The organism is Nocardia sp. NBC_01499, from assembly GCF_045040275.1.
Taxonomy (GTDB): domain Bacteria; phylum Actinomycetota; class Actinomycetes; order Mycobacteriales; family Mycobacteriaceae; genus Nocardia.
This window is the reverse complement of record NZ_CP109426.1, coordinates 6,952,958-7,008,788: the sequence shown is the minus strand read 5'-3', so window position 1 is coordinate 7,008,788 and position 55,831 is coordinate 6,952,958. Positions and strand designations below refer to the sequence as shown.

Here is a 55,831-nt window from a genome sequence, read left to right as displayed (position 1 = left end):
GCCGCAATCGTAGGCGGCACGACCGACACTTAACCGTACCTGCGCGACGGGCTGGACAGATACCACATATATCGCCACCGCCGACACAGTCGAACAGTCCGTGCTGCTGGAGTTCCTACGACCACGGCACCGCACCGTGCTGGTCACCACTCGCGCCGACGGCACCTCCCAGCCCTCTAGTAGGTGACCTAGGATCTCGAACACTCGAAGGTGGGCGAGTGTCTTTGTTCAGCATCGGGTTCGGGCCCGGCAGACCCAACACTTTTACTCGGGTGTGACCACCCACTCACGCCACACGTATTCGTCTTGCACATCGATAGTAGTGTTTTCTGCAAAGAGTTTCACGCCATGACCGGGAACATACGATGCCGCCAATATATCCAGATTATGCGTAAGTATCATTGGAACGTCTGGACGGGATGCCATGAGCTCATCAAATATTCGACTCGACTCAGCCCTTAAGATATTTCGATCGCATCTGATCTGAAAAACAATACGATAGGCGTCGGGGGCTGACAGCTCCCAGCCATTATCATGCATTTCATTGTAAATATTCCAATAAACAGGCCCTCCGACAAATCCGCTCCCAAATTTCGAAGGCCTACTAACGTATAACCCACCGTCGTCTTCGTGCGTACCAACATTGCCGTCGAGGACACGCGCAATCTCTCGAGCCTCAGCCTCCGGCGAGCTCTTTGTCGCAAAATATATCAACTCGGATTCGGACACTGAACATAACCCTTTCCGTAAGTGACCATGGAACCGTCTCCCGAGATGGTTTGCTGCCGGCGGGTGCGTCGGTCACGGCTCGGCGACCTCGGCGATGGCCTCGTCGAGACCGATGGTGATGCCCCGTGATTCGAACTGCGCCCAGGCGTAGATGTCGTCGAAGGGAGTGTCTTCACCGGATTGGCAGTCGTAGCACCGACTGGACTGTTCACGAGTCGAGGTGGGGAAAGCGGCCACAACAAAGCGGGACGTGGAGTTGTCGTGTGCGATCAGGACGAACCTGTGACCGTCGGGAGCTTTCGTTGCATCGCGTCCTTCGCTGGCGAAATATTCAGCGATCGCGTCGTTGTTGATGCCCCACAGGTCGCTGACAGCGAGATCGTTGGTGCCGTACAGATGGCTGCTGCCGAATACCGGCCAGCCGTTGCAGGTGCGCAGCAGATCCCGGTAGGCGTCGTCGAACAAGACGCCCAACCGTTGCTCAGACGCAGAGATATCGGCATCAGTGGCGGGCGGGTTCGGTGGTGCGGATCGCCACGGTTCCGCACGCAATGTCGCTGCGCGTTCTTGCAATTGAGCAAGGGTCGCAACGAGCTGACTCCAGTTCCGCACCGCACCTCCTCAGTTTCCCGCCGTCCGTCCCGACTATTCACGGTTCTTGGCTCCGAACAGGCGGTCGTAGGTTGCGACGGCGCGTTGGCGTAGTTGTTCGTCGCCGAGTCCACCAGCCTCGGCCCGCAGCTGCGGATCGGAAACGTAGTCTTCGACATCAGCGAACAGCGAGTCCAGGAGGTCGAAATCGCTGGGGTGTCATTTGACCACCACCCAACTTTCCTCGCTGCAATATGTTGGCCGCGTCGGTTGCGGACAGCAGCAACACCTTGCGTTTCGGCGGACGCGCGACGGGACCAGCTGATCCGACTCGAGTTCGGTTGCGCCCGAACGGTGTTGCGACGAACTCGATCGGGCACGACGTTGTCTAGCCGGTCGCCGCGAGGCCGGCGCCGACGTGGTCCAGCATTGCGCGCACCGCGGCGATCCGGGCTGCCGCGGGTTTGTCTACCTGCCAGTAGTGGACGGCGGTTCCGAGGGTGGTGACCGCGACGTTGATCACGAGCATGATCTCCGGCTCGGACAGGTGGGGATGACGTTCGAGCCCCCAGGTGCGCAGGTCGATCACCAGCCGGTCGGTCATCGGCCGGGCGGCTCGGGACAGCGTGGGTGAGCCGGACTTCAGGCGCAGATGAACGACGATCTCCGCTTCGAACTCGTCGAGGTAGCCGAGGATGATACCCACCATCGAATCCCACAGCGGCTCATGCGGCGGCCGTTGCTCCATCAGTCGGCGCTGGACCTCGGCCTCGTGCGGGCCGTAGGTGACGACGACCGCATCCTTGCTTTCGAAGTAGTTGAAGAAGGTCCCACGTGCGACGTTGGCCGCGGCGGCGATCTCATCGACGGTCACCGCGTCGAACCCGCGCTCTTCGAACAGGGTCAGGGCCGCGGCGCGGATGGTCCGCCAGGTCTGCGCCCTCTTACGGGCTCGCAGCCCCACTTCGGGCGGGTTGCCGACTTCGGTGTCCATATCACGAGCATAGTCACAATGTTCACCAAAATTGTACTTAGTTCATGTTTACACTCAGTACAACAATCGAGTACCTTGCCCTGCATGCGAACGATCGAAGCAGTCGTGGACATTCCGGCGGATCCACAGCGGGTATGGGACGTGCTGACCGACTTCCCGCGCTATCCGACATGGACGACCTACATCCAAGACCTCCAAGGACGCGCCGAGGTCGGCCAGCGGTTGCGAGTCACCCTGGGACCGCCCGACCGAAAGCCCTACGTCGTGCACTCGCCCATCCTCGAGGCGACACCGGGTGTGCGACTGGCGTGGGCGGCGGTGATTCCCGGTGCCGCCTGGCTGCCCCATGCGATCTACACCGGCGTTCACGAGTTCGTGCTTACCGAATTACCCGACGGCGGCACGAGATTGACGCACCGCGAGCACTTCAGCGGGCTGCTGGCCCGGCTGACCAAGGAAGGACCGGCTGGCGGAGATGAGGGGTTCGAAGCCTTCAATCAGGCATTGAAACGCCGCGTGGAAGCCCTGACCGCCCAAGCAGATGAAGTGCCGCGATGACCGCCTGAACCTGCACCGGGTCGTCCAGATCTGTTGGTGGAGCTGCGTGATCTTGTGGAACGCGCTGTGACATTGGTCGACCGTTGGTGCGGTGTCAGGATGGACAGATGCCACGTATCGCCACCGCCGACACAGTCGAACAGTCCGCGCTGCTGGAGTTCCTACGACCACGGCACCGCGCCGTACTGGTCACCACTCGCGCCGACGGCACACCGCAACTCTCCCCGGTGACCTGTGGGCTCGACTCGCAGGGCTGCATCGCCATCTCCACCTACCCGACCCGAGCCAAAACCCATAACGCCCGCCGCAACCCGCAGGTGTCGCTCTGCGTCCTCTCCGACGATTGGAACGGCCCCTACGTTCAGGTCGACGGGCGAGCCGAAGTCCTGGATATGCCTGAGGCCCTCGACGGCCTCATCGACTACTTTCGCTGCATCTCGGGCGAGCATCCCGACTGGAACGAATATCGCGAGGCAATGGTCCGCCAGAACAAGTCACTGATCCGCGTCCACATCGATCGCTGGGGACCGATCGCCACCGGCGGATTCCCGCCCGCTACCGACGCCTGAGTGAGTCAGATCCGAGGCTGATGCTGCGGCACAGCCTCGGGTAGGTAGTCCGCCGCGGCCGCCGTGTTGGAACAGGTGCCGCTGAAGACATTCAAGCTCACCGGCACCTCGCAAATACATCGGGAATGCGAATACATCGCCGCCGAGTTCGGCATCGGCCAATTGTCGGAAGCGGGCGGAGATTACGCACTGAATCGACAGGGCGCGATCATCTTCTTCAGCCTGAGCCAGCCGGGCAGGTGCGCGAAAGCACCTGTCGCGGCTGACTTCTCGAGCATCCCCGGCGTGCTGGAGGTCGCGATCAACGCCGCTTCCGGCAAGGAGTACCCGGCAACAAGCTCACTGCTCGACGCACTGGACCTGGGCCTGGCGTTCATCGACGCGGCGAACGCTGCCGAACTGGATGAACGGTGCCTCGAGACGAGAACCACGTTCGACTCGGCATTCACCAGCACCGTAAGGGTGTGAAACCGGGGGTCTGCGCCGTCAGGGGACGGCGCAGACCCCGATCGATGCAGGCCCGCTCCTCGAAAATCGTCCTGACCAGCGCCGAAAGCGCCATGACAGCGAAATGTAAGGCGCTGCCAACAACCTTGGTCAGGTACTGATTGCGAGGAGTTCATCGTGCTAGCAACCACTGAGAAAGAAACGGCAAGCGTGTTGCCGCAGCTCAGTTACCGCCGGACCGTCGACCGCGCACTGCTGCATCGCCGCGCGGCGTCCGAGGTGTTCATCACCGACGGCCGGGCGGCGGCCGGTGACGGTTACGCGGTGGCGGCCAAGCTGCCGACGGCCCATCCGTACTACGGCGACCATCTGGCCGGCTCGGCGCTCGTCGATCCGGTGCTGCTCCTGGAGTGCTGCAGGCAGGCCGAGACCTACAGCGGCCACGTCTTCGAGGGGGTCGACGCGGATCAGAAGTTCATTCTGCGGTCGTGGTCGATGTGGCTGCCCGGACTGGTCGCGCCGACGGTTCGGCAGACGTCGACGCACCTGTCCATGCTCGTGACGACACGCAGGCGACGCACCGACGGGCGCGCGCCGCGGACGCTCGGCTACGACATCACGATGACGCTCGGCGAACAGGTGATCGGCGGGGTCACCATCGAGGTCGGGTATCTGTCCAGCAGTGCCTACGCCCATCTGCGCGGCAGCGGGCGCACCGGCGCTCCGGTGCTGTCGACCGAGGCCGTCGCCACCCCGGCCACCGTCGCACCCGAACTGGTCGGCCGCACGAACCCGGCGAATGTCCTGCTTCGGGATCCGGTGCTGCGCGACGGCGGGGCGCGGGCCACGGTCCGGCTCGCGGTCGATAACCGGAGCATGTTCGACCACCCGCAGGACCACCTGCCCGGCATGGTGCTGACCGACGCGGCACAGCAGCTGTGCCTGCTGGCGGGCCGGGCACTGTTCGGCGACGCACCAGCCCGCACGGCGATGGTCGGTTTCGACCTCGCATTCTCCAAATACGCCGAACTGGACGCGCCGACCGAGGTCGTCGTCCATCCACACGATCACGGCCGCCCCGGCCTGACCCCCGGCACCCGCACCTATCTGGTGGTCTTCCACCAGCGCGGCAACGTGATCGCGAGCGGGCGGCTGTCGACCGCGCGGCTGCCCGAATCCGCCGACGCCCGGATCGCCGGTGCGGCATGACCCGCGCCGCCGTCCTCGCCGGCCTCGGCGCGGCGCTGCCGCCGCACCTGGTCACCAATGCGGACCTGGCCGACGTGCTTGCCACCTCGGACGACTGGATTCGCACCCGAACCGGAATCGCCACCCGCTACGTCATCGAACCAGGTTCTGCCACCTCGGATCTGGCGGTCGAGGCCGGACAGCGCGCACTCGCGTCGGCGGACACCCACCGGGTGGATCTGGTCGTCCTCGCGACGAGCACGCCCGACCATCCCTGTCCGGCAACGGCTCCCGCCGTTGCCTGGCGGCTCGGCCTCGGCGGGGTGCCCGCCTTCGACATCGCCGCCGTCTGCAGCGGATTCGTCTACGCCCTCGCGGTGGCCGCCGGACAGATCGCGCTGGGAATCACCCAGCGGGCCTTGGTGATCGGTGCCGACACCTTCTCCACCATCATCGACCCGGCCGACCGGACCACCCGCGCGATCTTCGGCGATGCCGCGGGCGCGGTGGTGCTGCGGGCGGGCGAGCGGGACGAACCGGGTGCACTGCTCGGTTTCGACCTCGGCAGCGACGGCGAGCACGCCGACCTGATCACGGTGCCCGCAGGCGGCTCGCGGGAGCGGTCGACGCCGCACTCGGTCGCCGCGGCGAAGCGCTACTTCACGATGCAGGGCAGGGACGTCTTCTACCGCGCCGTCGTGAGCATGACCGAGTCCGCCACATCTGTTCTGAAACAAACGAACTGGAGCATCGACCAGGTCGACCGCCTGGTCGCGCATCAAGCGAATCTACGGATCCTGCACTCGGTCGCCGACCAATTGGGCATGGATCACGACTCGGTCGTGGTGAACCTCGACCGAGTCGGCAATACAGTCGCCGCCTCGATTCCACTTGCCCTGGCCGATGCCGTCCTGGGTGCAACGTTGCGCGAGGGCCACCGTGTGGTCCTCAGTGGCTTCGGCGGCGGTCTGACCTGGGGTTCGACGGCACTGCGCTGGCCAGATGTGGCCGTCGCACCGTTTTACCCGGAATACCAAGAGAAACAATACGGAGGGAAAACGAAATGACCACCACAGAACGCGCAATGACCACCGCCGCACGCATCTGCCGCCTGCTCGACGAGAAGTTCGGCGTGCCGGTGCTGCAGTTCAGCGAGCAGATCACCTTTGAGCAATTGGAGGTCGACTCGCTGACCCTCGTCGAGTTCGCCCTTGCCCTCAAGAAGGAATTCGGCATCACCCTCAACGAGGCGGAGCGCGATCCCTCGTACTCGATCATCGAGATGGCAACGCTCGTGGATGCGAAGACCGCCGAATTACGATGAGCCGCTTCGATATAGCGATCACCGGCATGGGCCTGGCCACCGCGGCGGGGATCGGGGTCGCGGCCAACTGGGCGCGCATCTGCGCCGGGGCGCCGGCCGCGCGCACCGATCCGACGCTGGCCGGGCAGCCGGTCGACTTCTCCTGCCGGGTACCGGAATTCGACGCGAACGAACTGTTCGGCCGTCAGCTGGCATGGCGGCTCGACCGGTTCGTGCAACTGGCGATGATCGCCGCGCGGGAGGCCGTCACCGGCTCGGGCCACGACACCGCGGCCTGGGACGGCACCAGAGTCGGTGTCGTGATCGGCAATTCGCTCGGCGGCACCGCAACCTTCGAGGCCCAGCACCGGGTCTTTCAGGACAGCGGAGCCGAAGACGTTTCGCCGCTGATGATCCCGATGGGGATGGTCAATATGGTGACCGGATACGTGGCGATGGACTGCGGTGCGCTCGGCCCGAGCCTGACCACCGCGACGGCCTGCGCTTCGGGTGCGACCGCGATCGGGGTGGCTCGCGGACTGCTCGACTCACAGGTGTGTGATGTGGTCATCGCCGGTGGCACCGAGTCCGCGCTGAGCCCGGCGACGATGGCCGCACTGCATCAGATGGGCGCGCTGTCGAAGCGCCGCGACGATCCCGCGACCGCGTCGCGCCCGTTCGATGTGAGCCGGGATGGGTTCGTCGCGGCGGAAGGCGCCGGCATGGTGGTGCTGGAACGCGCTGCCGACGCCCGTGCTCGCGGCGCCCGAATCCACGCTCTGATAACAGGTTTCGGCTCGGCCAGCGACATCCATCACGCCACCGCCCCTGATCCACAGGGCGCGGGCCTCGAGCGGGCGGTGCGGGCAGCGTTGCTCGACGCACAGCTCGACGCGGCGGATATCGCCTACGTCAACGCACACGGCACCTCGACCCCGATCAACGACGCCGTCGAGGCGCGCGCCCTGACCAGGCTCTTCGGCACCGACGCCGCGGTGACCTCGACCAAGGGCATCACCGGCCACCCACTGGCCGGCGCGGGCGCGATCGAGGCGATCTACACCGCACTGACCATCCAGCACGCCACGGTGCCGCCGACGGTGAACCTGCGTGATATCGACCCCGAAATCAACCTGGACCTGGTCACCGGCGCGCAACGCGGCATGCGGGTGAAGGCCGCGGTCAGCACCTCACTCGGGTTCGGCGGTAACAACGCGGCACTGGTACTCACCGCGGCTTGACGACACACGGACACGACGACCAAAAGGGAAAGACCTTTGTTGACAAGGACATTGGGAACGACGGGACCACAGGTCGGGGCGCTCGGCCTCGGCTGCATGGGGATGAGCCGGGCCGCCCGGGCGTCAGCGCGGGACGACGACCGGTCGGCCGAGACTATCCGGACCGCTCTCGACTTGGGCATGACCCTTGTGGACACCGCGGACTGTTACGGCGACGGGCACAATGAGGAGCTCGTCGGCCGCGCGATCGCCGGTCGCCGATCCGAGGTCGTGATCGCCACCAAGGTGGGATTGGTGGTGGACGATCCGCAGACCAAGCAGGTGCACCGGGACGGTTCACCCGAGCATGTCGAGGCGGCGGTCGATGCCAGCCTGCGCCGGCTCGGCATCGACACCATCGACCTGTGCTACTTGCACCGCATCGATCCTGCCGTGCCGTTGGCCGAGACCTGGGCCGCGATGGCCGCACTGGTCACCGCGGGCAAGGTGCGCCGGTTGGGGCTGTCCGAGGTCACCGTCGCCGAAGCCGACCAGGCCCAGCACATCCACCCGGTGACCGCGATCCAGTCCGAGCTGTCCCTGTGGACCAAGGCTCCACTGGTCCGAACATCCAGTGCTGGAACACTTTCCGGCAGCAACGGGCACTCCGGCGACAGCGTGGTCGGCTGGTGTGCGGCGCAGGGCGCGGCGTTCGTGGCCTCCGCCCCGCTCGGCCAGGGCTTCCTGTCGGGCACGGTATCGGTGCCGCACTTCGATACCTCGGACCTGCGCGCGACGATGCCGCGGTTCCAACGGGGTGCGCTCATGGCGAACCTGCGGATCGTCGATGTGATCCGCGCGGTCGCGGACCGGGTAGCAGCGACCCCGGCCCAGATCGCCCTGGCCTGGGTGCTCGCGCAAGGCGATCACGTCATCGCGATCCCCGGCACGAAGAACCCGCGATATGTGCGGGAGAACGCCGCTGCCGCACGGATAGCACTGTGCGAGGACGACCTGACCATGCTGGCCGAGGTCCCGGACCCGGTCGGCGGTCGCTACTGAATCAGCAAGGGGGCCAACATATGTCACCAAGACCAGCGTCGATAGTCTTCGCCGACGTCGACCAGACCCTGATCACCGGCAAGAGCATGATCAGCTTTCTCGAATACCACCTCGACCGGACCGAGCCCGGCGGATTCGCCCGCGCGATGGCCGAACTGGACCGCCTGGCCGCCGCTGGGATGTCGAGGGAGGCGAGTAATCGGGCCTACTACCGATTCTTCGCCGGACAGCGCGTCGAGCAGGTGCTGCGGCACGGCCGCGAGTGGTTCGACATCCAGCTTGCCACGGGCGATCTCTTCCATCGGCCCGCGATGGAGCTCTGCCGGGACCAGCAGCGCCGTGGCGCGCGACTCGCCCTGGTATCCGGATCGTTCGAACCGTGCCTGCGGCCGATCGCCGACCATCTCGGCGCCGACTGGCTGCTGTGCGGTGGGCCGGAGATCGACGGCGGCCGGTACCAGGATCGGCTGCGCCCCACGGTCATCGACGCGGGCAAGGCGACCGTGGTCAACGACCTGCTTGCCCGCACCGGCGTCGCCGCGGCGGACTGCCTCGCGCTCGGGGATCACAGCTCGGATCTGGCGATGCTGTGCGCGGCGGGAGCCGCGGTGGTCGTCGGCGACGATCCCGTACTGCGGGCCGAAGCGGCGGTGCGCGGCTGGCACAGCTTGCCGGGACCGGCGCTGGCCGCGGCGGTACGGATATGAAACTCGGTGCGGGACTGGGGATCCGGTCGGTCACGACCTGGCTGCCTGACACCCTCGAAACAGCCGACGCCGCCGTGGCGCATGGTCAGCTGACGGACGAGGAGTTGACCGACGGTGCCATCGCGGCACTGCCCGTGTCGCACGACCTCGCCGCGCCGGAGATGGCCGTGCTTGCCGCACGGCGGGCGCTGGACACCAGCGGAATCGATCCCGCCACAATCGGTCTGGTCGTCCATTCGTGGATTCACCATCAGGGCCACGATTTCTGGTCGCCCGCGCACTACGTCGCGCATAGTCTGGGCGCGGTCACGGCGGAAGCTGTTGGCGTCCAGGCGATGTGCAACGGCGGTGGCGCGGCACTGGAACTCGGGGCCGCCCGGTTGCTGGCGGACCCGGACACGAACCTGGTGCTCGCGACGACCGCCGATCGCTTCCACGACTCCTCGTTCGACCGCTGGGCCGGTGACTTCGGCGTGTACTACGGCGACGGCGCGACCGCCGTCCTGCTCGGCCGCCGCGACGACGCGCGCGACGAACTCACCCTGCTCGCGCTGACCACGGCGACCGTCTCCGGGGCGGAGTCGCTGCATCGCGGAGCGGACGCGTTCAGCCAGGCACCACGCCAGCACAGCGCACGAATCGACGTGCGCCGCACCAAGAAAGCGTATCTGGAACGGTTCGGTGTCGAGGACTTCCAGCGCGACGTGCACGCCGCCCTGCGGCATGCGGTCAGCACCGCGCTCGACGATGCGGGCTTGTCGCCGCAGGACGCCAGGATCACCCACCTCACCCTGCCGCGCATCGGCATGAAGGTGCGCCGCTCGACCTACTACGACGCACTGGACGGGTTCACCGCGGCCAGGATCCTCGAACTCGGCGAGAAGACCGGCCATCTCGGCGCGGGCGACCTCGCCGCCAATTGCGCCGAACTCGGCGGACTCCTGGAGTCCGGCGATATCGCGCTATCCATCAGTGCCGGTGGCGGATTCGGCTTCACCTGCGCTGTCGTGCAGCGCCCCGCCGAGCCGACGGCTTGACCGGCATCGGTCTCGAAAAGATTGGAAGGAAATCATGAAACTCGGTACAGGATTGGGGATCCGGGCGGTCACGACCTGGCTGCCCGACACCCTCGAAACGGCCGACGCCGCCGTGGCGCGTGGGCTGGTGACCGACCAGGACCTCGCCGACTCGGGTATCGCGGCCGTGCCCGTCTCCGATGAGCTCGCGGCGCCGGAAATGGCGGTGCTCGCCGCGCGCCGGGCGCTGGAGTCGGCTGACATCGACGGCACCGCAATCGATCTGGGGATCCACTCGTGGATTCACCATCAGGGGCACGACTTCTGGTCGCCCGCGCATTACATCGTGCACGCACTGGGGGCGGAGTCGGCGGACGCCGTCGGCGTGCAGGTCATGTGTAACGGTGGTGGCGCCGTGCTGGAACTCGGGGCCGCCCGGTTGCTGGCGGACCCGGACACGGACCTGGTGCTCGCGACGACCGCTGATCGCTTCCACGACACCGGTTTCGACCGCTGGGCCGGGGATTACGGCGTGTACTACGGCGACGGCGCGACCGCGGTCCTGCTCGGCCGTCGCGATGACGCGCGCGACGAACTCACCTTGCTCGCGCTGTCCATTCAGACCATCTCGTGGGCGGAAGCGCTGCACCGGGGCGACGACGCGTTCGCTCCGGCGCCACGCTGGCACAGCTCGCGCGTCAACGCGCGCCGCACCAAGAAGGCGTACCTGGAGCAGTTCGGTGGCGAGGGCTTCAAAGGCGCGGCCCACGAGGCGATCCGCACCATGGTCACCACCGCGTTGGCCGATGCGGGGCTGTCGCCGCACGATCCACGGATCAGGTATCTCACCGTCCCCCGCGTCTGGATGAAGACCCGCCGCGACGTGTACTACCAGGCACTCGACGGGCTCACCGGCGGCACGATCCTCGATCTGGGTGAGAAGACCGGCCATCTCGGCGCCGGTGACCTCGCCGCCAATTGCGCGGAGCTGACCGGCCTGCTCGATTCCGGTGAGATCGCGATCTCGATGTGCTCCGGCGGCGGCTTCGGCTTCACCGCGGCCGTCGTCCAGCGCCCCGCGGAGCGCACTGTATGACGCCGGATGGCAGGCCAGTTCTGGTGGTCGGCGGCGGTCCGGTCGGTCTCGCCGCCGCCACCGAACTGCTGCGCCGGGGTGTGCCGGTCCAGTGCGTCGACAAGGCGGACGGGCCGTCGACGCTGACGAAGGCGCTCGCGGTGTGGCCGCGCGCGCTGGAACTGTTCCGCCGAGTGGGCGGTGCGGACGAGATTCGGCTGCACGCCAAGCCTTTTCACTCGATGAACTACTACTCCGAGGGCCGCCGCGTCGCGCAGGTCGGTTTCACCGGCCGGACTCGGCCGGTCGTGCTGCCGCAGCCCGAGATCGAGTCGCTGTTGACCGGCGCGCTCAGCCGAGCGGGCGGTGCGGTGCAATGGCGCACCGAGCTCACGGCGCTCGATGCCACCGAAGACGGTGTCAAGGCGCGGTTGCGGCTGCCGAATGGCGCGGAGGTCACCGAGGAATTCTCCTTCGTCATCGGCTGCGACGGCGCGAGCAGCACGGTGCGGAAATTGATGGGCATCGAATTCGAGGGCGCCACCTATCCCGCCACCTTCGTTGTCGCCGATGTCGGGCTCACCGGCGCACCTCGCCACGATGCGAGCCACTTCTATTGTTCGGCGCGCGGCATTCTGGTGATATCCGGATTGCCGTCGGGCCGATATCGGGTATTCACTTCCGCGCCACCGGATCTCGACGGCGATTCCGTTTCGCTCGAACTGGTTCAGCGACTTGTCGACGAGCGTGGCCCCGGTGGTGTGATACTGCACAGCCCCACCTGGCTGAGTGCGTTTTCCGTGCACGCGCGCCATGCACAGCACCTCCGCTCCGGGCGCGTGCTGCTGGCCGGTGACTCGGCACACGCGCACAGCCCAGCAGGCGGGCAGGGCCTCAATACCGGTGTGCTGGACAGCCAGAATCTCGCCTGGAAAATCGCATTGATCTGGCACGGATACGGAAACAGCGAACTGCTCGACACTTATGCGACAGAGCGTGCGGAAGTGGCTCGCGCTGTCGTACGGCAGGCCGACAGACAAACCAGGGCCTGGTTACTTCGGAAACGCGCACACGTGCTGGCGCGTGATGTTCTGCTGCGCGCCGCGTCCACACTGCGACTGCCGGAACTGATCTTTGTACCGGCGCTCGCCGGATTGCGTGTGCGGTATCGGTCGGCGCACGGTATCGGCCGACGACAGTTCGCCGGATTCCGGACGGGCGCACTCGTACCCGACCGCCTGATCAAGGATGAAAGTACCGGGCGCGCAATGACATTGCGCGACGCACTCACCGATCTGCGCTTTACCCTGCTGCTCAGTCACGACGCATCGGGTCCGGAGGCCACTCGGCTCGTTGCCCGGCTCCGGGCGCGCGTGCCAGATCTGGTGGAGCTGCGTACCCTGGGCACCGATGCGGTCCTGCGATCCGGGTCACCGCGGCCGCGACACCAGCCGGGGCGCCGGTCGTTCGTGGTTCTCGTGCGCCCCGACCAGCACATTGCCGCCGTATGCGACGCAAGCCACGCGGAGCACATCATCGACGTGCTGGCGACGCTGTTGCGACCGGCGATCGGTCACGAGTTATGACAAAGAAACGGCGGCGGCGGTGAGCACGACAACGCCCTCGGATTTCATCTTGGCGAGCGCGGCCTCGTGCTCTTCGTCGCTACCGGCACCGGTCGCGTCACTGATCACCGCGGCGTGGAATCCCCTCTGCACGGCCGAGATCGCGGTGACGCCGACACCGTGCGGGGTGGCAATTCCGGCGATGATCAGCGAATCGGCGCCGTAGTCATTTCGAAGAATGTCCTCGAGGCCGCGTCCGTCCGCCGCAGTGCCCTCGAATGCGTCGAGCCCATTCTTGGTGATCAATACCTTTGCGGCAGCGGGAGAGATTTGCGGTACGAGACGATTCTCGGGGGCGTCTTCGCCGCCGTCGGCGCCGTCCTCGCGCAGATACCGAACGGGAATCACCGGTATGCCCGCCGCGGCACAGGCAGCAACCAGGCGAGCGCACTCATGCACGATCTCGGCTCCCGTGCGCGGAACCAGGGATAGGTCGACGATCCACTCCTGCAGGTCAACCACGAGCAGGGCGGTGCTTGGCGCGCTCTGAGAGGTTTGCATGGCTGTTACTCTAACTGACTTGGCGCACAAGCGAACTCGTGATCGAAACCGATCGGTTCGTGCCAAGTTCTGATATACCGTTGTTCGATACCCTCGGCTCTGTCGTACCGGTGAGAGTGGGAATTGTGGCTGACAACTCGAATACACCTTCTCGTATAGAGCAATTCATGACGACAAGGGACGGCCTTCGGCTGTGGACCGAGACATTCGGCGATCGACGCGATCCGCCGGTTCTGCTCATTATGGGCGGTATGGCGCAGGGCATCATTTGGCCCGATACCCTGTGCGCGGAACTCGCGGCCGTCGGGTATTTCGTCGTGCGGTACGACCATCGCGATACCGGTCGTTCGGCCGGGGTCGACTTCACCCGGAATCCGTACGATCTCACCCAGCTCGCACAGGACGCCGCCGAGGTGGTCCGCACGATCGCCGGTGGCCCGGCACACGTGGTCGGCCAGTCGGCGGGCGGCATCGTTGCCCAGCTGCTCGCCCTCGACAATGCCGCGCTGGTGCGATCCCTGGTGCTGCTGTCCTCGTCGCCAGAGCCGCCAACGCCCGACGACGACGCCACCGAGTCCGCCGACTCTGTTGCGGAAACTGCCACCACGACAACGGAATACGCGATCGAGGACGCGATGGACGGCTGGCGGCAACTGGTCGGCCAGCACGCGCCGTTCGACGAATCGTACTGGCGCACCCTGCTCACCCGCGCCGCCGCGCGGTCCGCCGGCCCCGACACCACCCTGAATCATGCCCGGGCACTGCGGCGCACCGCCCCGTATCAGGCACGACTGCGCACCGTCGCGGTGCGCACCCTGGTGATCCACGGACGACGAGACCCGATCCTGTCCATCGACCACGGGCGCGCACTCGCCGCGGCGATCCCGGACGCGACCCTGATCGAGCTCGACGACCTCGGCCACATTTTCCCGCCGGAACTCTCACCGCAGATTCTCGAGCTCATCCTGGGGCACCTGCGCGGCCTGGAGCCGATCGCCGCGGCCGGCTGAGCCATCGGCCATCCCGGCGGATCGGAAACGACCGAGCCCCGCACTGGCCGCGGTGATCAGGCACAGCAGCGCGACGTACCCGGTATAGACATGCACCGCATGGTGTTCGCTGAGGTATTCGATGAGATATGGCGCCGAGCCACCGGCGGCCGCGACGATCAACGCGTACGGCACGCCGATACCGGTCGAGCGGACCGCGGTCGGGAACATCGCGGTGACGACGACCGGCATCGCGACCGCCCCGCAGCCGTAGAGCAGCAGCATCATCACCATCGCGGCCAGCAGCGCGAGCTCCGACGATTCCAGGAACTCGAGCGCGACCGGCGCGAGCAGCGCCGATCCGATGCCGAACACCAGCAACAACTTTCGCGGGCCGAACCGGTCGGACACCATCCCGAGCAGGGGCACGGCCGCGACGAACACCAGCTGCGCACACAGCGACGCGAACCAGGCATGGTTCGCCGACATTCCGTGCGCGTGCTGCGCGAACGCGGGCAGATACGCCGAGAACGTATAGAAGGACACCGTCAGACCCGCGGTGATGCCCGCCACCCGCAGCATCGAGCCACGACTCTCGCGCAGCGCGCCGACCCGCGAGACGGTGGCGGGATGGGTGCGGGCCTGCTCGAAGACGGGTGTCTCGCGTAGACGCCAGCGCAGGTAGAGCACGTAGAGACCGGCGATCGCACCGATTCCGAACGGAATTCGCCAGCCCCAGTCCGCGAGCTCCGCCGAACCGAGGGCATTGTGCAGAACCAGCGCGAGCACCGTCGCCGCCAAGGTCCCGATCGTGCTGCTGACATGAATGGCGCTGGCGTACAGCCCCCGCCGCCCCGTCGGCGCCGACTCCACGACATAGGTGGTCATGGCGGCGGCCTCGCCCCCGGACGACAACCCCTGCGCGACCCGGGCCGTGAGCAGCAGCAGCGGCGCGAACACCCCGATCGTGGCGTGCGTCGGCGCACCCGCGATGAGCAGATTGCCCGCGGCCATGAGGAATACGGACACGGTCAGCGCGGGCGCCCGGCCGTGCCGGTCGGCATAGGCGCCGAGCAGCACACCGCCGACGGGACGGAAGAAGAAGCCGACCGCGAAGATGGCCAGGGTGGCCAGCAGCGCGGTCGTCGGCGCGCTGTCCGGGAAGAACTGGGGCGCGAGAATCAGCGCGAACACGCTGTAGCAGGCCCAGTCGTACCACTCGAGCACATTGCCGGCGGCGGCCGCGGCCAGCGAATGCAAGCGCCCGTTCGACGACGCCCGCGCCGAATCGTCCCGGTGCCACTTCGAGTTCACTACGATCAACCCCTTTCACGCACCACATGCACGGGCCGCAGCACGGCCGACACGGTGACCGACGCGGGCTCGTTCGCCCTGGCCGCGTCCAGCAGTCGCTCGGCGTCGGCCAGGCGAAGACGCTGGTCGCTGGTCCGGCAGATATCGAGGGCTCGTTCGGCGCAGCGGATGGATTCGGCCGGATTCCGCGCGTGCAGATGCAGGTGACCGAGCAGCAGCTGCACCTTGCTCTCGGCGATGGGATCTATTCCGGCGGTGACCGTTTCGTGCGCCGTGCGCACGTACTCCATGGCCCGCTCCTCCTCGCCCATGAAGAACTCGGCGAGCGCGAGCCAGGCCGCGGACGTGGCGATCCCGTTGGCATAGCCGATCTCGCGCCCGGCGGACAGCGCGTGCCGCGCGCGTTGCGCCATGCTCGACCACGCACCCTGCTCGACGTCGAGCGCCACCAGCAGGCAGATGGTTTCGATCTCATAGGTGCGGTCGCCGCAGTCGACGAACGTCTGGATCGCCTCTTCGGCCTCGCGACGGGCGGCCTCGGTATTGCCGCGCTCGAGTGCGATGAGCGCCGAACTGTACAGCGCGATGCTGCGGTCGTAGGACGACCCGATGCGCTGCGCGACGGCCATCGCCTGTGCGCAATGCGCCTCGGCGGCATCGAGATCACCCAGTTCATAGCAGGCAAGCGCCATGCCGCGCAGGCCGTAGCCCTCGATGTGCTGTATGCCGAGCTCTCGGGCGAGCAGCAGGCAACGCTCGAAAACCTCCATCGCCATGGTCATCCGGCCACGACTGGCGTGCACCGACCCGAGCAGGCCGAGCGTGGTCGCCATGGTGCGTTGATCGCCGAGCTCGGTTTCCAGGACCAGCGCTTCCTGACACACCTGCTCGAGCTCGTCGATGCGGCCGCTGCTGAGATAGACGAGCCCCATATTGTTCAAGATCGCGGCGGCTTCCTCCACCTGGTGCTGTCGACGGTGGATGTCGAGCGCCTGGGCATAGAACTCGAGCGCGCGCGGATACTGGCCCATGGTGGTGTACAGGTTCGCCAGGCTGCGGTACATCGCGGCGGTGGCCTGTGGATCGCCCGCGGCCACCGCGCTGTCCAGCGCCGCATTGGTCGACTCCAGCCAGTCCATGCGATGGTTGCCCGTCCAGAAGTAGCCACGCAGCCCGTCGGCGAGATGCCAGGAGAACCGGTACGGTTCGGTTCTGGCGAAAAACTGTATGGCCGCAACGAGATTCGACTGCTCGGCAAGCAGCCAGGCCATCGCCTGATCCGCATCGGCGGGCAGGGTCTCGGCGACGAACTCCAGCGGGGGCGCGGGCAACCGGACGAAGTCACGATGCAGCACCCGCGCCGCCGCGTCCACCATCGCCCAATACCAGGAGCCGAGCCGCTGCAGGGCGGGCTCGACCAGGTCCTGCCCGGATTCGACCTGGATTCGGTCCCGCGCGAATCGGCGCAACAGGTCGTGGAAGCTGAACCGGCCGGGGGCATCCGGCTGCAGCAGATTGGCCCCCGCCAGCCGGTCGAGCAGTCGGCGCGCCGCCGCGACCGTGATGTCACCGAGCGCGGCGAGTGTGCCTGCCGCGAAGTCCGGACCTGGCACCAGACCGAGCAGCTGGAATGCCCGGCGCTCGTCACTGGCCAGGGCCTCGTAGGACAGCAAGAATGCCGCGGAGACAGCGCTTTCGGTGTCATCGTCGACGGTGAAGGCGGCCAGCCTGTTGCCGTCGCGCAGATCGTCGACGAACAGCTCGGGCTCAGGGTTGGGTGCGCCGATCAGGTTGGCCAGCGCGATGCGCAGGGCGAGCGGGAGATGGGCACACAACTCCGCGAGCGCGTCGGCCAGCGCTGGGGTGAGCGAAAGCCCCACTGTGGCAGTCGTTTTGAGCACCAGAGCGCGCGACTCGACCGGTGTCAGCGTATCGACGTGGATGGCGTGCGCGCCGTAGGAGACGGCAAGACCGCTCAACCTACGGCGCGCCGTGACGATGACCCCGCAGCTATCGGTGCCGGGCAACAGCATCTCGATCTGGGCGGCGTTGATCGCATTGTCCAACACCAGCAGTACCCGCTTGTCTGCGAGCAACGAGCGGAACATGTTCAACTGCTCCTCCACATCCAACGGTATTCCGTTGGTGGGAGTCCCCATCGCCCTGAGGAATTGCGCGATGACCGAGGCCGGGGTGGCCGGTTGGCCGCTACCGTGGCCGTGCAGGTTCACATAGAGCTGACCATCGGGATAGCAGTCGCGCACGCGGTGCGCGAGGTGGATCGCCAACGCCGACTTCCCGACGCCGGGCGATCCCGAGAAGCTGACTATCGGCACGCCCCCGAAATCACCGGTCTTGCGCAGCACCGCTTCGGCGGCGGCCACCTGGGCCTCCCGCCCGGTGAATCCGACGACGGCCGGGGGCAGCTGCCTTGGTGCGGCCGACGGTGTCGACGACGTTGCCGGCTCGTCGCCGTGTTCGATCCCCAGATCGACCAGGCTCGGATCCGAGGTGAGAATCCGCTGATGCAGTGTGCGCAGGTGATCCGAGGGCTCGGTGCCGAGACGCTCGATGAGGAAACCGCGCACCTGCTGGTATACGTCGAGCGCCTCGGCTTGGCGACCGGCCCGGTACAGCGCGAGCATGAGCTGTTCCCAGAGCCGTTCGCGCAGTGGGTTTTCGATCGCGGCCTCACGCAGGTCCCTGATCAGCATCGCATGCCTGCCGAGGCGCATCTCGACATCGAAATACTGTTCGCGAACCTGCAGCAATTCCTCGGTCAGCGCGTGGCCGAAGTCGTTCCTGAGGGATTCGGAGGGGATGTCCTCCAGCACCGGCCCCCGCCACAGCTTCAGCGCCGCGTCGAGCAACTGCGCACGTTGCTGCGGCTCCGCCGTCGCCTTGGCCCGGGTGGCGAGCTCGCGGAACCGGATGAGATCGAGGGTGCCCGCGTCGGCCCGGATGGAGTACCCGGCGGCGGAGGTTTCGATCAGATCGGGATCCTCCAGGGTCGCGCGTAATCGTCGAATGTAGGTGTGCAGTGCGGCACGGGGATTCGCGACCTTTTCCCCGTCCTCCCACAACCACTGGGCGAGGCGATCGCTGGCGACTACCCGATTCGAGCGCAACAGCAACGCTACCAAGAGGATTCGGAGCTTGCCCGCCGCCGGCAGGGCAGCCCGCTCACCGATGGTGACAGCGAGCGGACCGAGCAGCCGAAAGTCCGGACTTCCCCCCTCAGGCTCATGCAAGACCGCCGAACCTACCCTTCGCGAGACCCAAGCGAAATCTATTGCCTAGCAACACAAATAGCAGAAGACCATCAGGATGTCGAGGCAATGTTCTTTGCTGAATCGAAGCTCGGCGACCGTGGCCTCCCCCTAAATCGGACACCAGATCCACTGGTCGACAGCAGGTGTCGCAACCACCGACGCGTGCGGGCCGCTCGACCCGCAAAATACCGGCGGCGATCTGCCGCGGCAGTCGACTAGCTACCCGTACCGCCGAACTCGCGTTCGCGCTGGTCGCGGCCAGCGTAATTCGATGACTGTCATAAGGCAGGCAAGTGAAAGCGATCTGTAAGCGCGGTCGGCGAACCTCGATACATGTCGACGACTCGGATTCCCGGATCGGGAACCGGCATCGACCGAGTGTTTCTGATGTTGTACGAGAGGGGGCGGCCCACGTGTCTGGTCGCAGCACTGATCGAACCGAAATAATCGTGCTATCCAGAAGCCATGCCAAGCGTGAGGAGTTCGCTGGCTTGCTGCTTGCCGCTTCCGTCGATGCGTTGTCGAAGGTCAGGATGGCACTCGACCCGGCGACCTGTTTGCGGAGCGGATCATATTCCGCCACAGTGGTTCTGCTGTGGCACGTCGGCACCGCCGACTATGCCGATCTTGCCGAAATGCCGAGATTGGCCGAACAGGCGAAGGTGGTACTGGTCCTCGACGACGCGGACCAGGACGCCATATTCGTTGCCGCACAGAACAATGTCTTCAATATCCTGGTCGCCGGTTACTACACCCACCGCGAGCTCGGTCATGGTGTGTCGTCGGCGGCCGAGGGGCTCGGGCATATGTCCGCACCGGCGAGCAATCTACTGAGCCAGCTGGTTCGGCTGATGCAGCGCAATGCGCCCGACGGCGACGGTAATCCGGTGCGCAGCAGGCTGTCCAGGCGGGAGGGCGAGATAATGGACTGCATATCGCGAGGGCTGAGTAATGCCGAAATCGCGGCGGAACTGTTTCTGAGCCAGAAGACCGTCAAGAATCACATCAATCGGCTGTTCGCCAAACTGGATGTCGCACACCGTGGCGAGGCCATCGCCATGTGGCTGGGCACGATGGGATCGCCGCAAGATCCTCGGTTCGATCTGAAGCGCGATCTCGCGCTCATGACGAATCGGCGATGAAGACGCCCGCAGCGCGCGTTGCCGATGCGAAAGTGTGCCGTCCGTCCGGAATTACGCCGATGTGCCGCACCGCTCAGGCGATGCGGCACATCTTCGAAGCTCATCGAGAACCCGGCGGCGCGCCGTGCTGCGCACCATCTCGCCAACTCATCGGATTGGGATAGCTGACTGGTCGCCATTGGACTGGTCGTAACACGGTCGCGGTCGCGGGATCGCGCGCGCAGAGCAACGCGACCACCACCGCCGCTATGGAATGGTCATCGAGCGGGGCGTCGATGCGGAGCACGACTTCGGGATCGGACATCACGACACCACCTCTCACTGCGGCGGATTGCCGTGCTTACGCACAGGCAGATCGGCATGTTTGGACCCGAGCATCGCCAACGACCGGATGAGCACGGCCCGCGTCTCGGCGGGTTCGATCACATCGTCGATCAAGCCACGCTCGGCGGCGTAATACGGATGCATCAGCTCGTCCTTGTATTTGCGAACCAGTTGCGCGCGCATGGCTTCCGGGTGGTCGGCGGCCGCGATCTTCTTACGGAAGATGACATTGGCCGCCCCTTCCGGACCCATCACCGCGATTTCGTTGTTGGGCCAGGCCAGCGCCAGGTCGGTGCCGACGCTGCGCGAATCCATCACGATGTAGGCGCCCCCGTACGCTTTACGCAGGACCACGGAGATGCGCGGCACCGTCGCGTTGCAATACGCGTAGAGGAGCTTGGCTCCGTGCCGGATTATCCCGCCGTGCTCCTGATCGACGCCGGGAAGAAAGCCGGGCACATCGAGCAGGGTGATCAACGGGATATTGAAGGAATCGCACATCTGCACGAACCGGGCCGCCTTCTCGCTGGCGTGGATGTCGAGCACACCCGCCTGATTCTTCGGCTGGTTCGCGACGATGCCGACAACCTTCCCGCCCATCCTGGCCAGCGCGACAACAATATTGGTTGCCCAGCGCTCCTGGATTTCCAGATAGGCGCCATCGTCGACGAGCTCCTCGATGACATCGAGCATGTCGTAAGGTCGGCTGCCATCGGTCGGCACCACATCGTTCAGTACGTCGCAGCGGCGGTCGGGCGAATCCGTCGTCGGTTCGTCCGGCGGTGTGTCGCGGTTGTGCTGCGGGAGGAACGACAGCAGATACCGGACGTCCTCGAGACAGGTGTCCTCGTCGTCGTAGGCGAAATGCGCGACACCGGATACCTCGGCGTGCACATCGGCCCCGCCGAGCTCGTTCTGCGTCACCGACTCACCGGTGACGGCCTTGACGACATCGGGGCCGGTAATGAACATCTGGGAGATGTCGCGAACCATGAAGACGAAATCCGTCAGCGCGGGCGAGTAGGCCGCCCCACCGGCACACGGCCCCAACATCACACTGATCTGTGGAATGACACCGGAGGCCCTGGTATTCGCTTGAAAGATCCCGCCGTATCCGGCGAGCGCGGTGACCCCCTCCTGAATTCGGGCGCCCGCACCATCATTGAGGGATACCAGGGGCGCCCCCGCGGCCAAGGCCAAGTTCATGACCTTATGGATCTTCTGGGCATGCGCCTCACCCAGCGCACCGCCGAAGATCCGGAAATCATGGGCGTAGACAAATGTGGTACGCCCGTGCACGGTGCCCCATCCGGTCACGACGCCGTCGGTATAGGGCTTATTGTCGTCGAGGCCGAAACCCGTTGCGCGATGGCGGCGCAGCGGCTCTATCTCGGTGAAAGAGCCCTCGTCGAGCAGTCGCTCGATCCGCTCGCGCGCGGTGAGTTTGCCCTTCGCGTGCTGGCGCTCGGTCGCCTTCGGATCCGGACCGGTCCGAACGAGGTCCTTCAGCCACCGGAGTTCGTCGAGGCGTGCGATGTCCTCGATGTCGACTATCTCGGTGAGCGCGCTCTTCTCGATCATGATGAGGTCCTTTCTGTCTGATATGTGGCATTTCTGGCCGCGACCCCGTCGAGCAGGCAACTCTCGAAGTACGCCAATGCCTGCAAGTGGTAGGTGCGGGCGGCCCAACCGAGGCTGATGTTGTGCCCCGCCTTGGGAATGCGCTCGGTGCTCACCCTCGGCGCGGCGGCGAACAGCGACCGCAGTTCCGCGAGGTCCTGCTCCGCATGGCGCCACCAGCCCTCGAACTCGGCGAAGGTGAAGCGAACGGGCACGCGGACGCGCGGCGCCAGTTCGGCGAGGCGGCCGGTCCAGCCGAGCACGTCGCCCAACTCACGCGGCGGCGGCGAGCTGATCAGCGCGCTGCTGGATCTGAAGGTGTTCAGCGGGTAGAGCTGCAGCGATCCCCAGTGCCGGATCCACTGTCTTCGACGGCTGCCCGGCACGGATTCCATTGGTACGTAGCGGTATCCGCATCCGGAGACATCGACACCGAGCAGACCGGCCGGATCGGCCGCCCCGATCGTCAACGCGACCTTGGCGCCGAGCGAGTGGCCGAGCAGGAAGAATCCGTCACCGATGTCGTAGCGCCCGGTGAAATCCCGGATACCGGCGAGGACGGTCTCGGCCTGCTCGGCAACCGACTGCCCCTCGGGCAGCCGATCGGCCGACATCCGGTAACCCGGCCGATCCACCGACAGCACGGTGTAACCCAGGCGGGTGGCGATCTCGAACAGGGACAGGTCGGGATGGGCCTGGCCGTGGAAATACCCGGCCGACATCCCCGCGCCGTGCAGCGCGACGATGGTGGCACGCGGCGGCGTCGACACCGGCTCATCGAGCAATGCCGACAGCGTTATCCCATTGGCGTTCAAGGTGATCGGGCGAACGGTGGTCGGCGCCCGCAATACCGAGGCATTGAGCTGGTTCATGACTTGTCCTGTCGGCGTGGTGAGCATCGCGGTTCGGATCGGCGTAACCGATCCGAACCGCGATCTCGGCGAGCGGTACTTCAGGCACTGACCGTCCCCGACAACAGCTCCTCGGCCGGTACGAGCTCCGCGACGACATACTCGACGAATGCGCGCGGTGTGGTCAGCTCGTCGAAAGCGTCATCGGAGATCTTGATTCCGAAGCGCTGCTCGACCCGGGCGGCGGTTTCCAGCAGCGCGATCGAGTCATAGCCGAGGTCGTCGAACTCGGTATCGGCGATATTGTCGATCTGTTCGATGCCTTCCAGCTCACCCGCGCATTCGAGGAGAATTTCACGCAGCGTGTCGATATCGAAGGAGGTAGTCATGGCATTTCCCTTTCTTGTTACGGTTACTTGCATTTCGATTGATCAGCAGGCGGAGACGACAAGGGCGGCATTGAAACCGTTCTCGTCGTGTGCGAGCACCAGCGCGTGCTCGACGGTGACCGCGCGCGACGTTCCGGTGACGAGGTCGATCCAGTAGTCGGCGGCGGCCTCGATGGTGCCGACGGTCGGCGGAATCTCGTTGTGCTCGATGGCCATCACCGCGGCGACGATGTCGACCGCCGAGCCCGCGGCATACATCCGGCCGGTCGCCGCCTTTGGCACGGTCACCGGCACGCCGTGCGGGCCGAACAGCTCACGGATCGCCGCGGCTTCCACCGCATCGGCGGTCGCGATGCCCGCACCGTCGGCGAACACCACATCGATCTGGTCGGGCGTGAGACCGGCGTCCGCGATCGCGGCCCTGGCCGCCACGGACAACGTCGACGGCTTACCTGTCGACGGGGCCGGATCGAAAGTGGAACTGTATCCGGTGATCGCCGCACGAATTGCCTTGGCATTGCGGCTCTTTGCCGCACCGAGCGGCTCGAGCACCATCATCGCGCAGCCCTCCCCGAGCACATATCCATCGGCCTTGTCGGCGAATGGCCGATAGGCGGCCGCCGGATCGTCCGATCGGCTCAGGTAGCCACCCGAAATCCCGGCAACCAGGCCGTACGGGCAGATCGGCGCATCGGCGCCGCCGGTGACGACGAACCGCTGACCGGAGCGCAGGCGGCGGCGCGCCTGCCCCACCGCATCGATTCCGCCCGCCTGTCCGGTGACGACGACGCCGGCCGAACCCTTCAGCTGATTCTTGATCGAGATCTGACCGGTGTTCACGCCGTGGAACCAGGCATAGGACATATAGGCGGTCACGTACTCGGGCCCGCGCCGCCACAATCGGAAGAGTTCGTTCTGAATGAATTCAGCACCGCCGATGGCATTCGCATTGACCACCGACCCTGCGTATTCGTCGAATTCGGTCGGGTCGATCTCCGCCGCGGCAAGCGCCCAGTCCGTCGCAACGAGCGCGAGCTGCGTGCTCCGGTCGGTTTGCGGGCGCAGCCGACTCGGGATGTGTGCCGCCGGGTCGAAATCGTCGATCTGACCACCGATACGGCTCGGGTACTTATCGACGGAGAACCGCGTGATGCCCTTGATTCCGCTACGGCCCGACCTGGCGGACTCCCAGAACTCGGTGAGCCCGGCTCCGGTCGGGGTGATGACCCCGATACCGGTGATGACGGGAGTGTCCTCGGTGATCACTGTTTACCTGCCTTCTCTCGTCAGGATCGCGGCACTCTGAAATCCGCCGAAACCGCTACCGACGCTCAATACGACATCGGTTCGCTGTTCGCGAGCGATCAACGGCACATAGTCGAGATCGCATTCTGGATCGGGTTCGTGCAGATTCGCGGTCGGCGGAATCACCCCGTGCCGGATGGCAAGTGCACAGGCCGCCAATTCGATCGACCCGATGGCGCCGAGCGAATGCCCGATCATGGATTTGATGGAACTGACCGGTGTTTCGTAGGCGGCATTGCCGAGGCTGCGCTTGTACGCGGCCGTTTCGTGCCGGTCATTCTGCTTGGTACCTGATCCGTGCGCATTGATGTAGTCGATGTCACTGGCATCGACCCTGGCCTGCCGCATGGCGTCCCGGATGGACTCGGCCATTTCCTTACCATCGGGCAGTAGGCCGGTCATGTGGTGCGCATTGCAACGGGAGGCGAAGCCACCGACCTCGGCGATGATGTCGGCGCCGCGCGCCTTGGCCGTCTCGTAGTTCTCCAGGACGAACATCGCCGCGCCCTCGCCGAGGACGAATCCGTTACGCCGCCGGTCGAACGGCTTGGAGGCATGCTCCGCATCGTCGTTGTCGCGCGTCGTCGCCTTGATCGCGTCGAAGCAGGCGGCGGTGATCGGCGTGATGGGAGCGTCGGTCGCGCCAGCGATGACCGTGTCCGCGCTGCCTTCCTGGATCAGTTGAAAGGCGTGGCCGATGGTATCGAGGCCGGACGTGCAGCCCGCCGAGATCATCGCCGACGGTCCCTGCGCGCCGGTCAGCCAGGCGATCTCGCGGACCGTCGCGCCGGTGGATTGGTAATCGAGCAGGTGCGGCGACGCGTAATGGTGGTCGAGTTCCCACAGCCTGCCGTCGTCGCTGAGCGCCCGATAGTTGGCGTCGAGCTCGCGCACCGAACCGACCGCACTGCCGACGCTGACGCCGAACCGGCTCGAATTCTCTTCGGTGACTTCGAATCCCGACATCTCGAGCGCCTCGACCGCGGCGACATAGGCGAACTGCGTCGCACGTCCCATCCGGTCGATCTGCTGCGCGGTCAGACCGTGCTCGGCAGGTGCGAAATCGCATTCGGCGGCGACTTTGGATCGGAAATTACTTGCGTCGAAGAACGAGATCCGGCGCGTTGCCGTCTGCCCGTTCGTCATGGTTTCCCAGAATTGTTTAACTCCTATACCTCGTGGCGCGACAACGCCGGTACCGGTTATGACAACTCGATTGTTTTGCCCCATGGGTGATATCCCCTCGATCGGCCAGCGGGCCGCCTCGAAATCGGCCCTTCCAAAATATTCGCAGGCGTCGATCGGTTCCGAGAGGGTCTGCGGACCTAAACACGACCGACCCTGGCGAAACGGCTCGCCGCCGAGGCGCGGATGAGGCCTCTGGGCCCTGGGCGCAGGTGGCCGGGAACCGAAATGATACTTCCGACAATCCGAATTCGTTAGAAGGAGCAGACATCCGTGGAAACCTACGATGTGGTGCTGGTCGGTTACGGTCCTGTCGGACAAGCATTCAGTGCATTGTGCGGCCAGGCCGGTTACAAAGTTGCGGCTTTCGAGGCGCACGAGAATATCGCGGGCATGCCGCGAGCAGCTCATCTCGACGATGAAATCATGCGAACGATGGATCGCATCGGTGCCGGCGCTGAAATCCGGGACGATGCGCTCCCCTGGGAAATGTACGACATCAGGACCACCGCATTCGACGGCGAATTGCTGACCAGTTACGACTGGAGTCACATGGGTCGGCACGGCTGGCGGGCGCACTGGATCTATTACCAGCCCCATGTGGAGGCCGCGATCCACCGGGCCGCCGTCGGATCGGGCAATGTCGAGGTGAGTTTCGGGCACCGCGCCGTCGAGCTGCGGCAGGGCGAGGACTTCTCCGTGGTCGTCTTCGAAGACGCGGCGGGTAACCGTCGCGAGGTACGCGGCAAGTACGTGGTCGGCGCCGACGGTGCGAACAGCTTTGTGCGGCAGGCACTCGGCATCACCGTCACCAATGGCACCAGTGGGCCGGATCGCCTGGTCATCGATGTCGCGGAAAAGCACCCGATGTCGTTCGAGTTCGAGAACGGGCAGTTCGCGGACCCGGTTCGCCCCGGCTGCCTCTTCCAGCTCGGTAAATCGCACCGGCGCTTCGAATTCCAGGTTTTCGAGAACGAGACCGCCGCGGACTTCACCGATGACAAGGTCTGGGAATTGCTCTCGCCGTGGGGCGGGCCGGACGATTTCATCGTCCTGCAGCACCCGATCTTCCCGTTCCGCGAAGTCATGGCCGATACCTGGCAGGCGGGGAACTGCTTCATCATCGGCGATGCCGCGCACGTGATGTGGCCGTTCGCCGGTCAGGGCATGTGCTCGGGTATCCGTGATGCGGCGACCCTGGTCTGGCGGCTGGACATGGTGCTGCGCAATCTCGCCGCCCCCGCGCTGCTGGACAGCTTCACCGAGGACCGCAAGGCCAACGCGCAGGGCTGGATCGACCGCGCCAGGCAGATCGGCCTGCCGTGCATCATTCTGGATCCGGAAGAGATCGAGCGGCGTAATGCGCGGATGAAGGCCGAGATGGCCGATCCGTCCCTCGAGGCGCCGAGGGCCGAGCGGCCGGGACCGAAGGCGTTCGCGCACCCCGACGATCCGGCTGCCGGAACCCAGAGCATTCAGGGCACCGTCGAGGTCGGCGGGCGGACCGGGCTGTTCGACGAATTCGTCGGCTACGGCTGGGTTCTCGTCACCAGGACAGCCGAGGTCACCGCGGCCCTCGAAGGTCGGCTGCGCACCGAGCTCGACTACTTGGGCGTGCACGTCGCGCAGGTCGGCGACGCGGACTCCGCGGCCCCGATCCTCGATATCGATGGCACGTACGGGGATTGGTTCGACGAACTCGACGCGGTCGCCGTGCTGGTGCGCCCCGACTTCTATGTGTACGGCGCGACCGACACCGCGGCGGCTACCGTCGCGATGCTCGAGCAGTTCATCGGCGCCTTGGACGGAAAGCCCTTGCAGTCCGCGGCTCGAACGGCTGGTCTGTGATGGACGCGGTCGAGGTAGCGATTGTCTACCACTCTCGATCGGGCCATACCGCAGCGCTCGCCAGGGCGGTCAGCGAAGGTGTGCAATCGGCCGGGGCGATCAGTCACCTGATATCGGTGGACGCGATCACCGAGCAGCAATGGCAGCACCTGGACGACAGCGATGCCGTCATCTTCGGGAGCTCGACCTTCATGGGTAACGTCTCGGCCGAGTTCCAGCGATTCGCCGAATCCACCTCGAAGCGCTGGTATCGCGGCGCCTGGCGGGACAAGCTCGCCGCGGGATTCGTCAACTCGGGATGCAAGAGCGGCGACAAACTGCACGCGCTGATGTCGATGATCGTGCTGGCGGGCCAGCACGGCATGAACTGGGTCAGCCTCGCGATCGAACCAGGGTGGAATACCAGCGCGTCGAGCGAGAACGACCTCAATCGCCTCGGCTTCTTCCTCGGCGCGGCTGCCCAGTCGTTCGCCGACGTCGGGCCCGACCAGATGCACGAATCCGATCTGGAGACCTGTCGCCAACTCGGCGCCAGGGTGGCGAGAATGGCCGGGATCACGCGACTCGGCAGCCTGTCACCGTCGGAGACGGGAGCGTCATCGTGACCGCGACGCACGCCCATCAGGTCGCCGAGCTCGGCACCCTTGCCGAGATCCTGCCCGGCATTCACCTACTGACACAGCCGGATTGGGGCTGGGGTCTGAACAACAGCGGCGTCATCGTCGGCGACGACAGCGTCCTCGTTGTCGACACTTGCTTCACCGAGCGCCGCACCCGCCGACTGCTCGCCGAAATCGAAAGAGTCACCGACAAACCGGTGCAATATGTGGTCAACACTCACCATCACGGCGATCACACCTTCGGCAACTACGTGTTCTCGAATGCGGTGGTGGTCGGTCACGAGGCCTGTCGGCGGAAGGTACTGAGCGAGGGCCTCGCGGTCCTGCCCTACTTCTCCACCGTCGAGTGGGGTGAAATTCGGATCACCCCGCCGAGCCTCTGTTTCGACGATCGGCTGACGATTAATCTCGGTGACCTCGAGGTGCAGCTGATCTCGGTGGCGCCCGCGCACACCGTCGGCGACGTCGTGGTGTGGCTTCCGGATCAGAAGGTGCTCTTCGCCGGGGACATCGTCATGAACGGGTGCACACCCGTCATCACCGACGGTTCCCTGGCGGGTACCCGCAAGGCACTGGAGTTGGTGCGCGCGCTGGCACCGTCGGTGGTGGTGGCCGGACACGGTGCGCCGACCGATGCGTCCATATTCGACGAGGTATCAGCATATTTCGACCTCGTCGAGCAGGCCGCGACTGCCGGCTATGCCAAGGGACTCACCCCGTTGGAGGTGGCCCGCACCGTCGATCTCGGCAAATACGCCGAGTGGACCGATTCGGAGCGGATCGTGGCGAATATCGCGCGCACCTATTCCGAACTGCGCGGTGAGCCGCTGGGAACTCCGCTGCAGCGCAAGGAAATAGCTCCGATGATGACTGAATTCGCCGGGCATCCGCTGCGCTGCCACGCATAGAGATACATAGGAGGAAGCAATGAAATTCGGTCGAATACTTCGAGATACACCGGACGGTCCGCAGCCGCGCTTGGTTTCGGTACACCCGAATCCCGACGGGGTCGCCATCCTTGACCTGGCCACGGCCTACGTCGAGTTGTTGATCGACGGCGGCGCCACACCCCGCATGGCCCGCGCGCTCGCCCGTGCGCAATTCCCCGGAAGCCTCACCGAGGCACTGGAGTTCGGCGATCACTTCATCGACACCGTGCGGCGAGTACACGCACATGCCGATGACACCACGATGATCGATGGAGAGGAGGTGAACTGGATATCGCCGGTCGACCCGCCGGTGTTGCGCGACTTCAATGCCTTCAAGAACCACGAGGCGACCGCGCCGGATGTCTGGTTCCAGGTGCCGCTGTACTTCAAGATCAACCCGTCCACCATCGTCGGGGACGGCGCGCAGATCGTCTGGCCCGGCGAATGCGAACACATGGACTACGAGCTCGAACTCGGCTTGGTGATCGGGAAGCGAGGCGTGGATCTCACGCCGGACAATGCCGCCGATGTCCTGTTCGGCGTCACCATTTTCAATGATTTCAGCGTGCGGAACCTGCTGCGCAAGGAGATGGAAGGTCGGCTCGGCCCGGCCAAGGGCAAGGACTTCGCCAGCGCGATCGGCCCCTGGGTGGTCACCACCGATGAGATCGATATCCGGAATCTGCCGATGACCGCACGGATCAATGGCGAACTGTGGTCGAGCGGCAACAGCGGGGACATCATCTGGAGCATCGAGGAAATTCTTTCCTATGCCTCCCGGTCCGAACCGCTGGTACCCGGCGAAGTCATCGGCACCGGCACCGTGGCCGGCGGCAGTGGCTGGGAATTGGACAGAAAGCTACAACCCGGTGACGTCGTCGAATTGACGATCGACGGCATCGGCACGCTGCGCAATATCGTCGGCGCGCCCGAGGCGGCACCGTGGGTGCCGCGCGAGCGCGGTCGCGACCGAGTGGAGGTCAGGGCATGAGCACATTCGAGGCCGAGGCCAACAAGGTCCTTACGAAGCGATTGTTCACCGCATTGGAGGTCGCGGACACCGCGGTGATCGGCGAGCTGATCGCCGATGACCTGGTCGATCACAGCCCCATGTTCGGCAGGAACGCCTTCGAGCGCGAACAACTCATCGATGCCGCGGTGACCTTCAAACGCGCCTTCCCCGATGTCCGGATCGCCACCGAGCACGTGATCGCGGAAAACGACAGAGTCGTCGTTTCGGAATTCGTGACCGGCACGAATACCGGCCCGTTCCGGGAGGCCGAGCCGACCGGCCGACGGATGACCGTGCGTGCGACACACGTACTGAGAATCGCAGGCGGCAAGGTCGTCGAGCACTGGGCCGTGCGCGAACTCGAGGGCATGGTGTCGGCGCTGTCGATGGGATGACAACGAAATCAGCTGAGATGAAATGAGATGGCAATGACAACGGAAGCAGGCTGGATCGATGTCCACGCCCATTTCGTTCCGGACGTATTCCGTGCGACATGGACGGCGGCACCGCCCCGATTCCGCGATGGTATGCGCGGTCTGCCGCCGTGGTCGATCGTGTCGGCCAGGGAATCCCTGGCCAAGGCCGGTGCCGCGGCCGCGGTGCTCGGCGTACCGTCGCCCGGCGTGTGGTTCGGGGATCGGCCGGCCGCGATCCGGCTGGCCAGGCAGGTCAACGAGGCCGGGGCGGAGATCGTGCGCGATGCCCCGGAATTCGGACTCTACGGCTGCCTACCCCTGCCGGATGTGCCGGCGACCTTGACCGAAGTGGCCTACTGCGTGGACGAACTCGCGGTGGACGGCTTCATCGTGTTCAGCAATTGGGCAGGTCACAGTCCTGGCGATCCGCAATTCCTACCGGTGTGGGAGGAATTGGATCGCCGGGGCAGGCCGGTACTGATGCATCCGTGCTCACCGTGCGAATCCGAGGGGTCGCTCGGTGTGCCCGGAGTCGTAGCGGAATTCCCGCTCGACACGACCCGTGCGATAGTGGACCTGATTCTGTCCGGCGCATTGGACAAATTCCGGAATCTGCGGTTGATAGTGTCGCATGCCGGCGCGGCACTACCGGTACTCGCCGATCGCATGATCGCTCTGGCCCCCGCACTCGTCGCCGGGTTCGACGGCGATATCCAACGAGATCTCGAAAAGCTGTATTACGACTTGGCTGGGCCCGTTGTGCCACGCCAGTTACGCGCATTACTGGATATGGTCAGCGCCGACCGCCTTGTATATGCGTCAGACGCTCCGTTCATGCCACCACACCTGCTTGGTGGGTGGCGGAAAGCATTGGAATCCACGGAGTTGTTCACGGATTCCGATCGTGTAGCCATCGCTCGGGAGACAGCAGCGTCGCTGTTTCCCAGGGTGGCCGGAGTGCGGTAATTTCCGGCCGAGGGTCGACGTCACCCTCGGTCGTCATATCGGATGCGGGCGGGCCCGGATCAGTGTCTCGAGCACTGATCCGGGCCCGCCTGCGTGTGTGCCCTGACCTGGCCATCGCCGAGTTGATTTCATCTCAGGCAATCGTGGATTGCGAAGGTTGTCATTGTTGAAAGCCCTTGCCCGGCTTTACCTTTGATACCGAACTCCTAATCCATTCTGAAAGAGATGGCGATGAAAAAGCAGATCACTACATTCTCTATATGCGCCAGTACGGCGCTTGTATTCGGTTTAGGCGCCTCGGTGAACCTGGCCATCGGCAAATTGGCGACCAGCGCGCTGCACCCGTCATCGACGGCCGTGCTCTGGATTATCGACGCCTACCTGATCGTCTTCGGCTGCCTGCTCATCCCTGGTGGCGCGCTGGGTGACAAGCTCGGCCGCAAACGCATGATGCTGACCGGTTTGGTGATCCTGGCCGCCGGCTCGCTGATTTCGGCGGTGGTGCCCACCGTGGCACTCGTCATCGCGGGCCGCGGCCTGACCGGGTTGGGTGCGGCACTGATCCTGCCGAGCAGCCTGCCGCTGATGATGGCGGCCTATCCGCCGGAACGCCGCGAGCACGCCGTGGCGATCTGGACCTCCATGACCGCGGTCGGCGGGGTGCTCGGCAATGTCGCGGGCGGGGTAATCCTGCAGTACTTCGACTGGCAGATCCTGTTCGTCGTGGCAGCGCCGTTCGCCATCATCCTTGCCATCGTGCTCGCCTACGCAGCTCCCTCGGTTCCCGGTCACATGCGCCGGATCGACGCGGGCGGCTCCGCCACGCTCATCGTGACGGTGTTCGCGGTGATGTTCGCGGTGATCGAGGGACGCGCACTCGGCTGGACCCAGCCCGTGGTCGTCGGCGCCCTGGTGCTGGCCGTCGTCTTCGGCATCGTCTTCGTCCGGTACGAACTGCGGCAGGCCGAGCCGCTGCTCGACCCGAGGGTGTTCGGTGTTCCCGGTGCCCGGGCCGGTGCGATCGGGGTGTGCTGCTCGTTCCTGGCGATGTACGCGATGTTCTACTTCAACGGCCAGTATCTGATGAGTATCAAGGGCTACTCGGCGATGGTCGCCGGCTTCGCCGTTGTCCCGCTCGCCCTGCTCATGGCACTGCTCGCCCGGGTAACGCCGAAGCTCGGCCAGCGGTTCGGCAACCGTGCGATGGTGGTCGGCGGACTGCTCTGCCTCGCCCTCGGACTCGTGCTGCTCGGTTTCTGCACGGCCACCACGAGCTACCCGGTCTACCTGGTGTTCCTGCTGCTCATCGGCGCCGGTGCCGCGCTGTCGAACCCGGCGCTGTCCTCGGCGATCGTGTCCTCGCTGCCGCCCGCCCAGATGGGCACCGGCACCGGCCTGAACAGCTTCTCCCGGGAGTTCGGCGGTGCGCTCGGCCTGGCACTGTTCGGCACGCTGGTCGGTGGGATGTTCAGCCACCGGCTGTCGGAGTCGGGCATGTCCACCGACGGTCGCGATGTCGGCGCGGTGCTGCGCACGGCGGGCGCTAACGGCGCGGCGGTGCGCGATGCCTTCAGCTATGCGACGAACATCGGCTTCTGGGTCGTCGGCGGGATTCTCGTGGTCGCCACGCTGATCATCGCCTCCTGGCTGCCCGGCCGCGTCGCTCCGGGCGCGCCCGAGGGTGCTGCCGCCAAGGACAAGGTCGGCGTGCGCTGACGAATCACACACCTGAATCAGATTTCCGCGCACGGCACGGTCCGCACGTTCACTACGTGCGCTGACCGTGCCGTGCTGTTTGTCCGCAAGATGTGCCCGACCGCGATTGGGGCCGTAAGCCCTGTCGCCGCCCCGATTCTTCGCGCGATTATTCCATCGGAACTCGTCATTGCATCGACTATCAGAAACAGGACATCGACCATGCCACTCGACGGCGATTACGAACCGAGCGTCGCGCCCAACGCACGCGCCCAAGCCGAAATGTTCAAGGACTCGTCCGGGGCGGAAGGGGGAACCATGTACGGACGGCCCATCGTCCTGTTGACCACCAAGGGTAGACAGACCGGCAATCTGCGCCGGACCCCACTGCTGCGCGTCGAATACGACGGCGAATACGCGGTGGTGGCGTCGCGCCGCGGGGCTCCGGAAAACCCGAGCTGGTATTACAACGCCACCGCGCATCCGTTGGTCGAACTCCAGGACGGCGCGATCACCAGGGACTTCGTCGCTCGCGAGGTCTTCGACGACGAAAAGTCGGCCTGGTGGCAGCGTGCCACCGCGGTCTGGCCGGACTATCACGCCTACCAGCAGGCGACCACCCGCGCCATTCCCGTCCTTGTACTCAGCCCGGTGGAAACCACCGAGACCGACCGGAAGAGTACGAAATGAGTTCTCCTCGGATCATCATCATCGGCGCAGGCCCCGCCGGACTTTCCCTCGCACAGGGCCTGCGCACATTGGATGTCGGCGTCGACATCTATGAGCGGGACAATGCGTTGAATTCGAGAATGCAGGGCTACCGGGTGCATATGGAGCAGCAGGGTGTCGACGCGCTGGCCGAGATCCTGCCCGCGGATCTGTACGAGCTGTTTCTAGCGACGGCCGGTGTTCCGCTGCCCGAGCGGCTCATGTTCGATCACCACGCGGTGCCGATATCCAATACGACGATCCTCAACGAAGGCGTCCATCTCTCGGTCGATCGGATGACGCTGCGGGAGATTCTCACGACCGGCATCGAGGGCAGCGTGCACTTCGGTAAGGCGTTCGCCTCCTTCGAGGTGACCAATGACGAGGTCATCGTGCGTTTCGCCGACGGAACCAGCGCGCGCTGCGACATCCTGGTCGCGGCGGACGGCGTGAATTCCCCTGTGCGCCAGCAATTCCTGCCGCAGACCGACCTGGTCGACACCGGCCTGCGCCAGCTCTACGGGAAGATTCCGCTCACCGACAGCACCCGCGAGCTCTTCACCGACGACATGTACACGGTGATGACCCTGTTCGTCGGTCCGGACAAGAGTTTCATCGGCGTCGCGCCGCACCAGCCGCGCGGGCCGGTCACCGATACCGCCGAGCGGATCGCACCGCACGGTCGGCTGACCCAGGTCGACGACTACATGGTGTGCACCTTCGGTATTCATCACCGGCACCTGCCGTGGTCCGATGAGGAACTCCGGGCGATGTCGCAGTCCGACCTGAAGCGAATGACGCTGCGCCTCATCGATTCCTGGCATCCGATGGTCAAACGGATCGTGCGCACCTGGGACGCGGACACGCTGCTGCTGAATTTCCTGCGGACGAGCGTCCCGATCGAGCCGTGGCCGACCGGGCCGGTCACGTTCATGGGCGACGCGATCCACACGATGAGTCCGGTCGGCGGCATGGGCACCAGTGTCGCGTTGCGCGACGCGAACCTCCTTACCGCGCGGATCGCGGAGATCATCGCGGGCCGACCGGTGCTCGACGCCCTGGGTGACTATGAAAAAGAGATGACGGTTTACGGATTCGATGCCGTGCGCACGACAGCCAGGAACGGTCAGCGACTCGGCCAGAATCCGCTCCCGGTCGCGTAATCCCTACCGGTGCTCCGCTGTTCGCGGCGGAGCACCGGCAACGGCGGTCATGACCGGCGATTGTCCGTCGAGCTCGACGATGCTGGCGTTGACGCAGTGCCGTAGCCAGGCGTGCGCGGGGTCGACCTGATATCTGGCGTGCCAGGCCTGCGAGACGACCACGGGCGGCAGATCGAACGGTATGAGGAAGGTGCGCAGGTCGAGCAATGCGACGGTCTGCCGGCTCAGTTTTTCCGGGGCGAGACCGATGAGGTCGCTGCTGGCGACCACGTGCATGGAGGCCACCCAGCTCGGGACGGCCGTGACGACCTGCCGGTGCAAACCCAGTTCGGCGAGCTTCTCGTCGACCGGACCGCGCAGCTTGCCGCGCCGTGACGCGCTGAGGTGCTGCGCCTCGGCGTACCGGTGTGGCGTCAGCGCACCGGTCAGCAGCGGGTGGTTCGCGCGCACCACCGACACCATCCGATCCGTGATGAGTTCCTGGTGGTAGATGTCCGGAGCGGCACTGCTGATCACACCGATCTCGAGGTCGACCGCGCCGTCGCGCAGTGAGGTGGAACCCTCGACTTCCTCCGTGACGAAGCGCAGTGTCAGGCCGGGTGCCTTCGCGCGTACCCCGGCGAGCAGTGGGTTGACGATGGTGCCAACCAGTATGTCGTTGATCTGTACCGTGAAAGTCTTGGTGACACTGCTCAGCTCGGTCTCACCACCGCTGTCGAACAGTTGCTGAGCCTGGCCGACCAGCGCCTGCACCTGCTCGCGCAGGGCTACGGCACGCGGGGTAAGCACCATTTCCCGCCCGGCGCGCACCAGCAGCGGATCGTGGAATACGCGGCGCAACCGGCTGAGGGTCCGGCTCATGGTCGGCGGGGAGGTATGCAATCGCTCGGCTGCCGCGGTGACGCTGCGTTCGTCGAGCAACGCGTCCAACGCGGTCAGCAGATTGAGGTCGATGGATTGCATGGAAGGCAAGCTACCGCATTACCAGTTATCAAGCGGTGCTGCCGGTTTCGGTGGCAGCCGCGCGCCGGGCAGCAGGGTCGACTTGGGCCCACAGACTCTTATCCGCGCGGGCGCCGGCGGCGAATAGTGGTGTCTACCAGCCAGATATAACCACAGGGAGATGACAATGTCTGCAGTCGGCGACGGTACCTATATTGCGGTCCAGCGGTTGTATGCGGCCCTGGCCGCGGCGCTCGACGAGGAGAGGTTCGAGGAGGCCGCGGCACTGTTCACCGACGACGCGGAGCTTGTCTATGCGGCGGGTCGTCCACCGGTGCGTACGCGCAAGGCCATCCTCGACGATCTCGTCGAGCACAATCGCACCCGACCGGATCGGCAGGCGCGGCGACGGCACTGGTTCGGTCAGATCCGGCTGGCCCACGCCGACGACGGTGGGTTCACCTCGGACGCTTACGCATTGATCGTCAGTACGAATCCCGGCGAATCGCCCGCCATCATGGTCAGCGGAGCCGTGCACGACGTCATTGTCGAGAAGGGCGATTCCTACCTGTTCAGCAGCCGGTCCGTGCGCCGGGACGGTGCTCAGTGACGAGGCGGGATGAAGGCCATACCGTGCGCGCCCTGGTTCGAGATCCCCTGGCCCGCTGGTGATTGCGCGCCACGGTCGACTTCGAGGGTGTCCGCCACCTGGTAGGTGTGCAGGTCGATCACGCTCACGGTGCCCGAGTGCAGGTTGGAGACGAACGCCGTCGCGCCGTCGGGCGTGGCGGTGATGTTGATCGGGCCGATGCCGACCTCGAATTCGGCGAGGGGCCGGTAGCTGACGGCGTCGAAGATCGAGAGCCATCCGTTGCGGGTCTCGAATCCGTCGCCGTCGGCGGCGCGCGGCCACTGTGCGACGAGCAGTTTCTCGTCGGCGGTCACGTGCACCGGGCCCGGCGCGTTCGACAGCCGGATGCGGTGCACGATCTCGTCGGTCGCGACCGCGACGACCTCGATGATGTCGACCTCGGCGCCGGGATCAACGGGGACGAAGAAGGTCGGTGTGGCCACGAACAGCCGTGATCCGTTGGGCGACAACGCGAGGCCCTCGCTGCCGGTGACCGGAACGCGGCGTACCTGACCACCGTCGGCGAGGTCGAGAACCGAGATGTACGGGGCCTTCTTGTTCGCGGTATACGCCTTGCGCCCGTCCGGGGTGAGCACGGCCCAGTGCGGCACCGGCGCCTCCGCCGAATATCGGTCGATCGGCTTATTGGTGGTTTGGTCGACGGCGATCAAACCCCCCGGGCCGTTCGGTCCCTCCTCGACACTGACGTAGAGCAGTTGCCGGGCCGGGTCGAGTTGGAGGCCGTGCGGTGCGTGTTCGGGTGCGAGGTCGATGACCTCGACGATCGCGTGGGTGTCCACGTCGACCACGGTGATCTCGTGGCCCTTCTCCTCGTGTGCGAGGTAGTGCCCCGAGCGGTAGGTGTGGCTCGCGTACACCACCCGCCGCGTTGGATCGAAGCACAGTTCGTGGCCCTGGGGCAGGACGTCGACGAGGTGGGTGCGGTGGCCGGTGTCGAGGTCGAAGAAGCTCAGGGTCGAGCCACTCTGGCTGAGCACGGCGAGCTGAGAACCGGGAGCGCGCATAGGCATGTCTGTCCTCCAATGTCATTTCGCACCAACATAAGTGGATCGGTGGAAGTCCGCCGATGACACCATCGTTGTCAGCCCGCTGGTTGTCGGCAATGCCAATGTTGGACACAGTACTTTTCACGTCATGAAATCGAGCCGGTCGCACCGACAAGATCGCGGACAGGGTGTCGGATCCGGCAGGTACGGTCATCGGTAGGCCCAGCGCGGGGCGCCGCAGGCACGAAATCGAAGGGGGAAGGGGCGCGCGCCCCGGACTGCAATGAGTACGCGGACAGATGAGCTGATGGACTACGCCGACGTTGTCGCCCGCTTCGAGCCGGTGCTCGGGATGGAGATCCACGTCGAGCTCGGCACGACGACGAAGATGTTCTGTGGCTGCCCGACCGAGTTCGGCGCCGAGCCCAATACCCAGGTCTGCCCGACGTGTCTCGGGCTGCCCGGTGCACTGCCGGTGGTCAATTCGGCCGCGGTGGAGTCCGCGATCCGCGTCGGGCTGGCGCTGAACTGTGTGATCCCGCCGTGGAGTCGGTTCGCCCGCAAGAACTACTTCTATCCGGACCAGCCGAAGAACTACCAGATCACCCAGTTCGACGAGCCGATCGCGGTGGACGGCTACCTCGACGTGCCGCTCGATGACGGCAGCGTCGTCCGGGTGGCGATCGAACGCGTCCAGATGGAGGAAGACACCGGCAAGTCGCTGCACATCGGCGGCAGCACCGGCCGCATCCACGGTGCGAGTCATTCACTGCTCGACTACAACCGCGCCGGGGTGCCGCTGATCGAGATCGTGACCAAGCCCGTCACCGGCGCGGGCGAACGCGCGCCCGAGGTGGCGCGCGCGTGCGTGACGGCGCTGCGCGATCTACTCGGGGCGCTCGAGGTCTCGAACGTGAAGATGGAGCAGGGGGCGTTGCGCTGCGATGCCAACGTCTCGCTGATGCCCCTCGGCGCAACACAATTCGGTACCCGAAGCGAGACGAAGAACGTCAACTCGCTGCGCAGCGTGGAGACCGCGGTCCGATTCGAAATGCGCCGCCAGGGCGCGGTGCTTGCCACCGGTGGCGAGGTGATCCAGGAGACCCGGCATTTCCACGAGGGCGAGGGGACGACCTCGCCGGGTCGCCGCAAGGAAACCGCCGACGACTACCGGTATTTCCCCGAGCCCGACCTGAGACCTGTTGCCCACGAAGCGGACCTGGTCGAGCGATTGCGCGCGACGCTGCCCGAGCTGCCGTGGTTGCGCCGCGCCCGCATCCAGACCGACTGGGGACTGTCGAACGAGGTAATGCGCGACCTGGTCAACGCGGGGGCACTCGAGCTGATCATCGCCACCGTCGACGCGGGCGCCGCGCCGACCCCGGCCCGGTCGTGGTGGGTCGCCTACCTCACGGAGAAGGCCAACGAGCTGCGCGTCGAACTCGACGCGCTGGCGATCACGCCAGCCCAGGTGGCCGCCGTGATCACGCTGGTCGAGGCGAAGACCATCAACAACAAGGTTGCCAAGCAGGTTGTCGACTACGTGCTCGCGGGCGAGGGGGAACCGGACGCCATCGTCGCGGCCCGCGGGCTGGGTATCGTCGGCGACGTCGCCGCGCTCGAGGCCGAGGTGGCCAAGGCGCTGGCGGCCAACCCGGATATCGCCGAGAAGATCCGTGGCGGTAAGCAGCAGGCCGCGGGCAAGATCGTCGGCGACGTGATGAAGGCGACCAGGGGGCAGGCCGACGCCGCTCGAGTACGCGAGTTGGTGCTCGAGGCATGTGGGTAACCGCGCATCGCAGGCCCCGGGGCGGGTAAGGGCGACCGGGGCTGCGCGACGAACTGTCAGACCGAGGTAGGCGCGGCGATCTCGGTGAGTTGCTCGATGCCGTGACGCTTACGGATCTCGACGATCTTGGCCATATCGGGCGGAGCCTCACCGGTGAACTGCGCGCCGAGCTCACGCAGATACTCCTCGTGCCCGGCGGGCGATGCCTGGAACAACATCCTGGCGGGCTTGTCACCCGGATTGCCGAACGCGTGCGGGCACCCCGGCGGCACGTACATCACCGTGCCCGCCTTAGCCCGCAGCACCCGCTCCCCCGTGCCGGAAACCCAGTCCTGCCAACGGGGAACGCCGTAGTCCGCCGGTTCGAAGGCGAGCAGGTCGAGCTCGCCTTCGAGGACGTAGAACAGTTCCTCGGTGCTCTCGTGGCGATGGGCGCCGACGTCGAACCCGGGCGGGACCCGCACCTCGAAGGTCGAGGTGTACGGGCTGTCTTGTGCGGACACCTTCATGTCCAATTCGAGCGCGCCGATGCGGATGAGTTCTCCGCCACCGGGCTGGATGCGCATTCCTCGTGCCATCATGCCTCCTCGTACCGTGTCTAGGACGGCTCAATCCTCTTGCACGGGGCGGATTTCCAGCGAGGGCCCGCAGGCCTAACCTTGCCCTGACCTCGATCTTTCGTGCGGGGTTGACTCTCCAGGCGCTGGAACGTTCAGGCTGGCCTCACATCCGACGAGGCGACTGGAGAACCCGGCGTACACCGACGCGGTCGAGACGCTCTACCGAACCGCCTACGGCGCCAAGAAGATCGCGAAGGCGGCCGGGCAGGACTTCGTGGTACCGAAGTTGGAGGGGCTGTGGTGGGTGGAATCCGACGAGCCCGCGCTGACGGTGCCGCGCGAGCAGTGGCACTGGAAGCTGATGATCCGGATGCCGGCCCGCGCAAGGCCTCGACCACACGGTCCGCCGCATCGCCGAAAAATAAGATGCGCCGGTCGAATTCGACCCGATACAGTTCGCATTGCGCCCGGTGCGCGGACAACGGTTGATTCGCCCGAATCGGCGGATCCGGTAGAACCGCCTGTCATTTGGATCGAATATGCGTCGAGTCGATGATGTCCGTCGCATACCGCGTACTCCGGCGCGCACGAACACGCACCCCATAGTGCGCGGCATACATTTCCCTCGTATGCCCGAAATACAGTGGGCGCGTACGAAATAGGGGCCGATATACCTGCATGTGAAACGAAAGGGCAGAATTGCCATGCGCAAATTCAGCATTACCCGTCGAAATGCCGACGGCGCCCGGGATATCAGCGCGGCAACGTCCTGGGTACACGCCGAGCTGCACGCACCGCATCGCAACCACGGTGGCCGACTCGACTACGAGCAGGTCGCGGCCCGCGATCTGCTGCTCCTCGCGGCCTCGACCGTGGTGCGGATCCGGTAGCGCGCTACGGGGTCCGCGCCAGCACTTCCCGGCCGACGTAACCGAGCAACCGGCGATGAGCAGGCTCGTCGTCCGCGACGGCGACCTCGGCGCCGAAGATGCCGGGGGCGCGGAACTTGTCGATGCCGCCCCTGCCCTGCATGGTGGCGAGAAGTTCGCCGCACAGTTCGTCGTCGGCCAGATCGGGCCTGTCGATGGCGACCGCGAGGTCGACGCCGTGCACAACCAGTTCGGTGAGATGTACCAGAGCGGCCGCCTGCGCGGGCAGATCGCCCAGCGAGATGTGCACGGTGTTGTCGAGCGCGTCGGGCCGGTGCCAGGCCGCCCGATCCACCTCGGCGGCCGCCGCGTACGCGCCCTGCGGATCCCCGCCGAGCCAATCGGATTCATGATCGGCGCCCGAATCCGTGCCGCTCAGCGCGGCCGCGAAGACGTGCATGCCACCGACCAAGTGGTTGAGCACGGTGCGCACATCCCACTCCCGGCATGGCGTCGGCGCGGCCATCGTGCTGTCGTCCAGGACTGCGACGATCACGCTCGTCGCGTCGAGGGCACGGTCGATCTGTCCGATCACGTTGTCCATGAGCTTCCTTCGGTCGAACGGTCTGGCTGAATTGGTAACACAGGCGGGCGACATACGGAGGCCGTTGCGAAAGCTGCTCGCGGCGAATTAGGTTGCCAGCAGTGTGCTTCTCGGTGGCCGTTGGATTAAGCGGATGCGCGGGCCGAATACATCTCGCTACAGTGTGCAATGCGTTCGGTGCGCACGCAACGGCCGTCGCGGAACGTTTGAAAACTGTTGCGCTGGCGGCGTTGCGGACCGTAGAGCGCACTACGCAGAGCTGTGAAGCTGACAACCACTTCGATTAAGCTGCACCCGCAAAGATTTCTTTATCCAGTTCAGATGTCGCTTAAACCCGTTACCCTCTAACGATTTCGACGCCGCGCTCCACCGAATGGTGTCGCACGGCGTCGAATTCGGCACTACGCCAAGTCAGGTCTTTTCGGCTCTGCCGTCCGACTCGACCTCGTCGGACCTTGTGGTGATGCCGCGCTCGGTGCCCTCGTCGGCCTCCTGGTCCGGTTCCGGATGCTCCGGCTCGAACGTCGCGGGCAGCTTCTTGAGGTGCTTGTTCATCGACCGAACCAGCAGCACCGTGCCGGCGAGCAGGATCAGGATGATGACCAAGCCGAGCGGGGACGCCTTGCCGAACTCCGGCCCGGTCGGGGTGCCGCCGGGAGCCTGGGCGAGCAGAACCAGCATCACCGCTGCTCGTCTTCGATACCGGCGAACAGATCGGTCTCCGGCAGCGCCGTCTTGACCCTGGTCTTGGCCAGCTCGAACTCCTCGGTCGGCCAGAGCCGCTGCTGTAGCTCGAGCGGGATGGCGAAGAACGCGCCGTTCGGGTCGATCTGGGTCGCGTGCGCGCGCAGGGCGTCGTCGCGCTGCGGAAAGTACTTGGCGCAGTCGATCTGTGTGGTAACCCTGGAGAACACGTCGCCGCGCTCTGGCACGTACTTGCGCATCCGGTCCAGCCACTCCTGCAGCGGGAACGGCTCACCCATCCGCTCGTACTCCTCGGCGAAGACCTCCATCCGCCGACCGGTGAACCCGTGGTCGTAGTACAGCTTCAGCGGCGTCCACGGCTCGCCCGCGTCGGGGAACCGCGCCGGGTCGCCCGCCGCCTCGTACGCGGCGACCGATACCTCGTGGCAGCGGATGTGGTCCGGGTGCGGGTAGCCGCCCATCTCGTCGTAGGTCGTCATCACGTGCGGCTTGAACTCGCGCACCACCCGGACGAGTGCCTCGGTGGCCTCCTCCAGCGGTACCACCGCGAAGCTGCCCTCCGGCAGCGGCGGCAGCGGATCACCCTCCGGCAGACCGGAATCGACGAATCCGAGCCAGTGCTGGCGCACGCCGAGCGCACGCGCCGCGGCGGCCATCTCCTCGCGCCGGACCTCGTTGATCCGATCGAGGACACCGGGGGTGTCCATCGCGGGGTTCAGGATGCTGCCACGTTCGCCACCGGTCAGCGTCACGACGAGGACGTCGTGTCCTTCGTCGGCGTACCGGGCGGTCGTCGCGGCACCCTTACTCGATTCGTCGTCGGGGTGGGCATGCACCGCCATGAGGCGAAGGCCACTCACGTCTCGTTCACCATCGCTCTCGCTCGCGGGTGTCGGGTCTTCGTTCCCTATAGTTCCATTCGACCCACTTTTGTTCCGACGTACCCCCCGGGAGCGACCTTGTGACCGATCGAAGCGACGCCTCGGTTCCGGCGACGAGCAGTAGGCCGACCGACCGGTACGGAACCAAGCCTGCGGTCGAGCGCCGTTGGCTGCCGCTGGTCCTCGGCGTGGTCGTGGTGTTGCTCGGGTGCGGTGTCGCCTTCGTCGGCTACCAGAAGTACGGACCGAAGGACATCGAGTCCGAGCAGCTCGGCTACACCATCGTCGACGACGCCACCATGACGATCCGGATCAAGGTCACCCGCAAGGACCCTGGACAACCTGCGGTATGTTTCGTCCGCGCGATGGCGCGCGACAGCGTCGAGGTCGGCCGCCGCGAGGTGCTGATCGAGCCGTCTACCAGCGGCACGATCGAGCAGACCACCACGGTCAAGACATCGTCTCGACCAGCGTCGAGCAGTATCTACGGTTGCAGCGGGCAGGTTCCCAGCTATCTCCGAGCAGGGTGATATGCCTCTTTTGCCGTACCATTTCTCCTCGAAATTAACTCCGACCTGCACGTTTGTGATTCATGCTAAAATGGCCTGATACACGGTTCCGGGGTTCGGAGCCGTGTTTGCTGCATTGGCGGCCAGCGCTATCTGTTCCGGATTATGAGCTTTGCCCGGAACCAGGGTCTGTCGGGGTTCGATGAACTTCCCAGGATCGCTCTAGCCGTCGACTGGTGCGTGCCCGCCCCACGGGTGGGTACTGCGGCAGTTATCAGGGAATCCCGGCCTGCCGGGAACAACTACTAGGGAGTGATCGAGATGACTGAGACGCAAGTGACTTGGCTGACCCCGGAGTCGCACGACAGGCTCAAGGGCGAACTCGATGCGCTCATTGCCAATCGTCCCGTTATCGCTGCCGAGATCAACGAACGCCGTGAAGAGGGCGACCTCAAGGAGAACGGCGGATACCACGCCGCGCGCGAGGAGCAGGGCCAGCAGGAGGCGCGCATCCGCCAGCTGCAGGAGCTGCTGAACAACGCCAAGGTCGGTGTCGCGCCGACCAAGTCCGGCGTCGCACTCCCCGGCTCGGTCGTCAAGGTCTACTACGACGGCGACGAGTCCGACACCGAGACCTTCCTCATCGCCACCCGCGAAGAGGGCCTGAACGACTCCAAGCTGGAGACCTACTCGCCCGCGTCCCCGCTCGGCGGCGCGCTGATCGACGCCAAGGTCGGCGACACCCGCGAGTACACGCTGCCCAACGGCAAGACGATGAAGGTCACCCTGGTCAGCGCGGAGCCGTACCACAGCTGACGCTGCCGGCCGTGGTCTCCCGCGACCCGGCCGACCCGTTCCCCTGAGACACGAACGGCCGCACCCGATTCCGAGGTGCGGCCGTTTCGTCATGCTCGCTGTTCCTAGCCGAGCGCCTGCTCGATATCGGCGAGCAGGTCGGCGGCGTCCTCGATGCCGACCGACAGCCGCACCAGGTCCGCAGGCACCTCGAGCACGGAACCCTCGGTGGACGCGTGCGTCATCGCGGCCGGGTGCTCGATCAGCGATTCCACCCCGCCGAGCGACTCCGCGAGGGTGAAAACCTTGGTGCGCGAGCAGAAGTCGCGGGCCGCGGCCGCGCCGCCGTTCAGCCGCACCGAGATCATGCCGCCGAACCGGCGCATCTGCTTGGCGGCGACCGCGTGGCCAGGGTGCTCCGGCAGACCCGGGTAGATCACCTGCGAGATGGCCGGATGCCTGGTCAGGAATTCGGCGATGGTCTCGGCGTTGTCGCAGTGCCGATCCATCCGCACGGCAAGGGTTTTGGTACCGCGCAGGGTGAGGAAGGCGTCGAACGGGCCGGGGACCGCGCCCGCGCCGTTCTGCAGGAAGGCGAACGCCGCGTCGAGTTCGGGATCGTTGGTGATCAGCGCGCCGCCGACCACGTCGGAGTGCCCGCCGAGGTACTTGGTGGTCGAGTGCGTGACGACGTCGGCGCCGAGCAGCAGCGGCTGCTGCAGGTACGGGGTGGCGAAGGTGTTGTCGACCACCAGCTTCGCGCCGGTGCCGTGCGCGATATCGGCGAGCGCCGGGATATCGCCGATGCTCAGCAGCGGGTTGGTCGGGGTCTCGACCCACACCAGCTTGGTGTTCGGCCGGATCGCCGCGCGCATCTCGTCCACATCGAAGACGTGCGCGGGCGAGTGCTCGATGCCCCACTGGCTGAACACCTTGTCGATCAGGCGGAAGGTGCCGCCGTACGCGTCGTCCGGGATGACGATGTGGTCACCGGGCCGCAGGATGGCGCGAATGGCACAGTCGGTGGCGGCCATGCCCGAGGCGAACGCCCGGCCGTACGTGCCGGATTCGAGCGCGGCAAGGTTCGCTTCCAGCGCGGACCGGGTCGGGTTGCCGGTGCGGGCGTACTCGAAACCACCGCGCATACCGCCGACGCCGTCCTGGGCGAACGTCGAACTCGCGTAGATGGGCACGTTCACCGCGCCGGTCTGCGGGTCGGGATCGAATCCGGCATGCACAGCTCGTGTGGAGAACCCCAGCTCACTCATTCCTCTACCCTAACCAGGGGCGATCTCCGGGCAACCCCCTGGTTCTCCCGGACCGGCGCGGTGTCGATATTCACACCCCGGTTCCGATCGAGTTACGCAGCTAGCGCGAGTGGACCGGAAATTTTCTGCTGAGTTCCTCGGCTGACCCCGATCTGACCGGTGCCCTTCCCATTTACGCTTAGCCCATGGTGACTGTGGAAGAACTGTTCGCGATCGACTCCCTGCTGTCCGACGATGAGCGCGAGATCCGCGATGCCGTCGCGACCTTCGCGAATCAACGCTTGCGACCGCACATCGCGGACTGGTTCGAGGAGGGCACCTTCCCGGCCCGCGAGATCGCGCCGCAGCTCGGTGAGGTCGGGCTGCTCGGCATGCATCTCGAGGGATACGGCTGTGCCGGCATGTCGGCGACGATGTACGGGTTGGCGTGCCAGGAGCTGGAGGCCGTCGATTCCGGCGTGCGCAGCATGGTGTCGGTGCAGGGATCGCTGGCGATGACCGCGATCCACAAGTACGGCTCGGAGGAGCAGAAGCAGCAGTGGCTGCCGGAGATGGCGGCGGGCCGCGCGCTCGGCTGCTTCGGGCTCACCGAACCCGATTTCGGTTCCAACCCCGGCGGCATGCGGACCAGGGCCAAGCGCGACGGCACCGACTGGGTGCTCAACGGCTCGAAGATGTGGATCACCAACGGCTCGGTGGCCGATATCGCGGTGGTGTGGGCGCAGACGGAGGACGAGGGCAGGCAGGTGATCCGCGGCTTCCTGGTACCGGCCGGGACGCCGGGGTTCAGCGCGCGCGAGATGCATCGCAAGCTGTCGCTGCGCGCCTCGGTGACCGCGGAACTGGACTTCGACGACGTCCGGCTGCCCGCCGATGCCGTGCTGCCGGAGTCGCGCGGGCTGGCCTCGCCGCTGGCTTGTCTGAGCGAGGCGCGGTTCGGCATCATCTTCGGCGCGCTCGGCGCGGCCCGCGACTGCCTGAGCTCGACCATCGAATACGCGCGCACCCGCGAGGTGTTCGACAAGCCGCTGGCCGGGTACCAGCTGACCCAGGCGAAGCTGGCGAACATGGCCCTGGAATTCGGCAAGGGCCAGCTGCTCGCCCTGCACCTCGGCCGGTTGAAGGATCGTGGCACGGTGACCCCCGAGCAGGTGAGCGCCGGGAAGCTGAACAGCACGCGGGAGGCCATCGCGATCGCGCGCGAGTGCCGCACCATCCTCGGCGCCAACGGCATCACGCTGGACTATCCGGTGCTGCGGCACGCGAACAACCTGGAGTCGGTGCTCACCTACGAGGGCACCGCGGAAGTGCATCAGCTGGTGCTCGGCCGCGCACTGACCGACGCCAACGCCTTCCGGTGACAATCGGTCATCGGATTCAACCGCCGGAAGTCGAATAACCGCAAATGCATACCGGACGGTCGCATTTATCCTCGGCTTCTGGCGAACCGGTTCGCGCGCAAGCATTTTCAATGCGGCGAATTTGCTGGACCGCACTTTTCCGGCAAAACAGACTGGGTTAAGCGTCACAGTTTTATAAAGACTCGCCGATTGCTAGCATAGGAACATGTTTCTGCTCGGCCCCGCGTTGCTCGAAGTGTCGGCGCGCAAGATATTGACCCGCCTGCACAAGACGCACGGGGTACCGGCGCTCGCCGCGGCGGCGGAACTGCCCGCGCTCTCGGCGGCGCTGGATCAGCACGCCGCGGCCGTGCGCGACATCCTCGAGCTCGGCGTCGAGGGTGCCGCGCGGGTTCCGGTGAGCGTGCTGCTCGCCGGCTACGCGCGCGGGCTCCTCGACCATGTGCGCGAGGCCGCGGCCGAGCACGGCATGACCAGCGCGGCACCGAGCGATCTCGGCAGCTGGGCGAACGCCGACTGGGTTCAGCTGCGCCTGGCGAGCGTGTGCCTGCACCCGTCGCAGCAACTCGCCTGACGCACCCCCCGGACAGAACGCGTCCGCCGTAGGCCACAGGCCAACGGCGGACGCGTTTGTCGTTCTAGCCGTTCTTAGCGGCGTTCGCCCGGATCGCGGTAACCCATGTACTCACCGGACTGCTCGTACGAACCACCACCCTGCATCGCGCCCTGGTCCCACTGCTGCGAGTGCTGGCCGCGCGAGGCCTGCTGATCCATCCATAGCTGCTCACGCGAGGCATCCTCACGGCCGCGCGAGTACGCCTCCGCGTGCCCCTTGACCGCGGGCATCTCCTCTTCCAGGCCGCTGAGCCAGTTCTCCCAGCGCTGCTGCATCGGGCGAACCATGCCGCCGCCGATGCCGACGACCATGATGCCGCCGATGGTGGCGAGCACGGTGATCAGGATCGGCATGGTGACCGACATGGCCACCCCGATCTGGTTCAGCGCGGCGACAATGCCGACGCCCCAGATGAACACCGCGGCGATCCGGCCGATCATCGCGCCGTAGGACAGGCCGCCGAGCATGTTGCCGACCAGGTCACGCACCGCGGACGCGATCGCACCGGCGATCACGATGATGATGATCGCCACCGCGGCCTTCGGCAGCCACGAGACGATGCCGTCGAGCAGATCGCTCACCGGGTTCGGGCCGAACACACCGAAGCCGAGCTGCAGCGCGATCAGCAGGATCGCGTAGTAGGCAAGCTTCGCCAGCAGATCGGAGGCGTCGTAGCGGCTGCGCGACATCATCTGCTTGAGGCCGCCGCGTTCGACAAGGCGGTCGAAGCCGAGCCGGTCGAGCACCTTGTCCACGATCGTCGAGACGACCTTCGCGACGATCCAGCCGATGAGCAAGATGACAATGAATCCGGCCAGCTTGGGGACGAACGTGGCCACCGAACTCCACGCGTCCGAGAACCCCTTCTGGAAATCGATAGCCAAACTGGAGGTGTACATGCCCATCCCTTCGCTATCCGATTACGCCATGGCGGTTGCCGAGGCTGCTTCAAGGCCGGTTATACCCCGGCGTCATAACTCGAATCACCTGTTTGCAGATAATTTGCCACATTGCGGCTTTCGACGCGACCGCTAACACGTCCGGCGCGCGGAGGCCGTACCGTCGGTGCCGACCATCCCCCGACCGAGCGGTCTCCCTCACAACCGGACAAACGCGATGAGGAGAAGATTGTTACGACCTGTCATCGCGGTGCCATCTCGATGTCACCGACACGCCAAGGTAAGCGGCGCACGCTTATCCCGGATTCGGCATCAGGGCAATGCCTCCCGCCTGACGTCACCCGGAGGAGCACGATGAGTACGCAGTCAGCCGACCCCATCGATCGATGGTTGGTCTCCTGCCCTGGAACGAGCCACAATCCGCTGGGAGCCCGCGATGTTCGTGCGTGATCGCGCGCTACCCGCCACCGGCGCCGCCGCTCGGTCGCTGCCGGATCAACGCGAACTGGTCGCCGCTTTCGGCAGCCACCAGGGTGATCCGAGCACCGACCATCCCCTGATCGACTGGGCCCGCAGTTTGGCGACCCTGCACCGGCAGCGCCACGGCAATCCGCTCGCGGCCGCCGGAATAGATTGCCGCCGAGCCGAATTGGTAGCAACCATCGACACCTGGGTGGCCACTCAGCTCCCCCGCCGCAGCTGCACCGAACACCTGCGCGCCGGATCGCTCGGCGCCACCGTCGATCGCATGGCCGCCGCGCACGCGCACGCGAGCCACCTCTTGCACACGGCCGATAAGGTTTCCGACGATCGGGTGCACGCGGCGTGGTACCGGCTCGCGTCACTGGCCGACGAATGGACCGATCTGCTCGTCGGCGCGGTGCGAAAAGCGTAGTGGCGCAGCGGAACCCGGGCGGGTCAGACCGCCAGCTCGGGTTCTCGCATCCCTATCTGCCGCGCCGTCATCCAGCGCATCCCCTTGGCCAGCAGCGGCAGCATCAACACCATCAGCAGCAGCCGCATGCTCTGCACGCAGGTGATCAGTGGCAGGTTGGCGTCCATCGACTCGGCGGTGGCAAGCACGGCGTTGATGCCGCCGGGCGTGGTGGCCAGGTAGATGTCGGACAGCTCGAGGTCGACGAAGGTGGCGACCGCGAAGGCCAGGCCGGCGACGATGGCGGACAGCGCGACGATGGTGACCGTCATGCCGGGGATCATCCTGGCCATCTCGCGGACGACGTTCCTGGTGAAGCGGGTGCCGACCTCGAAGCCGATCAGCACGAACAGCAGGTCCTTGAACAGGTTCGTCGGCGCGTACCCGTGGCTGACGCCGAGGGCGGTGAGCACCGCGGAGGCCAGCATCGGCCCGATCAGTGCCGGGCTCGGCAGGCTGAGCCGCTTGCCGAGTTTGGTGCCGACGACGCACAGCATCACCGCGATGGACAACCCGGCGACCTGGTCGCCGCGCCCGACGATCATCCAGAACGGCAGATCGGGGTTGGTGACCGCGCCGCCGAGCGTCGCGTGCTGGGTGCTCAGGCTGTCGCCGCTGTTGTTCAGCAGCGCCCCGAGGGCCGGGGCGCTCACCGCGACCAGCGCGACCCGCAGGTACTGCATGAACGCCACCTGGCGCGGGTCCGCGTCCATATCGTCGGCCACGGCGACTACCGCAGCGGAACCGCCTGCCAGCAGGCCGAGCGTCGCGGTCGGCAATTCCACGTGGGCGAATCGGGCGAACACCACCGCGACAAGCAGGCTGATCAACAGCGTCGCCACCGTGACGGCCAGCACGGGGATCAGCGCCAACCCGATGCTGGACAGCAGCGAGACCTCCAGATAGCTGCCCATCAGCACACCGAGCATGGACTGCACGCCGCAGGAGAGTTGTCGAGGCATCGGGGCTGGCAACTTCCCGGCCAACGCCAGGGCGCCGCCGACGAGGATCGCGAGGATCATCTGCGGCGCCGGAAAATGCACTCGATCGAGGAACTCAGCCCCGGCAAGCACCGAGGCCAGCAGAGCTACCCATCCGATCACTTGCCTCCGAGTCATACCTAGTGATTGTTGCCGCAGCTAATGAACAAACAGTAACGACTCCGTTATCAGGGTTAACAGACGGTGTGATCCCGGCCGCATGAAGCCCATTACCTGTTCAGAGCGGACATTTCCTAAACGACGCGTGGTCCTCCTACGTTACCCGATATTCACAATTGCTACCGAGCGAACTTGCAGCTCCCGGCTGTACGGGGGCAATGACGGTGCGAATCGCACGGACCGACACGCCGCCGCGTGTACTATTCGCCCGAACCACCCCCACCGCGGGAGCTCGGGCACGGCCGGGCTGAGAGGGCGGACCCCAGCGCTTCGCCGACCGCATGAACCTGTCCGGGTAATGCCGGCGTAGGAAGAGCGTTTCGGGCATGTCTTCACCAACCCTGCACAACTCCGAACGGCACGAGGCCCCCTTCACCCTCGATGAGCCCGCCCCGAAGGTGCTGTCCTTCTGGGACCAGAGCGCATTCTGGGCAAATCTGGGTGTCAGCCTCATCGCCTTCTCCGGCGCGTACACCGTGCTCGCGCCGAATTCCGACGGCGCGCCGCGGATCTCCCTCTCCGCTGGCATCCTCGCGATGGTCGTCGGGACGGTCGTCGGCGGGCTGATGCTCGGCCTCGCTGCGGTGCCGGGAGCCAAGACCGGCAAGCCGGCGATGGTCCTGCTGCGCGGCCTGTTCGGCGCGAAACTCAGTTATCTGCCAACCGTTTTGAACATCGCCCAGCTGATCGGCTGGGGCACCTTCGAACTGATCGTCATCGGCGACGCGGCCGACGAACTGTTCGGCGGTGGCCCGCACTGGCTCTACGTGGTGGCCGCCGGGGTGCTCACCACGGTGCTGACGATCTGGCCGCTCGGCTCGGTGCGGATGCTGCGCCGGTTCGTCACGGTCGGCGTGGTGATCGCGCTGATCTGGTTCTACATCCAGTTCTTCCGCACGGGCGTGCCCGACCTGTCGGCCAATCCAGGCCCGCACGGCAGCGGTCCGTTCGGCGCCGACTGGAACCTCTTCTGGATCGCCACCGACGCCGCGCTGGCGGTATCGATCTCCTGGGTGCCGGTCGCGGCCGACTACACGCGGCACTCGCGCAGCGCCGGCACCGCGTTCGGCGCGGCGAGCGGGGCCTACGCGATCACCCAGATCGTGGCCTACACGCTCGGCTTGTTCGCGCTGGCCCGTGCCACCGGCGATGGCCAGTACTCGCCGTTCCTACAGGTCAGCCTCGGCGGGCTGTTCTTCTTCGTGTTCGTACTCCGCGAGGCCGACCAGTCGTTCGCCAATGTGTACTCCACCGCCGTCTCGATCCAGAACCTCGCGCCGCGCATCGACCGGCGGATCCTGTCGATCGGGCTCGGCCTGCTGATCACGCTGCTCGCGCTGCGGCTGAACATGGCCAACTACTTCGGCTTCCTCGGCCTGATCGGTTCGGTGTTCGTGCCGCTGCTCGGCGTGCTCGTCGCCGACTTCTTCCTGCGCGCGAAGGGCGAGTGGAACACCGCCGACGATGCACCGCCGCGCTGGGGCATGATCGTCGCCTGGCTGGCCGGGCTCTCGGTCTACCAGCTGATCAATCCGGGCGATGCCGGTGTGTGGACCACCTTCTGGGTGGACGTGCAGGAGAAGCTGCACTTCACCAAGCAGGCGTGGATGAGCGCGTCGCTGCTGTCATTCCTCGCGGCGTTGCTGGTCGCGTGGGCCGTCGGACGTGTCTCCACGCTGCGGCACGCGCGGGTAGCGGGCCGCGAATCCGTCTAGCGCCCGCCTCGATCAGTTGGGGCCAACAACCAGGCGTGCAGACACCGACTGACGTTTCACGACAACAGATCTCGTGCGCACACGGGTAACTCATCGGGGACGGGCTGACCCACCGCCGGGCGCCGACGTCAAATGCTGCGCACCTAAGTCTGGCCTGAATACGCGGAGAGGCAGGCTAGCCGAGCGTGCCGATGCTCAGGAAGCCGAGCAGGTCATGGCGGGTGATGACGCCGACCGGCTTGCCCTCCTCGACGACCATCAGCGCGTCGGTGTCCGACAGCGCCTTGGTCGCGGCGGAGATCGGTTCGCCCGCGCCGATCAGCGGGAGCGACGGGCTCATGTGCTTGCCGACCGAATCCGTCAGGTGCGCACGGCCTTCGAACACCGCGGAGAGCAGATCGCGCTCCGAGACGCTGCCCGCGACCTCGCCGGCCATCACCGGCGGTTCCGCGCCGACCACCGGCATCTGCGACACCCCGTACTCGCGCAGGATCTCGATGGCATCGCGCAGGGTCTCCGACGGATGGGTGTGCACCAGGTCGGGCAGCTCGCCGGACTTGCCGCGCAACACGTCGCCGACCAGCGGTTCGACCATGCTGCCGTCGAGGCGCTCGCGCAGGAAGCCGTAGGAACTCATCCACTGGTCGTTGAAGATCTTCGACAGGTAGCCGCGGCCACCATCGGGCAGCAGCACCACAACGACCGCGTCCGGGTCGCGCTTGGCGACCTCGATGGCCGCGACCACCGCCATCCCGCACGAGCCGCCGACCAGCAGGCCTTCCTCGCGGGCCAGGCGCCGGGTCATATCGAAGGAGTCCGCGTCGGAGACGGCGATGATCTCGTCCGGGATGGCCGGGTCGTAGGCGGACGGCCAGAAGTCTTCGCCGACGCCCTCGACCAGATACGGCCGTCCGGTGCCGCCGGAGTACACCGAGCCCTCCGGGTCGGCGCCGATGATCTTGACTTTGCCGCCGGACACCTCCTTGAGGTAGCGGCCGACGCCGGTGATGGTGCCGCCGGTGCCGACACCCGCGATGAAGTGGGTGACCTTGCCGTCAGTGTCACGCCAGATCTCGGGGCCGGTGGTCTCGTAGTGGCTGTCGGGGCCGCCAGGGTTGGAGTACTGATCGGGCTTCCACGCGCCGTCGATCTCGCCGACGAGGCGGTTGGACACGCTGTAGTAACTGGCCGGATCTTCCGGCGCCACGGCGGTCGGGCACACGACAACCTCGGCGCCGTACGCGCGCAACACGTTGCGCTTGTCCTCGCTGACCTTGTCCGGGCAGACGAAGACGCAGTGGTAGCCGCGCTGCTGAGCGACCAGCGCGAGACCGACACCGGTGTTGCCCGAGGTGGGTTCGACGATGGTGCCACCTGGCTTCAACTGCCCTGACTTCTCGGCCGCGTCGATCATCTTCACCGCGATCCGGTCCTTGGAGCTACCACCCGGATTCAGGTATTCGATCTTGGCCGCTACCAGTCCGGCATTCGGTCCTACAACAGAGTTCAACCGGACCAGCGGCGTATTGCCGATGAGGTCCACGACATGGTCGGCGATGCGCATGCGCCCCATAGTTCCAGATGCACCCGGTGTGAGTTGGCGCACGCCACGCGGAACCCCCGCCGGGCGCGACAAACCAGGGAAACCGGCAAACGCCCATTTAGGATCCGAACCATGAAGCAGCCGAACATCGCCCGTGCCGGTGTTGTGCTGGCCGGAGCGGCGCTGGCCGCGCTGGTCGGTCCCGGCGTGCGGGCGAACGCAGTCACCGTCGAATTCCCACAGGTGCCGACCATGGCGCACGGCGGCCTGTGCGGCACGACCATTCGCACCTGGGCCGACATCGGCCCAGCGTGGCCGGGCCGAGCCATCCTCAATATGCGCGCGCTCCCGGTCATCGGCATCGGTGACGGCGACTATCCGCTTGCCCCGCTGTGCGACGTGCACACCACGGTGGACTGGCGCAATACCACCACCGGCGCGGTGGGCAGGTACGAGGACACGATCGTCACCGGCCTCTACGGCAGCATCCAATACTCGCTGTTCCAGGACACCGGCCCAGGCCATGTCGAGGTCACCGTCACCACCGACGCCGCCAGTATTCCGGCGCACGGCTGGTTCGAGGTTCCCGCTCCTGCTGCCCCGCCTGCGTAAAGTCGGTACATTTTCTTTTGTGAGCGAGCGTCAGCGAGCGAACCAGGGATACAGCGCGCCTGGGCGCACGACGGAACCGAGCGCCAGCGAGGTGCAGTCGTGAGCGCACCACGCATCGGCTGGCGTACGGCCGCGGTGACCGGCGCCGCGACAGTCTTGGCCGGTTCCGGAGCGGGCACCGCATGGTGGGCGACGTCTCGACTGTTGATGGCGCAGGCCGGCGCGGCGCGCGGCGTCATCGGCCGAGATACCTCGAAACCGCCTGAGGCGGACGGCATCTACACCGCAGGCTGCCTGGTGCCGGAACGCTGGCGCACCGGCAAGCACGCGGATCTGCACCTGATGATCTTCGGTGATTCCACCGCGGCCGGTGTCGGCTGCCTGGTCGCCGACGAGGTGCCCGGCGTGCGCCTGGCCCGTGGGCTCGCCCTCGCCACGGGGCAGCGAATCCGATTGAGCACCAAGGCGATCTCCGGTGCCACCTCCAAGGGCCTGTCCGGTCAGGTCGACGCCATGTTCGTGGCCGGTCCGCCGCCGGACGCCGCGGTCATCCTGATCGGCGCCAACGACATCACCAAGAAGCACTCCGTGCGCGCCTCCTCGCACCGGCTCGCCGCCGCGGTCGCGCGACTGCGCACGGCCGACAGCGTGGTGGTGGTCGGCACCTGTCCGAATCTGGGCACGGTCACCGCGATTCCGCAGCCGCTGCGCACGGTGGTGCACAACTGGAGCGTCCGGCTCGCCCGCGCGCAAACGGTGGCAACCAGCGTCGCGGGCGGACGCCCGGTGCCGATGGGTTATCTGCTCGCTCCTGAGTTCCGCGCCCAGCCCGAACTCCTCTTCTCCGCCGACGGTTTCCACCCGTCGGCCGCCGGTTACGAACTGGCCGCAGCACAACTACTTCCGGTCCTGCTCGAGGCGTTGGACGAGGTGACCCCGGGTGTCCGGTCACCGGGGCGCGACGTAGATTCGATAGGAACCCGCGAGTAACAACAGCGGTTCGCACGTTCCTTCCGACAAAGGAGTCCTCATGCCTGAGGCTGTCATCGTCTCGACCGCCCGCTCCCCCATCGGCCGGGCGGCCAAGGGATCGCTGGT

At 65.9% G+C, this 55,831-nt stretch carries 57 protein-coding genes and 1 riboswitch (1 of these 58 only partly in view); of the genes, 35 read left to right on the top strand and 22 right to left on the bottom strand.

The window, feature by feature from the left end; genetic code table 11:
- Positions 1–801: 801 nt before the first annotated feature.
- From OG203_RS32100 to OG203_RS32090, 3 genes are all read right to left on the bottom strand, one after another.
- The gene (locus tag OG203_RS32100; RefSeq protein WP_405160973.1) at positions 802–1,341 is read right to left on the bottom strand and encodes an SMI1/KNR4 family protein; all 540 of its coding nucleotides are present in this window, start codon (positions 1,339–1,341) and stop codon (positions 802–804) included.
- A gap of 33 nt (positions 1,342–1,374) precedes the next feature.
- A complete protein-coding gene (locus OG203_RS32095) occupies positions 1,375–1,518 on the bottom strand; it encodes a hypothetical protein (protein WP_405168068.1) in 144 nt (47 codons plus the stop codon).
- Positions 1,519–1,708: 190 nt separating this feature from the next.
- A complete protein-coding gene (locus tag OG203_RS32090) occupies positions 1,709–2,314 on the bottom strand; it encodes a TetR family transcriptional regulator (protein WP_405160972.1) in 606 nt (201 codons plus the stop codon).
- An 84-nt stretch (positions 2,315–2,398) separates the two neighbouring features.
- Here OG203_RS32090 and OG203_RS32085 point away from each other — a divergent pair, with 84 nt between their 5' ends.
- The 12 genes from OG203_RS32085 (at position 2,399) to OG203_RS32030 (ending at position 13,045) form a co-directional block, all read left to right on the top strand.
- Positions 2,399–2,872: an SRPBCC family protein gene (locus tag OG203_RS32085; RefSeq protein WP_405160971.1), complete on the top strand. Its 474-nt coding sequence runs from the start codon at positions 2,399–2,401 to the stop codon at positions 2,870–2,872.
- Positions 2,873–2,979: 107 nt separating this feature from the next.
- Complete coding sequence (locus OG203_RS32080) at positions 2,980–3,441, top strand: PPOX class F420-dependent oxidoreductase (protein ID WP_405160970.1); 462 nt, start codon at positions 2,980–2,982, stop codon at positions 3,439–3,441.
- Positions 3,442–3,507: 66 nt separating this feature from the next.
- On the top strand, positions 3,508–3,909 hold the full coding sequence (locus OG203_RS32075; RefSeq protein WP_405160969.1) for a hypothetical protein: 402 nt from the start codon (positions 3,508–3,510) through the stop codon (positions 3,907–3,909).
- Positions 3,910–4,065: 156 nt separating this feature from the next.
- Positions 4,066–5,097, top strand: coding sequence for an AfsA-related hotdog domain-containing protein (locus OG203_RS32070; RefSeq protein ID WP_405160968.1), 1,032 nt, complete (start codon positions 4,066–4,068; stop codon positions 5,095–5,097).
- On the top strand, positions 5,094–6,143 hold the full coding sequence (locus OG203_RS32065) for a beta-ketoacyl-ACP synthase III (RefSeq protein WP_405160967.1): 1,050 nt from the start codon (positions 5,094–5,096) through the stop codon (positions 6,141–6,143). Before OG203_RS32070 ends, OG203_RS32065 begins: the two co-directional genes overlap by 4 nt.
- A complete protein-coding gene (locus OG203_RS32060; RefSeq protein WP_405160966.1) occupies positions 6,140–6,400 on the top strand; it encodes an acyl carrier protein in 261 nt (86 codons plus the stop codon). Before OG203_RS32065 ends, OG203_RS32060 begins: the two co-directional genes overlap by 4 nt.
- The gene (locus OG203_RS32055; protein ID WP_405160965.1) at positions 6,397–7,620 is read left to right on the top strand and encodes a beta-ketoacyl-[acyl-carrier-protein] synthase family protein; all 1,224 of its coding nucleotides are present in this window, start codon (positions 6,397–6,399) and stop codon (positions 7,618–7,620) included. The genes OG203_RS32060 and OG203_RS32055 overlap by 4 nt, the downstream gene beginning before the upstream one ends.
- Positions 7,621–7,656: 36 nt before the next feature.
- Positions 7,657–8,661, top strand: a complete 1,005-nt coding sequence (locus OG203_RS32050; protein WP_405160964.1) for an aldo/keto reductase — start codon at positions 7,657–7,659, stop codon at positions 8,659–8,661.
- Between the two features lie 20 nt (positions 8,662–8,681).
- A complete protein-coding gene (locus OG203_RS32045; protein ID WP_405160963.1) occupies positions 8,682–9,368 on the top strand; it encodes an HAD family hydrolase in 687 nt (228 codons plus the stop codon).
- Positions 9,365–10,405 carry a ketoacyl-ACP synthase III family protein gene (locus OG203_RS32040; RefSeq protein WP_405160962.1) on the top strand — a complete coding sequence of 347 codons (1,041 nt, stop codon included), beginning with the start codon at positions 9,365–9,367 and terminating at the stop codon, positions 10,403–10,405. The genes OG203_RS32045 and OG203_RS32040 overlap by 4 nt, the downstream gene beginning before the upstream one ends.
- 34 nt (positions 10,406–10,439) lie before the next feature.
- Entirely contained in the window at positions 10,440–11,480 is a 1,041-nt protein-coding gene (locus OG203_RS32035) for a ketoacyl-ACP synthase III family protein (protein ID WP_405160961.1), read from the top strand.
- The gene (locus OG203_RS32030) at positions 11,477–13,045 is read left to right on the top strand and encodes an FAD-dependent monooxygenase (protein WP_405160960.1); all 1,569 of its coding nucleotides are present in this window, start codon (positions 11,477–11,479) and stop codon (positions 13,043–13,045) included. The genes OG203_RS32035 and OG203_RS32030 overlap by 4 nt, the downstream gene beginning before the upstream one ends.
- On the opposite strand, the gene OG203_RS32025 is transcribed toward OG203_RS32030, so the two are convergent.
- Positions 13,040–13,585, bottom strand: coding sequence for a cysteine hydrolase family protein (locus OG203_RS32025; RefSeq protein ID WP_405160959.1), 546 nt, complete (start codon positions 13,583–13,585; stop codon positions 13,040–13,042). The two genes, OG203_RS32030 and OG203_RS32025, sit on opposite strands and share 6 nt — an antisense overlap.
- A gap of 167 nt (positions 13,586–13,752) precedes the next feature.
- Here OG203_RS32025 and OG203_RS32020 point away from each other — a divergent pair, with 167 nt between their 5' ends.
- Positions 13,753–14,595 (top strand): alpha/beta fold hydrolase, encoded by an 843-nt coding sequence (locus OG203_RS32020; protein WP_405160958.1) that lies wholly within the window; start codon positions 13,753–13,755, stop codon positions 14,593–14,595.
- Here OG203_RS32020 and OG203_RS32015 read toward each other — a convergent pair.
- A complete protein-coding gene (locus tag OG203_RS32015; protein WP_405160957.1) occupies positions 14,527–15,888 on the bottom strand; it encodes an MFS transporter in 1,362 nt (453 codons plus the stop codon). The two genes, OG203_RS32020 and OG203_RS32015, sit on opposite strands and share 69 nt — an antisense overlap.
- Positions 15,889–15,893: 5 nt before the next feature.
- Positions 15,894–19,139, bottom strand: coding sequence for a BTAD domain-containing putative transcriptional regulator (locus OG203_RS32010; RefSeq protein ID WP_405160956.1), 3,246 nt, complete (start codon positions 19,137–19,139; stop codon positions 15,894–15,896).
- Positions 19,140–19,744: 605 nt separating this feature from the next.
- Here OG203_RS32010 and OG203_RS32005 point away from each other — a divergent pair.
- The gene (locus tag OG203_RS32005; RefSeq protein ID WP_405160955.1) at positions 19,745–20,302 is read left to right on the top strand and encodes a LuxR C-terminal-related transcriptional regulator; all 558 of its coding nucleotides are present in this window, start codon (positions 19,745–19,747) and stop codon (positions 20,300–20,302) included.
- Between the two features lie 100 nt (positions 20,303–20,402).
- Here the strand turns inward: OG203_RS32005 and OG203_RS32000 are convergent, their stop codons facing one another.
- From OG203_RS32000 to OG203_RS31975, 6 genes are all read right to left on the bottom strand, one after another.
- The gene (locus OG203_RS32000; protein WP_405160954.1) at positions 20,403–20,606 is read right to left on the bottom strand and encodes a hypothetical protein; all 204 of its coding nucleotides are present in this window, start codon (positions 20,604–20,606) and stop codon (positions 20,403–20,405) included.
- Between the two features lie 14 nt (positions 20,607–20,620).
- Complete coding sequence (locus tag OG203_RS31995) at positions 20,621–22,207, bottom strand: acyl-CoA carboxylase subunit beta (RefSeq protein ID WP_405160953.1); 1,587 nt, start codon at positions 22,205–22,207, stop codon at positions 20,621–20,623.
- On the bottom strand, positions 22,204–23,118 hold the full coding sequence (locus OG203_RS31990; RefSeq protein WP_405160952.1) for an alpha/beta fold hydrolase: 915 nt from the start codon (positions 23,116–23,118) through the stop codon (positions 22,204–22,206). Before OG203_RS31990 ends, OG203_RS31995 begins: the two co-directional genes overlap by 4 nt.
- A gap of 80 nt (positions 23,119–23,198) precedes the next feature.
- Positions 23,199–23,486: an acyl carrier protein gene (locus tag OG203_RS31985; protein ID WP_405160951.1), complete on the bottom strand. Its 288-nt coding sequence runs from the start codon at positions 23,484–23,486 to the stop codon at positions 23,199–23,201.
- A gap of 42 nt (positions 23,487–23,528) precedes the next feature.
- Positions 23,529–24,752 carry a beta-ketoacyl synthase N-terminal-like domain-containing protein gene (locus OG203_RS31980; RefSeq protein ID WP_405160950.1) on the bottom strand — a complete coding sequence of 408 codons (1,224 nt, stop codon included), beginning with the start codon at positions 24,750–24,752 and terminating at the stop codon, positions 23,529–23,531.
- A 3-nt stretch (positions 24,753–24,755) separates the two neighbouring features.
- Positions 24,756–26,021 carry a beta-ketoacyl-[acyl-carrier-protein] synthase family protein gene (locus OG203_RS31975; protein ID WP_405160949.1) on the bottom strand — a complete coding sequence of 422 codons (1,266 nt, stop codon included), beginning with the start codon at positions 26,019–26,021 and terminating at the stop codon, positions 24,756–24,758.
- A 228-nt stretch (positions 26,022–26,249) separates the two neighbouring features.
- Between OG203_RS31975 and OG203_RS31970 the strand changes: the two genes are divergently transcribed.
- The 9 genes from OG203_RS31970 to OG203_RS31930 all read left to right on the top strand — a co-directional run bounded on the left by OG203_RS31970 (position 26,250) and on the right by OG203_RS31930 (position 35,333).
- Positions 26,250–27,824, top strand: coding sequence for a bifunctional 3-(3-hydroxy-phenyl)propionate/3-hydroxycinnamic acid hydroxylase (locus tag OG203_RS31970; RefSeq protein ID WP_405160948.1), 1,575 nt, complete (start codon positions 26,250–26,252; stop codon positions 27,822–27,824).
- Positions 27,824–28,429, top strand: a complete 606-nt coding sequence (locus tag OG203_RS31965; protein ID WP_405168067.1) for a flavodoxin family protein — start codon at positions 27,824–27,826, stop codon at positions 28,427–28,429. The genes OG203_RS31970 and OG203_RS31965 overlap by 1 nt, the downstream gene beginning before the upstream one ends.
- Entirely contained in the window at positions 28,426–29,352 is a 927-nt protein-coding gene (locus OG203_RS31960) for an MBL fold metallo-hydrolase (protein ID WP_405160947.1), read from the top strand. Before OG203_RS31965 ends, OG203_RS31960 begins: the two co-directional genes overlap by 4 nt.
- 19 nt (positions 29,353–29,371) lie before the next feature.
- Positions 29,372–30,364, top strand: a complete 993-nt coding sequence (locus tag OG203_RS31955; RefSeq protein ID WP_405160946.1) for a fumarylacetoacetate hydrolase family protein — start codon at positions 29,372–29,374, stop codon at positions 30,362–30,364.
- A complete protein-coding gene (locus tag OG203_RS31950; protein ID WP_405160945.1) occupies positions 30,361–30,780 on the top strand; it encodes an ester cyclase in 420 nt (139 codons plus the stop codon). The genes OG203_RS31955 and OG203_RS31950 overlap by 4 nt, the downstream gene beginning before the upstream one ends.
- Positions 30,781–30,813: 33 nt before the next feature.
- Positions 30,814–31,767: an amidohydrolase family protein gene (locus tag OG203_RS31945; RefSeq protein ID WP_405160944.1), complete on the top strand. Its 954-nt coding sequence runs from the start codon at positions 30,814–30,816 to the stop codon at positions 31,765–31,767.
- A 225-nt stretch (positions 31,768–31,992) separates the two neighbouring features.
- The gene (locus OG203_RS31940; protein WP_405160943.1) at positions 31,993–33,483 is read left to right on the top strand and encodes an MFS transporter; all 1,491 of its coding nucleotides are present in this window, start codon (positions 31,993–31,995) and stop codon (positions 33,481–33,483) included.
- 201 nt (positions 33,484–33,684) lie between these two features.
- Positions 33,685–34,152 carry a nitroreductase family deazaflavin-dependent oxidoreductase gene (locus tag OG203_RS31935; RefSeq protein WP_405160942.1) on the top strand — a complete coding sequence of 156 codons (468 nt, stop codon included), beginning with the start codon at positions 33,685–33,687 and terminating at the stop codon, positions 34,150–34,152.
- Positions 34,149–35,333, top strand: coding sequence for an FAD-dependent oxidoreductase (locus OG203_RS31930; RefSeq protein ID WP_405160941.1), 1,185 nt, complete (start codon positions 34,149–34,151; stop codon positions 35,331–35,333). The genes OG203_RS31935 and OG203_RS31930 overlap by 4 nt, the downstream gene beginning before the upstream one ends.
- A gap of 3 nt (positions 35,334–35,336) precedes the next feature.
- On the opposite strand, the gene OG203_RS31925 is transcribed toward OG203_RS31930, so the two are convergent.
- The gene (locus tag OG203_RS31925; RefSeq protein WP_405160940.1) at positions 35,337–36,296 is read right to left on the bottom strand and encodes a LysR family transcriptional regulator; all 960 of its coding nucleotides are present in this window, start codon (positions 36,294–36,296) and stop codon (positions 35,337–35,339) included.
- A gap of 166 nt (positions 36,297–36,462) precedes the next feature.
- Here OG203_RS31925 and OG203_RS31920 point away from each other — a divergent pair, with 166 nt between their 5' ends.
- The gene (locus tag OG203_RS31920; RefSeq protein WP_405160939.1) at positions 36,463–36,885 is read left to right on the top strand and encodes a nuclear transport factor 2 family protein; all 423 of its coding nucleotides are present in this window, start codon (positions 36,463–36,465) and stop codon (positions 36,883–36,885) included.
- Here OG203_RS31920 and OG203_RS31915 read toward each other — a convergent pair.
- Positions 36,879–37,937 carry a YncE family protein gene (locus OG203_RS31915; RefSeq protein WP_405160938.1) on the bottom strand — a complete coding sequence of 353 codons (1,059 nt, stop codon included), beginning with the start codon at positions 37,935–37,937 and terminating at the stop codon, positions 36,879–36,881. The two genes, OG203_RS31920 and OG203_RS31915, sit on opposite strands and share 7 nt — an antisense overlap.
- Positions 37,938–38,196: 259 nt before the next feature.
- Here OG203_RS31915 and gatB point away from each other — a divergent pair, with 259 nt between their 5' ends.
- The gene (gatB, locus tag OG203_RS31910; RefSeq protein WP_405160937.1) at positions 38,197–39,702 is read left to right on the top strand and encodes an Asp-tRNA(Asn)/Glu-tRNA(Gln) amidotransferase subunit GatB; all 1,506 of its coding nucleotides are present in this window, start codon (positions 38,197–38,199) and stop codon (positions 39,700–39,702) included.
- A gap of 56 nt (positions 39,703–39,758) precedes the next feature.
- Here gatB and OG203_RS31905 read toward each other — a convergent pair whose 3' ends face one another.
- Entirely contained in the window at positions 39,759–40,280 is a 522-nt protein-coding gene (locus OG203_RS31905) for a cupin domain-containing protein (protein ID WP_405160936.1), read from the bottom strand.
- Positions 40,281–40,966: 686 nt separating this feature from the next.
- Between OG203_RS31905 and OG203_RS31900 the strand changes: the two genes are divergently transcribed.
- On the top strand, positions 40,967–41,152 hold the full coding sequence (locus tag OG203_RS31900) for a hypothetical protein (protein ID WP_405160935.1): 186 nt from the start codon (positions 40,967–40,969) through the stop codon (positions 41,150–41,152).
- 4 nt (positions 41,153–41,156) lie between these two features.
- On the opposite strand, the gene OG203_RS31895 is transcribed toward OG203_RS31900, so the two are convergent.
- The 3 genes from OG203_RS31895 to mca form a co-directional block, all read right to left on the bottom strand.
- Entirely contained in the window at positions 41,157–41,735 is a 579-nt protein-coding gene (locus OG203_RS31895; RefSeq protein ID WP_405160934.1) for a TIGR03086 family metal-binding protein, read from the bottom strand.
- Positions 41,736–42,146: 411 nt separating this feature from the next.
- Positions 42,147–42,416, bottom strand: a complete 270-nt coding sequence (locus OG203_RS31890) for a hypothetical protein (protein ID WP_405160933.1) — start codon at positions 42,414–42,416, stop codon at positions 42,147–42,149.
- On the bottom strand, positions 42,416–43,282 hold the full coding sequence (mca, locus tag OG203_RS31885; protein WP_405168066.1) for a mycothiol conjugate amidase Mca: 867 nt from the start codon (positions 43,280–43,282) through the stop codon (positions 42,416–42,418). The genes OG203_RS31890 and mca overlap by 1 nt, the downstream gene beginning before the upstream one ends.
- A gap of 119 nt (positions 43,283–43,401) precedes the next feature.
- Between mca and OG203_RS31880 the strand changes: the two genes are divergently transcribed.
- A complete protein-coding gene (locus OG203_RS31880) occupies positions 43,402–43,851 on the top strand; it encodes a DUF4307 domain-containing protein (RefSeq protein WP_405160932.1) in 450 nt (149 codons plus the stop codon).
- Between the two features lie 300 nt (positions 43,852–44,151).
- The gene (greA, locus tag OG203_RS31875) at positions 44,152–44,646 is read left to right on the top strand and encodes a transcription elongation factor GreA (RefSeq protein WP_040738717.1); all 495 of its coding nucleotides are present in this window, start codon (positions 44,152–44,154) and stop codon (positions 44,644–44,646) included.
- Positions 44,647–44,750: 104 nt separating this feature from the next.
- Here the strand turns inward: greA and OG203_RS31870 are convergent, their stop codons facing one another.
- Complete coding sequence (locus tag OG203_RS31870; RefSeq protein WP_405160931.1) at positions 44,751–45,893, bottom strand: cystathionine gamma-synthase; 1,143 nt, start codon at positions 45,891–45,893, stop codon at positions 44,751–44,753.
- Positions 45,894–46,078: 185 nt separating this feature from the next.
- On the opposite strand from OG203_RS31870, the gene OG203_RS31865 reads away from it, so the two are divergent.
- The gene (locus OG203_RS31865; protein ID WP_405160930.1) at positions 46,079–47,254 is read left to right on the top strand and encodes an acyl-CoA dehydrogenase family protein; all 1,176 of its coding nucleotides are present in this window, start codon (positions 46,079–46,081) and stop codon (positions 47,252–47,254) included.
- 205 nt (positions 47,255–47,459) lie between these two features.
- Entirely contained in the window at positions 47,460–47,828 is a 369-nt protein-coding gene (locus OG203_RS31860; protein WP_405160929.1) for a DUF6401 family natural product biosynthesis protein, read from the top strand.
- 74 nt (positions 47,829–47,902) lie between these two features.
- Here OG203_RS31860 and OG203_RS31855 read toward each other — a convergent pair whose 3' ends face one another.
- The gene (locus OG203_RS31855; RefSeq protein ID WP_405160928.1) at positions 47,903–48,769 is read right to left on the bottom strand and encodes a mechanosensitive ion channel family protein; all 867 of its coding nucleotides are present in this window, start codon (positions 48,767–48,769) and stop codon (positions 47,903–47,905) included.
- Positions 48,770–49,205: 436 nt separating this feature from the next.
- Here OG203_RS31855 and OG203_RS31850 point away from each other — a divergent pair, with 436 nt between their 5' ends.
- Positions 49,206–49,664 (top strand): DUF4254 domain-containing protein, encoded by a 459-nt coding sequence (locus tag OG203_RS31850; RefSeq protein WP_405160927.1) that lies wholly within the window; start codon positions 49,206–49,208, stop codon positions 49,662–49,664.
- Positions 49,665–49,687: 23 nt separating this feature from the next.
- Here the strand turns inward: OG203_RS31850 and OG203_RS31845 are convergent, their stop codons facing one another.
- Entirely contained in the window at positions 49,688–50,821 is a 1,134-nt protein-coding gene (locus OG203_RS31845; protein ID WP_405160926.1) for an AbrB family transcriptional regulator, read from the bottom strand.
- A gap of 256 nt (positions 50,822–51,077) precedes the next feature.
- A riboswitch (TPP riboswitch) is annotated at positions 51,078–51,193 on the top strand.
- Between OG203_RS31845 and OG203_RS31840 the strand changes: the two genes are divergently transcribed.
- Complete coding sequence (locus OG203_RS31840; protein WP_405160925.1) at positions 51,190–52,578, top strand: purine-cytosine permease family protein; 1,389 nt, start codon at positions 51,190–51,192, stop codon at positions 52,576–52,578. It overlaps the preceding riboswitch by 4 nt.
- A 175-nt stretch (positions 52,579–52,753) precedes the next feature.
- Here the strand turns inward: OG203_RS31840 and OG203_RS31835 are convergent, their stop codons facing one another.
- Complete coding sequence (locus OG203_RS31835; protein ID WP_405160924.1) at positions 52,754–54,142, bottom strand: cystathionine beta-synthase; 1,389 nt, start codon at positions 54,140–54,142, stop codon at positions 52,754–52,756.
- A 111-nt stretch (positions 54,143–54,253) separates the two neighbouring features.
- On the opposite strand from OG203_RS31835, the gene OG203_RS31830 reads away from it, so the two are divergent.
- The 3 genes from OG203_RS31830 to OG203_RS31820 all read left to right on the top strand — a co-directional run.
- Positions 54,254–54,733, top strand: a complete 480-nt coding sequence (locus OG203_RS31830) for a hypothetical protein (RefSeq protein ID WP_405160923.1) — start codon at positions 54,254–54,256, stop codon at positions 54,731–54,733.
- A 99-nt stretch (positions 54,734–54,832) separates the two neighbouring features.
- Positions 54,833–55,723 (top strand): SGNH/GDSL hydrolase family protein, encoded by an 891-nt coding sequence (locus tag OG203_RS31825; protein WP_405160922.1) that lies wholly within the window; start codon positions 54,833–54,835, stop codon positions 55,721–55,723.
- A 40-nt stretch (positions 55,724–55,763) separates the two neighbouring features.
- Positions 55,764–55,831, top strand: partial view of an acetyl-CoA C-acetyltransferase gene (locus tag OG203_RS31820; protein WP_405160921.1) — the 5' end (the start) only. It continues 1,153 nt past the right edge of the window; only the first 68 of its 1,221 coding nucleotides appear in the window; its start codon is at positions 55,764–55,766; its stop codon lies beyond the right edge, outside the window.

What these genes read in the sequence shown, in the direction of transcription:
- OG203_RS32090 (WP_405160972.1), bottom strand. Translation starts at nt 2,314, where the DNA reads ATGGACACCGAAGTCGGCAACCCGCCCGAAGTGGGGCTGCGAGCCCGT.
- OG203_RS32085 (WP_405160971.1), top strand. Translation starts at nt 2,399, where the DNA reads ATGCGAACGATCGAAGCAGTCGTGGACATTCCGGCGGATCCACAGCGG.
- OG203_RS32080 (WP_405160970.1), top strand. Translation starts at nt 2,980, where the DNA reads ATGCCACGTATCGCCACCGCCGACACAGTCGAACAGTCCGCGCTGCTG.
- OG203_RS32065 (WP_405160967.1), top strand. Translation starts at nt 5,094, where the DNA reads ATGACCCGCGCCGCCGTCCTCGCCGGCCTCGGCGCGGCGCTGCCGCCG.
- OG203_RS32060 (WP_405160966.1), top strand. Translation starts at nt 6,140, where the DNA reads ATGACCACCACAGAACGCGCAATGACCACCGCCGCACGCATCTGCCGC.
- OG203_RS32055 (WP_405160965.1), top strand. Translation starts at nt 6,397, where the DNA reads ATGAGCCGCTTCGATATAGCGATCACCGGCATGGGCCTGGCCACCGCG.
- OG203_RS32045 (WP_405160963.1), top strand. Translation starts at nt 8,682, where the DNA reads ATGTCACCAAGACCAGCGTCGATAGTCTTCGCCGACGTCGACCAGACC.
- OG203_RS32040 (WP_405160962.1), top strand. Translation starts at nt 9,365, where the DNA reads ATGAAACTCGGTGCGGGACTGGGGATCCGGTCGGTCACGACCTGGCTG.
- OG203_RS32035 (WP_405160961.1), top strand. Translation starts at nt 10,440, where the DNA reads ATGAAACTCGGTACAGGATTGGGGATCCGGGCGGTCACGACCTGGCTG.
- OG203_RS32030 (WP_405160960.1), top strand. Translation starts at nt 11,477, where the DNA reads ATGACGCCGGATGGCAGGCCAGTTCTGGTGGTCGGCGGCGGTCCGGTC.
- OG203_RS32025 (WP_405160959.1), bottom strand. Translation starts at nt 13,585, where the DNA reads ATGCAAACCTCTCAGAGCGCGCCAAGCACCGCCCTGCTCGTGGTTGAC.
- OG203_RS32020 (WP_405160958.1), top strand. Translation starts at nt 13,753, where the DNA reads ATGACGACAAGGGACGGCCTTCGGCTGTGGACCGAGACATTCGGCGAT.
- OG203_RS32000 (WP_405160954.1), bottom strand. Translation starts at nt 20,606, where the DNA reads ATGTCCGATCCCGAAGTCGTGCTCCGCATCGACGCCCCGCTCGATGAC.
- OG203_RS31995 (WP_405160953.1), bottom strand. Translation starts at nt 22,207, where the DNA reads ATGATCGAGAAGAGCGCGCTCACCGAGATAGTCGACATCGAGGACATC.
- OG203_RS31990 (WP_405160952.1), bottom strand. Translation starts at nt 23,118, where the DNA reads ATGAACCAGCTCAATGCCTCGGTATTGCGGGCGCCGACCACCGTTCGC.
- OG203_RS31985 (WP_405160951.1), bottom strand. Translation starts at nt 23,486, where the DNA reads ATGACTACCTCCTTCGATATCGACACGCTGCGTGAAATTCTCCTCGAA.
- OG203_RS31975 (WP_405160949.1), bottom strand. Translation starts at nt 26,021, where the DNA reads ATGGGGCAAAACAATCGAGTTGTCATAACCGGTACCGGCGTTGTCGCG.
- OG203_RS31965 (WP_405168067.1), top strand. Translation starts at nt 27,824, where the DNA reads ATGGACGCGGTCGAGGTAGCGATTGTCTACCACTCTCGATCGGGCCAT.
- OG203_RS31955 (WP_405160946.1), top strand. Translation starts at nt 29,372, where the DNA reads ATGAAATTCGGTCGAATACTTCGAGATACACCGGACGGTCCGCAGCCG.
- OG203_RS31950 (WP_405160945.1), top strand. Translation starts at nt 30,361, where the DNA reads ATGAGCACATTCGAGGCCGAGGCCAACAAGGTCCTTACGAAGCGATTG.
- OG203_RS31945 (WP_405160944.1), top strand. Translation starts at nt 30,814, where the DNA reads ATGACAACGGAAGCAGGCTGGATCGATGTCCACGCCCATTTCGTTCCG.
- OG203_RS31940 (WP_405160943.1), top strand. Translation starts at nt 31,993, where the DNA reads ATGGCGATGAAAAAGCAGATCACTACATTCTCTATATGCGCCAGTACG.
- OG203_RS31935 (WP_405160942.1), top strand. Translation starts at nt 33,685, where the DNA reads ATGCCACTCGACGGCGATTACGAACCGAGCGTCGCGCCCAACGCACGC.
- OG203_RS31930 (WP_405160941.1), top strand. Translation starts at nt 34,149, where the DNA reads ATGAGTTCTCCTCGGATCATCATCATCGGCGCAGGCCCCGCCGGACTT.
- OG203_RS31925 (WP_405160940.1), bottom strand. Translation starts at nt 36,296, where the DNA reads ATGCAATCCATCGACCTCAATCTGCTGACCGCGTTGGACGCGTTGCTC.
- OG203_RS31920 (WP_405160939.1), top strand. Translation starts at nt 36,463, where the DNA reads ATGTCTGCAGTCGGCGACGGTACCTATATTGCGGTCCAGCGGTTGTAT.
- OG203_RS31915 (WP_405160938.1), bottom strand. Translation starts at nt 37,937, where the DNA reads ATGCCTATGCGCGCTCCCGGTTCTCAGCTCGCCGTGCTCAGCCAGAGT.
- gatB (WP_405160937.1), top strand. Translation starts at nt 38,197, where the DNA reads ATGAGTACGCGGACAGATGAGCTGATGGACTACGCCGACGTTGTCGCC.
- OG203_RS31905 (WP_405160936.1), bottom strand. Translation starts at nt 40,280, where the DNA reads ATGGCACGAGGAATGCGCATCCAGCCCGGTGGCGGAGAACTCATCCGC.
- OG203_RS31900 (WP_405160935.1), top strand. Translation starts at nt 40,967, where the DNA reads ATGCGCAAATTCAGCATTACCCGTCGAAATGCCGACGGCGCCCGGGAT.
- OG203_RS31895 (WP_405160934.1), bottom strand. Translation starts at nt 41,735, where the DNA reads ATGGACAACGTGATCGGACAGATCGACCGTGCCCTCGACGCGACGAGC.
- OG203_RS31890 (WP_405160933.1), bottom strand. Translation starts at nt 42,416, where the DNA reads ATGCTGGTTCTGCTCGCCCAGGCTCCCGGCGGCACCCCGACCGGGCCG.
- mca (WP_405168066.1), bottom strand. Translation starts at nt 43,282, where the DNA reads ATGGCGGTGCATGCCCACCCCGACGACGAATCGAGTAAGGGTGCCGCG.
- greA (WP_040738717.1), top strand. Translation starts at nt 44,152, where the DNA reads ATGACTGAGACGCAAGTGACTTGGCTGACCCCGGAGTCGCACGACAGG.
- OG203_RS31870 (WP_405160931.1), bottom strand. Translation starts at nt 45,893, where the DNA reads ATGAGTGAGCTGGGGTTCTCCACACGAGCTGTGCATGCCGGATTCGAT.
- OG203_RS31865 (WP_405160930.1), top strand. Translation starts at nt 46,079, where the DNA reads ATGGTGACTGTGGAAGAACTGTTCGCGATCGACTCCCTGCTGTCCGAC.
- OG203_RS31860 (WP_405160929.1), top strand. Translation starts at nt 47,460, where the DNA reads ATGTTTCTGCTCGGCCCCGCGTTGCTCGAAGTGTCGGCGCGCAAGATA.
- OG203_RS31855 (WP_405160928.1), bottom strand. Translation starts at nt 48,769, where the DNA reads ATGTACACCTCCAGTTTGGCTATCGATTTCCAGAAGGGGTTCTCGGAC.
- OG203_RS31850 (WP_405160927.1), top strand. Translation starts at nt 49,206, where the DNA reads ATGTTCGTGCGTGATCGCGCGCTACCCGCCACCGGCGCCGCCGCTCGG.
- OG203_RS31845 (WP_405160926.1), bottom strand. Translation starts at nt 50,821, where the DNA reads ATGACTCGGAGGCAAGTGATCGGATGGGTAGCTCTGCTGGCCTCGGTG.
- OG203_RS31840 (WP_405160925.1), top strand. Translation starts at nt 51,190, where the DNA reads ATGTCTTCACCAACCCTGCACAACTCCGAACGGCACGAGGCCCCCTTC.
- OG203_RS31835 (WP_405160924.1), bottom strand. Translation starts at nt 54,142, where the DNA reads ATGCGCATCGCCGACCATGTCGTGGACCTCATCGGCAATACGCCGCTG.
- OG203_RS31830 (WP_405160923.1), top strand. Translation starts at nt 54,254, where the DNA reads ATGAAGCAGCCGAACATCGCCCGTGCCGGTGTTGTGCTGGCCGGAGCG.